Below are 48,713 nucleotides of genomic sequence, written 5' to 3'. Positions count from 1 at the left end.
CGCCGACCATGCCCGAGAACTCGCTGGCGAACACCATCAGCTTTTTCGGCACGCAGCCCCGGATCACGCAGGTCCCGCCATAGCGATCCTCTTCCGCCAACGCCACCTTGGCCCCGTTCTCACCCGCCGCCACACGTGCCGCACGGACCCCGCCCGAGCCTCCGCCGATGACGAACAGATCATAGTCAAAGCTCATGCTGGGTTCCTTTGTTCAGCGTATCGAAATTTTATGGGTATCTGGGCGCAATACGCCGCTTGCCAACCCCTTTGGACCAAAAAACCGGGTTTTGCCGATGCTTGCACCGGCATTGTCCTTAGTCCGTCAGGTCCGAAAACAGGTTCTCACCATTTTCACCCGGTTGGTCAGTTTCCACCGTGCCATCGTTCAGGTCGCGCAGTTCCACCCGCCCGTCGCCATGGCCGATGACGACCTTGTCGCAGATGTCGATGAACAAACCGTTCTCGACCACGCCGGGAATCTGATTGAGAACCAGCGCCAGTTGCCGGGCGTTGCCGATGCGTTTCAGGTGCAGATCAAGGATATGATTGCTTTCATCGGTGACACGCGGCACTTCGCCGTTCATCCGCAAGGTGACCGAGGTGCCCAGCACGTCCAGCGTATCCAGCGCCTCTTCGATCAGGGTGCGGGTGGTTTGCCAGCCAAACGGGATCACCTCGACCGGCAGCGGGAAGGCACCCAGGGTTTCGACCTCTTTGCCAGCATCGGCGATCACGATCATCTGGTCGCTGGCCGTCGCCACGATCTTTTCCTGCAACAGGGCCGCGCCGCCACCCTTGATCAGGTTGAATTCACCATCAAACTCATCCGCACCGTCAATGGTCAGGTCCAGCCAGCCCGCCTGATCCAGCGAGACGACCTCAATCCCCACCTCACGCGCCAGCTGCGCCGTCGCGGTCGAGGTTGGAACACCTTTGATCCGCAACCCGTCATCGCGGACCCGTTCCCCCAGACGGCGCACCATCCATGCGGCGGTCGAGCCGGTGCCCAACCCAACACGCATCCCGTCCTGCACAAATTCAGCCGCGCGACGGGCGGCAACGTATTTGGCGGTTTCGATGGGTGACATTTCTTCGGTCACGGCGGCCTCCCCCTCAAATTCTTGAGGGGGTTATACGGAATGCCCCGATGAACTGCGAGGGGCAAATCGCCCCGTCTCTTGGTTAAAGCGCTGAAAACATGTCGCTGAAATGCGCGTTTCCGATTGGAAACGTCGCAATCAAGGCTTCGTTCACCCCCTTGGCCCCTTACATAGAGGCCATGGATTCGCCGTACCGCCTGCATTACGCCCCCGACAACGCCTCGCTGGTGATCCGGCTGGCGCTGGAAGAGATGGGCTTGCCTTTTGAAACCGTTCTGGTGGACCGCCGCCGGAACGAACAAAGTGGTGTGGCCTATCGGACGCTGAACCCGAACGGGCTGATCCCGGTGCTGGAAACGCCACAGGGCCCGATATTCGAGACCGCCGCCATCCTGCTATGGCTGGCCGATCGGCATGGGCAACTGGCGCCCGCTGCCGACAGCCCCGAGCGGGCGGCGTTCCTGAAATGGCTGTTCTTTGCCTCGAACACGTTGCACGCCGATCTGCGGCTGCTGTTCTACCCCGAGAAATACATCGACGCCGCGCAGGCCGAGACCTTGCGGGCCGGTATCCGACCCCGGCTGCGCCACCATCTGCAATTGCTGGAGACGGAGGCGAAGAATGCACCTGAATGGCTGTCGCCCGATCAGCCCTCGGTCCTGACCTGGTATCTGGCCTGCATGATGCGCTGGATGGCGGTCTATCCACAGCAATCCGATCGCAGTTGGTTCCAACTGGCTGACACGCCCCATCTGCAAGACATCCTGATGCGGCTGGAATCCCGCTCGGCCACACGCGCCGCCGCCCTCGCCGAAGGTCTGGGGGCCACGCCGTTCACATCCCCTTCTCCCGCCAACCCTCCAGAAGGCTCAGCTATCTGACATGTTCCTCTCTGTCTTCGATATGTTCAAAGTGGGCATCGGCCCGTCCTCGTCACATACCATGGGGCCGATGGTCGCCGCCGCACGGTTTCTGGACCTGATGCGCGCCTCGCCCTTCGAATTCGCGGGGTTGCGCGGGTCGCTGCATGGCTCGCTGGCCTTCACCGGCGTCGGCCACGCCACCGACCGGGCCACCATCCTGGGGCTGGCCGGATTCGTGCCCGACACCTATGACAATGAAAAGGCCGAGGCCGCGCTGGCCGCGATTGCCGAGACCCATACCGTCACGCCCGAGGGTCTGCCCACGTTGCAATTCGACCCCAAGGCCGACCTGATCTTTGACTTTGACAACAACCTGCCCGGCCATGCCAACGGGATGATCCTGATGGCCACCGACGCGCAGGGCGATGTGATCCTGCGACAGGTCTATTACTCGATCGGCGGCGGCTTCGTCCTGACCGAAGAGGAACTGGCCGAGGGCAAAGCCACGGACGAAGGCGCGCCGGTGCCCTTCCCCTTCAAATCCGCCGCCGAGATGCTGGAGATGGCCAAAGCCAGCGGCAAATCCATCGCCGCCATGAAGCGCGACAATGAAATCTCGCGCGGTTGTGCCGACAGTTTCGCCAAGGGCTCGGCCCGGCTGTGGCAGGTGATGAACGACTGTATCGAACGCGGCCTGTCCACTGACGGCATCCTGCCCGGCGGCCTGAGCGTGCGCCGCCGCGCCAAGGGCATCCATGATGCGCTGATCGCCGAGCGCGGCATGAACCTGAACGCGCCGCATACGATCAACGACTGGATGAGCGTCTATGCCATGGCGGTAAACGAAGAAAACGCCGCCGGAGGGCAGGTTGTCACCGCCCCCACCAACGGCGCGGCAGGCGTGCTGCCTGCAGTGCTGCGCTATTACCTCGACCACGTGCCCGGCGCGTCTGAGAGCCATGTCGAGGATTTCCTGCTGACCGCCGCCGCCATCGGCGGGCTGGTCAAGTTCAACGCCTCGATCTCGGGCGCCGAGGCGGGCTGTCAGGCCGAGGTCGGCAGTGCGGCGGCCATGGCCGCAGCGGGCCTTTGCGCGGTGATGGGCGGCACGCCGGAACAGGTGGAAAACGCAGCGGAGATTGCGCTGGAACACCATCTGGGCATGACCTGCGACCCGGTAGCCGGGCTGGTGCAGGTGCCCTGCATCGAACGCAACGGGCTGGGCGCGATCAAGGCGGTCTCGGCGGCCTCGCTGGCCTTGCGCGGCGACGGGCAGCATTTCGTGCCGCTGGATGCGGTGATCGAAACCATGCGCCAGACCGGGCATGATATGCACGAGAAATACAAGGAAACCTCGCTGGGCGGATTGGCGGTAAACGTGCCCAACTGCTGACCCCGGCGGGCGACAGAAAGGAAGGTGGCGGATGAAAGGTCGTTGTTTCTGCGGTGCGGTCGGGTTCGAGGTCGATCCCCCGGTCCTGTCCTGCGTCACCTGCCATTGCGAAAGTTGCCGACGGCAATGTTCCGCCCCGATGGTGGCCTATTTCGGCATACGCGACGGGAAATGGCGCTGGACGGGGGACGAGCCGCGCATATTCAACTCCTCCCCCGGGGTCGAGCGCAGTTTCTGCCCCACCTGCGGCACGCCGATGTCCTTCCGCTCGACCGCGATGTCGGATGTGATGCACCTGTATGTGGCCGCGCTGGAGGACCCCGAGGCGTTGCAGCCCACATTGCATGTGGCATATGAGGAAAAGCTGAGCTGGCTGAAACTGGACGATGGCCTGCCCTGCTGCATCGGGCCGGATTATACAAAGTACCAACCTTTGCCCGACGCCTGACCGGACGGTCCCTTTCCACCGCTGCCACAACAGTCTAGCGTCGCGCGCATGACACAGGACCGACCCGTTCTTGGCATCCTTCTGATGCTTGGCTTTTGCATCCTCGCCCCGCTGGGCGATGCGATGGCAAAACTGCTGGGTGAGACCCTGCCGCTGGGCGTTCTGGTAACAGTCCGATTCGCGGTGCAGAGCGTCATCCTGATCCCGCTGATTGCCCTGACCGGCCGCGCCTGGCGGATGCAGGGGCGCGTGCTGCGACTGACCGTGGCGCGCACGGGGCTGCATATCGTCGGCATCACCGCGATGTTCAGCGCGCTGCAATACCTGCCGTTGGCCGATGCGGTGGCGATTGCCTTCGTGATGCCCTTCATCATGCTGCTGCTGGGCAAATACGTGCTGGGTGAACAGGTCGGCCCGCGTCGCGTGATCGCCTGCATCGTGGGCTTCACCGGAACGCTGCTGGTGATCCAGCCCAGCTTTGCACAGGTCGGCCTGCCCGCCCTGCTGCCCCTGATCGTGGCCGTGGTCTTTGCCCTGTTCATGCTGGTCACCCGCCAGATTGCCAAGGAAACCGACCCGGTTGGTCTGCAAGCCGTCTCTGGCGTGATGGCAACCGCGTTTTTGCTGCCCCTGCTGATCTTTGGATCACAGACCGGGGTTACGGAACTGGCGCTTGTTATTCCTCCGGCAGAGGGTCTGTGGCTGCTGCTGGGCATCGGCATTCTGGGCACCGTGGCGCATCTGCTGATGACCTGGTCGCTGCGCTATGCGCCCTCGGCCACGCTGGCACCGATGCAATATCTGGAAATCCCCGTGGCCACGCTGATCGGCTGGCTGATCTTCCGCGATCTGCCCAATGGCATTGCCGCGCTGGGGATCGTCATCACCATGGCCGCCGGTCTCTATGTCATTCTGCACGAGCGGGCCAACGCCCGGTCCGGCCCGACAGAAACGCCCGTATGACCGGATCAAGTGCTGCGCGCGGGGCCATGACCAGCAGACCCGGCCCATCCACCTGCAATTCAACCTCTGACACCGCACGGTTCGATGTCCCGACCCGCCCGTCCGGGGCCAGTTCCAACCCGTCGATGGGCCATTCCAGGCCCTTGCTGCGCCCGGTCACGGGGCTGAGCGGAAACAATGACACGGTCTGTCCCGCCTCGACCGAAAAGGCGATCTGCGGCGGGGCGTGAAAGATCACCTCATGCGCGCCCAGCAGCACGCAGGGCCGATCCTGCAAACGGACCAAGGCGTTGAGCACCGCCAGTTGATGATCCAGCCGCGCCCCCAGAAACCCGACCCCGATGACCAGCGGCGCCGCGATATGGCGCAGGGCCTTGTCGAAATCGGTACTGTCCTGTTCGCGAACCGGAAACAACCGTTCAGCCGGAATGCGCGCGCGATATCCCGGTGCAAGCGAGTCGAAATCGCCGATCACCGCCTCGGGCATATGCCCCGAATCGATCAGCGCCGCCGCACCGCCATCCGCGGCCACAACGCGATTCACACGGCGCAGCACCAGATTCGTGTCCTCATCCCCGATATAACCACCGCCAAACAGCGCGATTGGCTCCTCAGCCTCTACAATCGGCCCTTTTTTCATAAGATTGACCATTTTTCCCGGTTTTGGACATATTGAGACCACAAAATGATAGACTCATGGACACAGTTGCGAGTCGATGCCGAGTGACAAGTTCGGTTTTCGGCCTGGTAGTTTGTAAAGGACGTGCGTCTGATGGTACAGAACAACAAGGTATTGACCGTTTCCTACGGGACCTTTTCCTGCACTTTGGAAGGCTTTGACGATTCATTCGAAACGATGAAAGCCATTGCCGAATATTTCCGTGATCTGGCGGCAGATGATCGGTATTTCGGCTCTGAACCGCCGCAGCCGGATGCTGAAATGCTGACCCGCATCGCCCAGCGCGATATCGCACGCAAGGTCGAAGCCAGCCAGAGCGACAGCGGCCTGCTGCTGCGCGCCACGGATGACGCACCTTCGGTCGCCGCAGCCCCTGTGGCCAGCGCCCCCGTACAAACACCGCCCCCTGCCCCCGCAGCACAACCCGCGCCGGTTCAGACCCCGGCCCCGGAAGGCGCTGCCGACAGTATCGCGGCCAAGCTGCAACGCATCCGCGCCGTCGTGTCCCATTCCAACGAAAGCGGCACCCAATATGGCGAGGATGTGGATACCGGTTACATCGAACCGGCCAAAGCCCCGGTTGACGCCATCTCAGCCGCCTTCGCCGCCGGTGCGCTAAGCCCCGAAGACCTGAGCGAGGAAGAACCGCAGGCCGAGCCGGTTGCCCCCCCTCAGGCCGAAGCCCCCGAACCGGAAGCGGTCCACGAAGAGGTCACCGCCTTTGAGCCCGAGATCGAGGCCGAGCCTGCCCATATCGAACCGGTCGAACTGGACGAGGATGCGGTGACCATCGAGTCCGCCTTTGAACAGGACGCCGATACGCTGGACGAAATCCTGGCCCTGACCGGGGATCACGCGATCGCACCGGAAGAGTCGCAGGACGATCAGCCCGAGATCACCTCGGACGATGTTCTGTTCACCGACGAGGAAGAGGTCGGGTCCGATGTTGATGACATTCTGAACCTTCTCGACGAAGACGATGAGGCTCCGACTGAAACGCCTTTCGAAGAGCCCGCGCAAAACGTGCTGAGCGCCGAGGACGAGGCCGATCTTCTGGAAGAAATCTCTCTGGTCGAGGCTGAACTGACCAGCCGCACGGAAAGTGCAGAGCCGGACGATAGTGATCTGGATCAGGACGTCTCGCGCCTGATGGACGAGGCTGACGCCCATATGGACGACCCCGAGGCCAGCGATCAGCGCGAAACCTATTCGCATCTGCGCACCGCCGTGGCCGCCGCCGAGGCGGAAAAGGCAGCCCATGCGGATGGCCCTGCAGAGGATGCCGAATATCGCGGCGATCTGGCCTCGGTCGTCAGCCCCCGCCGACCCGAGGTCAACGTCACCTCGATGCGCCCCCGCGCCGACACGGCAGCCCCGCTGAAACTGGTGGCCGAACAACGCATCGACACCGACGAGACGGAAACCGGCCCAGTCACACCCCGCCGCATCCAGTCCGATCAGGACACTGCTCCAGAGGAAAGCGGCTTTGCCAACTTTGCGCAGGAACAGGGCGCGCAATCGCTGTCTGACCTGCTGGAGGCCGCAGCCTCCTACCTGTCCTTCATCGAAGGCCAGGAACAATTCTCGCGCCCGCAGTTGATGAACAAGGTGCGCTCCCTGAAACAGGATGAGTTCAACCGCGAAGAAAGCCTGCGCTCCTTCGGTCAGTTGCTGCGTGACGGCAAGATCGAAAAGGCTGGTGGCGGTCGTTTCATCGCCTCAACCCAAATCGGCTTTCGCCCCGACGACAAGCGCGCAGCGGGCTGACACCTTAGGCATGACCTCTCCACGAGCCCGGACATTTTCCGGGCTCTATTTTGTGGATCAATCGCGAAGATGGACAGCAATCTGTTGAAGCAACACAACTCCAATCAAACACGGCGACGTAGCTTGGAGGCTTTCAATGCAAACGCCAATCCAATCGCTTACCTCGCGGTTGCAGGGGGCTCTGCCCCCGCCGCCCGTTCCGGGCGACTCCCCCGGGATATTTTGAGCCAGATGAACAGGGGATCCGAGCTTCATCTGGCCAAAAATATCCCCGCCGGAGGCATCGCGCGGCACGCGCGATTCAGTTTGGGCTGAATTTCGATTTTTTGTGCCTGACCCACCTAGGTTTCGACGGGCGACATTCCCCCGGTAGTTTAAATCATGTTCGCCTCTGAGCCAGAGGTTAAGATTGATCCGGGTCCTCTTTGCCGACACCACGAAAAACGAATTTGAACGGCAGTGCCCAGAGGATGCCCAAACCCACATAGACCAGAAGTTCCAGCCAGATCGGGGGACGATCCAGCCAGTTCAACACGGTCACGACAGCAACAATGTACACGGGCAGCCCGATCAGAAGCAGCACCAGGGACCAGCGCCGCCGCTCCTTGTAGCTGAGGCCAGGTTTGTTCTGATCTGCCATCAGTCGGCAAACGGGTCGGTCACCAGAATGGTGTCTTCCCGCTCCGGGCTGGTGGACAGCAGCGCCACCGGACATTCGATCAGTTCCTCGACCCGACGCACATATTTGATGGCATTGGCAGGCAAGTCGGCCCAGCTGCGGGCGCCTTCGGTGGATTCGCTCCAACCCGGCATTTCTTCGTAAATCGGAGTGCAACGGGCCTGCTGATCGGCGGCTGTTGGCAGATAATCCAGACGCGCGCCGTCCAGATCATAGCCGACACAGATTTTCAGCGTCTCAAACCCGTCCAACACATCCAGTTTGGTCAGAGAGATACCATTGACGCCACTGGTGGCACATGTCTGGCGCACCAGACAGGCGTCGAACCAACCGCAGCGGCGTTTGCGTCCGGTTGTGGTGCCGAATTCATGCCCGCGTTCACCAAGGCGCTGGCCATCCGCATCCTCCAACTCGGTCGGGAACGGGCCCTCACCAACGCGGGTGGTATAGGCTTTGACGATACCCAGAACAAAATCGATCGAGCCCGGCCCGATGCCAACACCGGTCGCGGCCTGCCCTGCAATCACGTTGGACGAGGTCACAAAGGGATAAGTCCCAAAGTCGATATCCAGCAGCGCGCCCTGCGCACCCTCGAACAGGATACGTTTTCCAGCTTTGCGCTTTTCATTCAGCACTTTCCAGACTGGCGCGGCAAAGGGCAGAATCTCCGCCGCGATCTCTTTCAGTTGCGCAATCAGCGCGTCACGGTCAACCGGTTCTATGCCAAGACCTTTGCGCAGAGGATCATGGTGCTGCAACGCACGATCAACCCGCGCCTCCAGCGTGGCTTCATCCGCCAGATCGGCCACGCGGACCGAGCGGCGCCCGACCTTATCCTCATAGGCAGGACCGATACCCCGGCCCGTGGTTCCGATCTTAGTGCCCTTGCTGGCGACCTCTTCACGCGCGCGGTCCAGCTCTCCATGAATGGGCAGTATCAGCGGTGTGTTTTCGGCAATCATCAGTGTTTCGGGTGATATTTCAACACCTTGCGCGCGAATCGTCGCGATCTCTTTGATCAGATGCCAGGGGTCCAGAACAACGCCATTGCCGATGACACTCAGCTTGCCGCCCCGCACCACGCCCGACGGCAGCGCATGTAGTTTATAGACCTCGCCATCGATGACTAGCGTATGACCGGCGTTGTGCCCGCCTTGAAAACGTGCAATCACATCCGCCCGCTCGCTGAGCCAGTCGACGATCTTGCCTTTTCCTTCGTCACCCCACTGGGCGCCGACAACTACAACGTTGGCCATATCCGGTCCTTTTTGCGCTGAGTATTCAAACCCGGCTCATATAGCGGGGCCTGCGGGACAGGGAAACCGGTATTTCGCCGCAGTCTGGATCGCGCGTGCCGCGCGATGCCTCCGGCGGGGATATTTTTGGCCAGATGAAGCTCGGATCCCCTGTTCATCTGGCTCAAAATATCCCGGGGGAGTCGCCCGGAACGGGCGGCGGGGGCAGAGCCCCCTTACCCGTGCGCCAATTGCACCGGTTGACCATGGGGTGTCGTTAGATAGGCGTCCTCCCAAGCCTGATGCAGGGACTGCACGTCATCCGGCAGGGCCGTGCCCTGTTCCGCCAGAAGTGCCTCCAGCGTCTCCAACCAGGCGTGAAAATAGTCATCGCCGCCATCCAGATCGCGGTTCAGGCCATGGCGTTTCAGGGTGTCGGAAAACCGCGTGGCCCAGTCAGGCCAATCGAAGCGGCCAGCTTCGTTCAACGCAACGGTAACTGCAAAGACCTGCGCGTGCCAGGGTTCGGCAAAGACCGGCTCGGGCGCGGAATGTGGGGCGCAGTCGCTCATGCCGGTTCCAGATAGGATTGCCAGAGATCCAGTACGACCTCATCGTCCGGATGTTCGGGGTCGGCCCAGAGTTCAGAGGCTGGGAAAGCCACTGCGTACAGGGGCTCGGGCGCCTCGCCCAGACCATGCGCGTTCGAATCCGGCAAGACGTGGGTGCCGTGGATCAGGACGATGCGGCCTTTGGCCCCGGCGGCATAGATCGGTAGCCGGGTGTGGCCGCCATCCGCCAATCGGTTGGCCGCAGGGCGCGCGGTTCGGACCGGTTGCCCTATTTCGAATTTTATCGCGACATTCGAAGGCCGGTCGGCAGGGCCGCCTTTGGACAGGGCCGCCGCGACATTGTTGGCTTTCAATGCGTGCGCAGCCAGAGGGTGATCCGCATCATTCCCCGCGCCACGCAAGTCATCCAGCGTCAGCACGCCGTTTTCGACCAGCAGATCAGCCAGCCCGGCCAGCCATTTCTCATAGTAGGAAAACCGTGCGTAATCCTTGGGCGACAAGCGCTCGCGCGCGTGGCGGGACACGTCGATGTTCCATTGCCCCAGAAACCCCGAAGCCAGAGTGACCGCCAGTGCCCTTGCGTGCCAGTCCTCGGCAAAGATCGGATCATCCTCGGATTCGGGGTTGATCGCGCCGTCACCGAAGCGCCCGCCCATGTCATGTACGCGGGTCATGCGGGCACCTTGGGCAGGCCGGTGCCGATCATGCTGTCGCGGGTCACCAGCGCGGCCAGTTCCTCCTCGCCCAGCCCTTCCGTTCCTTCCGGACGCATGGGCAGCACGAGATAGCGGATTTCAGCCGTCGAATCCCAGACCCGGACCGAGGTTTCCTGCGGCAGGGTCACGCCGAATTCGGCCAGCACCTTGCGCGGCTCGCGCACGGCGCGGGCGCGGTAGGCGTCGGATTTGTACCAGCCGGGTGGAATGCCCAGCAAAGGCCACGGGTAGCAACTGCACAAGGTGCAGACGACCATATTGTGCTGCTCGGGCGTGTTTTCGACGACGACCATATGCTCGCCCTGTCGGCCATAATACCCAAGGTCAGCGACAACCGGCGTGGCGTTCTTCATCAGTGCCGCCTTGAAGCCCGGATCGGACCAGGCCTTGGCAACAACGCGCGCGCCGTTCTGGGGGCCGATCCTGTTTTGATAGGTGTCGATGATCTCATCCAGCGCCGCCGGGTCGATCAGCCCCTTGCGGGTCAGAATCGTCTCAAGCGCTTTGACGCGCAGCGCGGGTTCAGGCGGCAACAGGGCGTGCGGGTGGTCGTGATCGTCATGTGGCATGGCCCGCAGCCTGCGCCACCATCCGCCCACCTGTCCAGTCCCTTTGCCGTGATGAGGCACATCACAGGTGTTGATACCAACTCCTCCCTTGCCCCCGATGGCAAACTTGCATAAGTACCTCGCGATACACGCCACGCCGTACAGGAACACCATGGAAAACGTCGTTCTCATCATCCACCTTCTTTTGGCTCTGGGCCTGATTGCCGTTGTTCTGATGCAGCGGTCCGAAGGCGGTGGCCTGGGTATGGGTGGTGGCGGCGGTGGCGCCATGACCGGCCGCGCAGCAGCAACCGCGCTGGGCAAGGTCACGTGGATTCTGGCCGCGTGTTTCATCGTCACCTCGATCACGCTGACCATTCTGGCGGCGCAGAAATCCTCGGGCAGCTCGGTGATCGACCGTCTGGGCGTTCCGGCCCCGGCCTCGACCGACAGCAGCACACCAGCGCTGCCATCAGCGGATGACCTTTTGCCGCCCACACAGGGTGACAACGCACCGTTGATCCCGCAGGCCGACTGATCCACTAAACCTAGAAAGACAGAAGAGAACTGCAACAGCATCTTGCGGTTCTCTTGCGCTATGGGCGCGAATCCTTTATATGTGAAGTCCCGTGATGCAGCGGTTTTTTCGAACCGCCGGGCAGCTGATTTTGACGTCTCACGGGGGCAGCCGAACAACATGGCGCGATTTATCTTCATCACCGGTGGTGTGGTTTCATCCTTGGGCAAAGGACTGGCTTCGGCGGCGTTGGGATCGCTGTTGCAGGCCCGGGGATACTCGGTGCGTTTGCGCAAGCTGGACCCTTATCTGAACGTCGATCCCGGCACCATGTCGCCGTTTGAACATGGCGAGGTGTTCGTCACCGATGACGGCGCCGAGACCGATCTGGACCTTGGCCATTACGAACGCTTCACCGGGGTGGCGGCGCGCAAGACCGACTCGGTCAGTTCGGGGCGCATCTATTCCAACGTGCTCGAAAAAGAGCGTCGCGGCGACTACCTGGGCAAGACCATTCAGGTGATCCCGCACGTCACCAACGAGATCAAGGATTTCATCGCCATCGGCGAGGATGAGGTCGATTTCATGCTCTGCGAAATCGGCGGCACCGTCGGCGATATCGAGGGCCTGCCCTTCTTCGAGGCCATCCGCCAGTTCAGTCAGGACAAGCCGCGCGGTCAATGCCTGTTCATGCACCTGACGCTGCTGCCCTACATCAAGGCATCCGGTGAGTTGAAAACCAAGCCGACCCAGCACTCGGTGAAAGAGCTGCGCTCGATCGGTCTGGCCCCCGACATTCTGGTCTGCCGCTCCGAAGGCCCGATCCCGGCCAAGGAACGCGAGAAGCTGGCGCTGTTCTGTAACGTGCGCCCCGACAGCGTGATCGCGGCGCAGGACCTTTCGACCATCTATGATGCCCCGCTCGCCTATCACCGTGAGGGGCTGGATCAGGCGGTTCTGGATGCGTTCCAGATCAGCCCTGCCCCCAAGCCCGATCTGGCCAAATGGGAAGACGTCAGCGACCGCATTCACAATGCCGAGGGCGAGGTTAAGGTCGCCATCGTCGGCAAATACACCCAGCTGGAAGACGCCTATAAGTCGATTGCCGAGGCTCTGACCCATGGCGGCATGGCCAACCGCGTCAAGGTCAAGATCGAGTGGGTCGATGCCGAGGTGTTCGATACCGAGGACGCCGCCCCCTATCTGGAAGGCTATCACGCGATCCTCGTCCCCGGCGGGTTTGGCGAGCGCGGGACCGAGGGCAAGATCAAAGCGGCGCAATATGCGCGCGAACATAAAGTGCCCTATCTGGGTATTTGTTTGGGCATGCAGATGGCGGTGATCGAGGCCGCCCGCAACGCGGCAGGCATCACCGAGGCCGGTTCCGAGGAATTCGATCACGAGGCCGGGAAAAAGCGTTTTGAACCGGTTGTTTATCACCTCAAGGAATGGGTGCAGGGCAACCACAAGGTTGAACGCAAGGTGGGCGATGACAAGGGCGGCACCATGCGTCTGGGCGCATATAACGCTGTGCTGGCCGACGGCTCGAAAGTGGCCGAGGTTTATGGCAGCACCCAGATCGAAGAACGCCACCGTCACCGCTATGAGGTTGATATCAAGTATCGCGACAAGCTGGAGAAAGCGGGCCTGAAATTCTCGGGCATGTCGCCGGACGGGCGTTTGCCCGAAATCGTCGAATGGTCGGATCACCCGTGGTTCATCGGCGTTCAGTACCACCCGGAACTGAAATCCAAACCCTTCGACCCGCATCCGCTGTTCCGCGAATTCGTGCGCGCGGCGAAAGACACCTCGCGTCTGGTCTAAATCGCTGTAATTCACCTCAATTTGAGGGGCGTTTCGTATTTTTCTGTTCGAAACGCCCGGAAGCAGGTTTAACTGTCGGCAACACACCGACAGGAGACCGGCCATGACTGATCAGAACACCCACGCGGAAACATTTACCGCCCTGCACAAGAAGGGTGACCCGGTCATCCTGTACAATATCTGGGATGCAGGCAGCGCTGCCGCCGTGCGCGATGCTGGGGCCAAGGCGATTGCCACTGGTAGTGCTCCGGTCGCGATGGCGCAGGGGTTTGGCGACGGGCAGAACATCCCCTTCGAGATGGCGCTGGACAATGCCCGCCGCATCGTCGCGGCGGTCGATCTGCCGGTCAGCCTGGACCTTGAGGGTGCCTATGCCGAGGATGTCGCAGGCATCGCCGCCAACGTCCAGCGCGCGCTGGATACCGGCGTGATCGGTTTCAACTTCGAAGACCAGATCGTTGGAACCAAAGAGCTTTACGACACAGAAACGCAGGCCGCCCGCGTCGCGGCGGTACGCGAAGGCAGTGACGCGGCAGGGATCAACGCCTTCATCAACGCACGCACCGATATCTTCCTGAAGGCCGCGCCGGACACCCACAACGATGCGATGCTGGACGACGCCATCGCCCGCGCCAAAGCCTATGAAGAGGCAGGCGCCAGCGGGTTCTTTGCCCCCGGTCTGAAAGACGAAGCCCTGATCGCCCGCCTGTGTGAGGCCACCGATCTGCCGGTCAACATCATCGCCCTGCCCGGCACGCCGGATACGCCAACACTGGCGAAGCTCGGCGTGGCGCGCATCAGCTATGGCCCGGTACCCTATAAACAGATGTTGGCCTGGCTGCAGGACAATGCAAGCAAGGCATTGCAGGCTTAGGGGATTGCAATTTCGCGGGTTCCTCCGCACTCTGCCGATAAACCGCAGGAGGAGGACCCCGTGGCCAAAGGATATTGGGTAGCCCATGTCGATGTGGACGACATCGAGACATACAAGAACTACATCGCCGCCAATGCCGCTCCGTTCGCCGAATATGGCGCCCGGTTTCTGGTGCGCGGCGGTGACCGGACCACCGTCGAAGGTCAGGCCCGCGCCCGCACCGTGGTGATCGAGTTTCCAAGCTATGAACAAGCGTTGGCCTGTTATGAAAGCGAAGGCTATCAACAGGCCAAAGCGGTGCGCGATCCGGTTTCAACCGGGGATTTAGTGATTATTCAGGGCTATGACGGGTAGTCCCCGCTTGGCGGCCCGCAAAATACGGAATAATCTGACCTCATGTTAAAGAAGTTTTTTCAGGCGCTTCGTCCGCCTCAGCACACTGCCTTGCCCGATCCTGATGCCGAACTGGCCTTGGGGGCATTGATGGTGCGCGTGGCGCAGGCGGATCGGGACTACAAGCTGGAAGAGATCAGCCTGATCGACCGCATCCTGGCGCGGCTTTATCAGCACAACGCGATCGAGGCCGCCAAGGTCCGCGCGACCTGTGAGAAGCTGCATGCCGCAGCCCCCGAAACCGACACGTTCGGCAAGCTGATCCGCGAGACCACCGACCTGCAGGAACGGCTGGCCGCGCTAGACGCCCTGTGGGAGGTGGTTCTGGCCGATGGCGTATCCGATGAGGGTGAGATCAAGATCGTGGAAGAAGCTCGCGCAGCTATGGGGCTCAGCTATAATGACAGTCAGGCGGCGCGCGAACGGGTGCAAAGCCGCTTGGAAGCCAGCTAGGCAGCGTCTATATCTTGCCCATGTTCAAGGATTTCCTGTCCCGGCTGACCCAGCCGCAGCCCGACCCGCTTGTCGAAGATGACGCCCGCCTGGCCCTGACCGCCCTGCTGGTGCGAATCGCGCGATCCGACAACGATTATGCCGACACCGAGATGGCCCGGATCGACCGCGTCTCGGCCGAACGCTATGGCCTGTCACCGTTTGAGGCCGCCGCCCTGCGCGCCCGCGCCGAGGATCTGGAGGCCGAAGCCCCCGACACCGTCCGCTTTACCCGCGCCATCAAAGAGGCCGTCGCCTATGACGACCGTCTGGCGGTGGTGCAGGCGATGTGGTCCGTGGCGCTGGCCGATGGGCAACGCAGTGGTGAAGAGGATTCGCTGCTGCGCCTTGTCGTCAGCCTGTTGGGTGTCAGCGATGTGGATTCGGCCTTGGCACGGCAAAAGGCTGCCAAATCGTGACTGCAATGCTGGGCATGTATGACATGCCCGCCCTGCACGCCGCCAATGACGCCTTCTGGTCGCTGATTCGCAAACATCTGGGATATGGCCCCGCGCAACTGACCCGCGACGGGGATTTCTGGGACATCTGGCAGGACCCCGCGCTGATCTTTGCCCAGACCTGCGGCATGCCCTATCGCACCCGCCTGCATGGCAAGGTGCAACTGGTCGGAACCCCCGATTACGGCCTGCCGGGATGTCCTGCGGGGCACTATTGCTCGGTCTTTGTGGCGCGGCGAGACGACCCGCGCGATCTGGATCAACTGGCGCAGGGCATATTTGCCTATAATGAGGCGCTGTCGCAATCCGGTTGGGCCGCACCCATTGTGCATCTTGACGCGCTGGACCGGATGCCAAAGGCGCTGCGGGCCACTGGTGGGCACGCGCTGTCGGCACAGGCTGTTGCCGATGCGCGCGCGGATTTCGCCGCTCTGGATGCGCTGACATGGGAATTGCTGCAAACCCATACCGATCTGGGCGAGCCTCTGCGCAGCGTTGCGACCACCACCCCGACCCCGACGCTGCCTTACATCACCGCCATGGGGCAGGACGCACAAGCCATCGCCCGCGCCGTGCGTGCCGCGATTGACGAGCTGAACCCGGCCGACCGCGCCGCCCTGCATCTGCGGGGGCTGATCGACATCCCACAGGCGCAATATATGGCCGTTCCCACGCCACCTCCGCCCGAGGCCACCCTGCATATTTCCTGATCGTTTTGGCCAATACATCTGATCATTTCGAACGTTTCCCATAGGGAAACTGTCATTTGCGCATTGCATTGGCCGGTTTTTTCAGCCCTATTACCGGACCAACAATACTCTGCAAGAACACCTGGAATACCCGTGACAAACACCGCACCTGTTATCGAGATCAAGAACCTGCACAAAAGCTTCGGCCATCTTGAGGTGCTGAAAGGGGTCGACATCACCGCCCATCGCGGTGACGTGGTGTCGCTGATCGGGTCCTCCGGGTCGGGCAAATCCACCTTGCTGCGCTGCTGCAACTTGCTGGAAGACAGCCAGCAGGGCGAGATCCTGTTCAAGGGCGAACCGGTGCGCTGGAGTGGCAACCATGATGCCCGCCGCCCCGCCGACCCCAAGCAGGTGCTACGCATCCGCACCAACCTGTCGATGGTGTTCCAGCAGTTCAACCTTTGGGCCCATCTGACCATCCTGCAAAACGTGATGGAGGCCCCTGTGACCGTTCTGGGCCGCGACAAGGCCGAGGTCGAGGCAAGCGCCCGCAAATATCTGGAAAAGGTCGGCATCGGCGACAAATGCGATGTCTACCCGGCGCAGTTGTCAGGCGGCCAGCAACAGCGCGCCGCCATCGCGCGCGGCCTGTGCATGGAGCCCGAAGCGTTGCTGTTTGACGAGCCGACCTCGGCGCTGGACCCCGAACTGGAACAAGAGGTGATTAAGGTGATCAAAGATCTGGCCGCCGAAGGCCGCACCATGATCATCGTGACCCATGACATGAAAATGGCCGCCGATATCTCAAGCCACGTGGTGTTCCTGCATCAGGGCCTGATCGAGGAAGAAGGCACACCCGAAGATATTTTCACCGCCCCTGAATCCACACGGCTTCAGGGGTTTCTTTCCGCCACTCAGGCGGCATAACCAACGGACAGAACAAACAAGGGGAGCAACAATGAAAAACCTGATTCTGACCACAGCGGCACTGGCGCTGAGCGCGGGTATGGCAATGGCCGACACCGTGCGTCTGGGAACCGAAGGCGCCTATGCGCCGTGGAACTTCGTCAATGACGCGGGCGAGATTGATGGGTTCGAGCGTGAACTGGGCGATGAGCTGTGCAAACGCGCCAACCTGACCTGTGAATGGGTCAAGAATGACTGGGATTCGATCATCCCGAACCTGGTCTCGGGCAACTATGACGTCATCATGGCGGGCATGTCGATCACCGACGAGCGCGACGAGGTTATCGACTTTACCCAGAACTACACGCCGCCGGACCCGTCGGCCTATGCCGCGCTGTCGGATGATGTCGACCTCGAAGGCGGTGTGATCGTTGCCCAGACCGGCACCATTCAGGCCGCCTATATTGCCGAATCGGGCGCAACTCTGGTCGAGTTCGCCAGTTCGGAAGAAACCATCGCCGCCGTTCGCAATGGCGAAGCTGACGCGGTTCTGGCCGACAAATCCTTCCTGGCTCCGATCCTGGAAGAAGATGGCGACCTGCGCTTTATCGGCCCCAACGTACCGCTGGGCGGTGGCGTTGGCATCGGCGTCCGTGAATCCGACGGTGAGCTGAAAGAAAAGTTCAACACCGCCATTCAGTCGATGAAGGATGACGGCAGCCTGAACGCGCTGATCACCAAGTGGGAAGTGTCCTCGACCTTCTGATCCATCAAGGGGGACGCGCCTGAGATCCGGGCGCGTCTCCACCGCGCCTTTGCCATCCGAAGAGGCCCGCCATTTTCTCGTTCTGCTCTGACCCCGATACGCTGGGTACGATCCGCTGGTTTGCGTGTTACCTGACCAACGGCGTGCATTGGCTGTTTTATGCCTCGTTCCTGAAGGTGCTGTTTATCCTGGCGGTGACCGCCCCGGTTGCGCTGGGCTTTGGATTTGCCGGTGCCATGGCCGCACGGTCGCATATCCCGCCGCTCAGTTGGCTGGGCAAGGGCTATATCGCCATCGTGCGTGGCGTCCCGGACATTGCGTTTTTCATGTTCTTCGTCATCGCGCTGGATCAGGGGTTCGAATGGATACGTCACAAGGTTCTGTGCACGGATTGGGACCAACCGATCCGACAGGGCAATGATTTCATCGTCTGTCAGGCCGCCAAACTGCCTTTGAGCACATCGCCCGAATGGGTGCATGAAACCTATGGCTTTGCCTTGGCGATCATCACCTTTTCCATCGTTTTCGGCGCCTTTGCCGCCAATGTCTTGTTCGGCGGCATGCGCGCCGTGCCGCATGCGCAGCTGGAAACGGCCGCGGCCTATGGGATGAGCCGTCGCCAGACCTTCTGGCGCATCCTTGTGCCGCAAATGTGGGTCTATGCCCTGCCCGGCCTGTCGAACCTGTGGATGATCCTGATCAAGGCCACACCGCTGCTGTTTCTGCTGGGGGTCGAGGATATCGTCTACTGGGCGCGCGAACTGGGCGGCACCAAGACCTCGAAATTCACGCAATACCCGCATGGCGACTGGCGCATGTGGTATTTCCTGTTCCTGCTGATCTTCTATCTGGGCATGACCCGCATGTCCGAGATCGGGCTTGAGAAGCTGATGCGCCGCCTGTCCCACGGGCAGGCCACATCCGGCGGAGAGTTGCTGCGCAAGGAGACCACCGCATGAGCTGCCTGCAGACCATTCAGGATTACGCCCTGCGTTCCCTGGGCTTCGGCGAACGCCTGCTGCCCCGCAGCGACTTTACCTTATGCGAGCAATTCACCCTGATCGGCTCGGGCATGATCTGGAACGTCTATTTCGGCGTTCTGGCGCTGGCGACCGGGTTCCTGCTGGCCACGGCGCTGGCGGTGGGCAAGGCATCCCCCAACAAATGGCTGCGCAAACCGGCGGAATGGTTCATCTTTCTGTTCCGGGGCTCGCCGCTGTTCATCCAGTTCTTCTTTGCCTATTTCCTCTTCCTGTCGCTGAAGAAATCATACCCGATGTTCGACGCCTTCACCTCGGCCTGGTTGGGGGCGCTGATCGTGCTGTTCCTGAACACGGCCGCCTATTCCGGTGAGATCTTCTATGGCGCGCTGCGGTCTATCCCCAAAGGCGATATCGAGGCGGCGGATGCCTATGGCCTGTCCGGCTGGGCCCGGTTCCGGCGGATCGTCTGGCCGACAATGCTGCGGCTGGCCTGGCCCGCCTACACGAATGAGGCGATTTTTCTGTTCCACGCCACCACGCTGGTCTTCTTTTCGGCCTTCCCCGCGTGGCAGCAACGGGGCGATGCGCTGTATTACGCCAGCTATTTCGCCGACAAGACGTTCAACCCGTTCATCCCCTACCCGATTCTGGCCTTCTATTTCATCCTGCTGACACTTGTCGTCGTCGGGGGCTTCGGGCTGGTGAACAAGCGCCTGAACCGGCATTTGCCAGCAGAACGGAAAGCGAAAATGCGGTTCCGGGTCAATCTGGCGCGCTAACGCTTCAGGTCCAGCTGACCGGGTCCAGATGGAACAGCTTGCTTAACTGCGCATAAACCTCGGGCACCTCGTGTTTCAGGGCCCGGGGTCTTTCGAAAAAGACCTCGACCGAGACCGCAAAGAACTCCTCATGCCCGGTTGCGCCATAGGGGTCGATGACCGTGGGTTGCCCGTGTTCGACGGCGCGGACATGGGCCTCATAGGCGGTCAGAAAGGTGCGCTCCCATTCGGCAAAGCTTTGGCCTTCGCTCAGGATCGGAACGCCATTGGTGCCGCCGGACAAATCGTCGATCTGATGGGCGAATTCATGGATCACCACATTCTGCCCGTCCCGGTCATCCAGCGCGCCCTGCTGACTGTGGGCCCAGGACAGGATGACCGGCCCGCGATCCCAGCTTTCACCGGTGCGCACGATCTCTTTTTCGGTCACCACGAAACCGGAATGGCGCTGCTGTTTGGACTTGAACGCATTGGGATAGATCAGAACGGTCGTCAGGGTGTCATACCAAAGGTCGCTGTTGAGGATCAGCAGACAGGCTTGCGCGGCAATCGACAGCTCCATCTCTTCGGTGACCTCAAGCCCGTCGCATCCGTAAAAGCTGACCTGATTGAGGAACAGGTTCACCTTGCCATCCAGCTTGCCACGCAGCGCGGCGGGCAGGCGCCGGATGATGGGAACCTGCCGGTCGATGATATCGCGCTGATGCGCGGTCAGAGGGGTGGACAGCAACGCCGCCCGCGCCCGCCGTCTCGACCAATAGCGAAAGGCGAAAAAACCTGCGACCAGCAGAACAAAGGCAAGAAATGGTACCATCGGATCAGACTATACGGATCGCGCCGGGACGGACAATCACCCGTCAGGCATATACCGCCCTGCGGCCCGCTGTTTCGCATAGGATCACACAATTTGATCAAATTTGGTGACAAGCTGTCGAACCTTCTTTACATCTTGGCATCAAAACCGACGGAGCCCCCATGGACCTGAGCGCCCTGCACACCTTTCGCGTCGCCGCCTGTGATCTGAACGGCCAGATGCGCGGCAAGCGCGTGCCGCCAGATTATGCCAGCAAGCTGGACAAAGGCGCGGTGCGCCTGCCGTTCTCGGCGCTGAATGTCGATCTGTGGGGGGCCGATATCGATGGCAGCCCGCTGGTCTTTGAAAGCGGCGATGCCGACGGGGTCCTGCGCCCCACAGATCGCGGACCAGTGCCGATGCCCTGGCTGGAGACCACCACCGCACTGGTTCCGATGAGCCTTTATGACGACACTGGAACGCCCTTCTCAGGCGACCCCCGCCATGCGTTGTCGGCAGTGCTGGACCGTTATGCGCAACGCGGCTGGCAGGTGATCGCCGCAACCGAGCTGGAGTTCACGCTGCTGGACGCCTCGGGCCCGCAACCTCAGCCGCCGCTGCACCCCGCCACCGGGCGTCGCCTGCATGGCGAGGCGGTCCTGTCAGTGGCCGAGATGGATGCGTTCGATGCCTTCTTCACCGATCTCTATGACGGCTGCGCGGCAATGGGCATCCCCGCCCAGACCGCCATTTCCGAGGCCGGGATCGGCCAGTTCGAGATCAACCTGAACCACCAGAACGCCCTGCGCTGTGCCGATGATACATGGCTTTTCAAGGCGCTGACTCGGGGGCTGGCCCGCAAACACGGCTTTACCGCCACCTTCATGGCGAAACCTTATGCGCAGGATGCGGGCAACGGCATGCATGTGCATTTCTCGGTTCTGGATGCCGAGGGGCGCAATGTCTTTGACGATGGCGGGCCCGAGGGTACGGATACGCTGCGCTCTGCCGTGGCGGGGTGTCTGGCCGCGATGCCCGCCAGCTCGGTCATCTTTGCGCCGCATGGCAATTCGTATGACCGTCTGATCCCCGGCGCGCATGCGCCCACCGGGGCCAGCTGGGCCTATGAGAATCGCACGGCGGCGATCCGTATTCCCGGCGGCGCGCCCGTTGCGCGGCGGATCGAACATCGGGTGGCCGGAGGGGACATCAACCCCTATCTGATGCTGGCTGCCGTGCTGGGCGCTGCCATGATCGGGATTGAGGACGGGATGCAGCCACCCGCACCGATTACCGGCAACGCCTATGAGATCGAAGGCGTTCCGCAGCTTGCCCCCGACCTGCCCAAAGCCATCGCCGCATGGGACTCCGACCCGCTGATCGCCCGCATCTTTGCGCCTGATCTGATCCGCAATCTGGCCATGACCAAGCGGCAGGAAATCACGCGTTTCGCCGACCTGCCGCCCGAGGAACACTGGCTGAGTTACCTCGACACCGTTTGACCCCCTTGCCGGGAGTGTTTTGCGGCGCTACAGATTAATTTGATCAAATTATGGTGACCTATGAAAATCGGTATCCTTGTGACCGGCCATCCCCCGGACGCGCTGAAGGGCGAGTTCGATGAATATGACGTCATGTTCCGCGCGCTTCTGGACGGAAACGGTTTTGACTATGAAACCTTTGCCGTTGTCGACAACCAGTTCCCTGCGGACGCGGATCAGGCCGATGGCTGGATCATCACCGGATCACGCCACGGCGCGTATGAGGATCACGCGTGGATTCCCCCGCTTGAGGATCTGATCCGCGCCATCCGCGACAAGGGCGCGCCGCTGATTGGCGTGTGTTTCGGCCATCAGATCATCGCGCAGGCTCTGGGCGGCACGGTCGAAAAATTCACCGGCGGCTGGGCGGTTGGCCGTACCGATTACGACCTTGACGGTGACACGGTCACGCTGAACGCCTGGCATCAGGATCAGGTCACCCGCCTGCCCGAAGGTGCACGCGTTCTGGGCCGCAACGATTTTTGCGAAAACGCCATGGTCGCCTATGGTGACACGATCTGGACCGTGCAGGCGCACCCGGAATATGGCGATGATTTCATCACCGGCCTGATCCACACACGCGGCAAGGGCGTGGTGCCGGACGATCTGCTGCAAGACGCCCTGCGCCGCAGCAACACGCGGGATGACAGCCCCGCCATCGCGCGCCACATGGCCGCGTTCCTGAAGAAAGCGAGGGCCTGATGGCCGATTGGAAAGACAACCTGCCGCAAGCGGCAAACAGCTATATCGAAGGGCAGCGCCTGGATGAGGTCGAATGCATCATCTCTGACCTGCCCGGCATTGCGCGTGGCAAGGCCGTTCCGGCCTCGAAATTCGCGCGGCAATCCTATTTTCATCTGCCTGACAGCATCTTTTACCAGACCATCACCGGTGACTGGGGCGAGGCCGCAGGCGATGACGGGTTCATCGAAAAGGACATGATCCTGAAACCCGATTTCTCGACCGCCTCGGCCGCGCCCTGGACTGGCGACTGGACGTTGCAGGTGATCCATGATGCCTATGACCGTGACGACAACCCGATCCCGTTCAGCCCGCGCAATGTGCTGAAACGGGTGGTGCAGCTCTATCACGACAAAGGCTGGAAGCCGGTCGTTGCGCCTGAGATGGAGTTCTTTCTGGTCGCCCCAAACGTGGACCCGGCGCAGGGGATCAAGCCGATGATGGGCCGCTCGGGCCGTCCGGCGGCGGCGCGGCAGGCCTATTCGATGACGGCGGTAGACGAATTCGGCCCGGTGATCGACGACATCTATGATTTCGCCGAACATCAGGGGTTCGAGATCGACGGCATCACTCAGGAAGGCGGCGCCGGTCAGCTGGAAATCAACCTGCGTCACGGCAACCCGGTGAAGCTGGCGGACGAAGTGTTCTACTTCAAGCGCCTGATCCGCGAGGCCGCCCTGCGCCACAACTGCTTTGCCACCTTCATGGCGAAACCGATCGCGGATGAGCCGGGCTCGGCCATGCATATCCATCACTCGATCACCGACCTTGAAACCGGTCAGAACATCTTTTCCGGCCCGCAAGGGGGTGAGACGGACGCGTTCTACAACTTCATCGCCGGGTTGCAGAACCACTTGCCCGCCGGTCTGGCGGTGATGGCGCCTTATGTGAATTCCTACCGGCGCTATGTCAAAGATCACGCCGCTCCGATCAATCTGGAATGGGCGCGCGACAACCGTACCACCGGCATCCGCGTGCCCCTGTCCGGCCCCGACAGCCGCCGGGTGGAAAACCGCATCGCCGGGATGGATTGCAACCCTTACTTGGGCATCGCGGTCTCGCTGGCCTGCGGTTATCTGGGCCTGATCAATCAGGAACGCCCCCGCCGCCAGTTCTATGGCGATGCCTATGATGGCGACGGCGATATCCCGCAGGTCATGGGCGAGGCGCTGGACCTGTTCGACCAGGCCGAAGCCCTGCACGAGGTTCTGGGCCCCGATTTCGCCCGCGTCTACAGCATCGTCAAACGGGCCGAATATGAGGAGTTCCTGCAAGTGATCTCTCCGTGGGAGCGGGAGCATCTACTGCTGAACGTCTGACCATGGGCCTGAACCTGCTCTATTCCAACGACCGCAAGGCCGAATACCCGCCCAGTTGGTATGCGGCCACGGCGCAGGGGCTCGACCGGCAACCGGCGCTGGACGGCGATGCGCGCGCTGACGTCTGCATCGTCGGCGGCGGTTACACCGGTCTGTCCGCCGCGCTGCATCTGGCTGAGGCCGGGTTCGATGTGGTGCTGCTTGAGGCGCATCGCGTGGGCTTTGGCGCCTCGGGCCGCAATGGTGGCCAATTGGGCAGCGCCCAGCGCATGGATCAAGAGGATCTGGAGCGGCTGGTGGGCGAGGACGATGCCGCCAAGCTGTGGCATCTGGCCCAGGATGCGAAGGATCTGGTCAAATCGCTGATCGCGAAACATCAGATTGATTGCGACCTGAAACCGGGCATTGCCGGATTGGGGTTCAGCGCCTCGGAACGTCGCGAGCTACATGAACACGCCGCGCATCTGTCGGATCGCTATGGCTATGACCAGATGGACTTGCTGGACGCCGACGCCGGGCGCGCCCTCTGCCCCTCACCCGCCTATCAGGGCGGTTATCTGGATATGGGCGCTGCGCATCTGCATCCGTTGAACTACGCGCTGGGTCTGGCCCGCGCTGCGATCAAGGCCGGAGTACGGGTGCATGAAGGTACCGAGGTTCTGGGGATCGAGGAAGGCCCTCGCGTGACCGTGCGAACGGCCAAGGGTCAGGTCTCTGCCGGTCATGTCATTCTTGCCTGCAACGGCTATCTGGGTGCGCTGAACCGTCAGGTGGCCGCGCGGGTGATGCCGATCAACAATTTCATCGCCGCAACCGAACCGCTGGGCGAAGATGCCCGGCAGGTTCTGACCCGCGACGTGGCGGTGGCGGATACGAAATTTGTGGTGAATTACTTCCGCCTCAGCGCCGATAACCGGCTGCTATTTGGCGGCGGCGAAAGCTATGGCTATCGCTTCCCGTCAGACATTGCAGCCACAGTGCGCAAGCCAATGACCGAGATCTTCCCGCATCTGCGCGATATCCGCATCGATTATGCCTGGGGCGGTACGCTGGCCATCACCATGCGGCGCATGCCTTATCTGGCACGGATTGCGCCCAATATCCTGTCCGCCTCGGGCTATTCCGGCCACGGTGTCGGCACCGCCACTCATGCGGGTCAATTGATGGCGCTGGCTCTGCAGGGACAGGCCGAAGGGTTCGACACCCTCTCACGCGTGCCCGCCCTGCCCTTCCCCGGCGGCCCCGCCCTGCGCAGCCCGTTGCTGGCGCTGGCGATGACCTGGTACGCGCTGCGGGACCGGCTGGGCGTCTAACCCTGCAATTGTATCACTTTGGTGAAATTCCGCCGAAGGGCGGATTAGGGTCTTGCACGCCAAAATCCTTACTTTATGTTTCCGAATACTGGAATTCGGGAAAACCAAATATGACTCTGCCACCTAACGTTCATGCCGCCGAACCCATCCCCACAGCCGCAAAAGATGCTATCGAGGCCCTGATGCAATCAGGCGACCTGTTCCGCTATACCGCGCCGCAGGACGCGCCGGTGGCGCTGCTTGAGGCGGAATTTGCCGAACTGCTGGGCGCGAAATACGCGCTGGCGGTGTCATCATGCTCAGCCGCGCTGTTCCTGTCGCTCAAAGCGTTGGGGCTGCCGCGCGATGCGCGGGTGCTGATCCCGGGCTTTACCTTTGCCGCCGTGCCATCCTCGGTCGTGCATGCGGATTGCGTGCCGGTCCTGTGCGAGGTCGGTGACAATTACCGCATTGATATCGCCGATTTCACCGCCCGGCTGGACGATGTGCAAGCGGTGATCATCAGCCATATGCGCGGCCATACCTCGGACATGGATGCGATCATGGCCCTGTGCGAGGCGCGCAATATCCCGGTGATCGAGGATGCCGCCCATTCGCTGGGCACCACCTGGCATGGGCGCAATATCGGCACCATCGGCAAGGTGGGCTGTTTCTCGTTCCAATCCTACAAGATGATCAATGCGGGCGAAGGCGGCATTCTGATCACCGATGACGCCGATCTGGTCGCCCGCGCCGCCATCATGTCCGGTGCCTATGAACATAACTGGAAGAAGCACAAAGGCCCGAACGGCGCACCAGAGCCTGAGCTGGAGGCCGCCTTTGAACTCTGGCAGAACAGGCTGCCGCTCTACAATCTGCGCATGAGCAACCTCAGCGCCGCCGTGATCCGCCCGCAACTGCCCGAACTGGCGCGCCGGGTGCGTGACGGGCTGGACAATCACGACTACGTCGCGGGGCGCCTGAACAGCTCTCCCTGTTTTGATGTGCCTGCACCGCTGATGCCAGAGCGCCGCGCCCCGGATTCGATCCAGTTCAATCTGGTCGGCATGGATGAGGTGGAAACCCGCGCCTTTGTCGCCGCCGCCGAGGAACGCGGCGTGAAAGTTCAGGTCTTCGGGCTGAGCGCCGACAACGCGCGTGCCTATTGGAACTGGCAATTCCTGCCGGAACAGGTCGAACTGCCCCAGACCCGCGCGATGCTGATGAAGGCCTGCGATGTCCGCCTGCCTGTGCGCCTGACCCGGGCCGAGTTGGACGTGATCGCCGATATCCTGCTGGCCTCGGTCGGGGATGTGACCGGGCCGATGCCGGTTTACGGCACCTGATCCAGCAGATCGACAGACAGAAACAGCGCGTCGATCCCCTGCGGGGTCGGCGCGATACGCGACAGGATAGCGGCGACAGCCAGACCTGTTTCGGTTTCAACCAGCAGCGGCGCGCCTGAATCCCCCATCATCACCGGACAGATCGCCTGCATCAGCGACGGCCCCAGAGGGCGCGGGTCGCAACTGCCCGTTCGGCTGAGGACATGAGGGCGCAAACCGGGGTATCCGGCGACAAACCCTGCGCGCTGGCTTGGCGCAAGGGGCAGATACCCCAATGCATCGCCCAGTGGCTCTGACAGTTCCAGCACCGCCCAATCCAACGCCGCGCGATTGTCGAACGCGCCATCCAGCCCCTGCTCCGGCGCCAGCGCGTAGTCTTTTGCCACGGCAACAGCGACCGCCTCACCGCGCTGATATCCGGCGGCGAACCGAATGCTGGCGGCGGGAATCCAGCGTTTGCGAGAGGCGTTGTAAAGACAATGCGCGGCGGTCAGGACATGCCGGTCCGAGATCAGCACGCCGGTACAATGAGATCGCTGGCGGATGCTGGCAAAGTTGACCCGTCCAATGGCGCGCCATGGCGCTTGCGTTGCGTCCAGAATGTCGCGCGCGCGGATATCGTCGCAGCCTGCACCAGCGTCCTGGCCCAGGGTGCAGACCGGCTCCCACACGTCGGAAAACTGCCCTTGTGCGTGGGCCATGCCGGACCAAAGCAGCGCGGCCAGCAGGGCCAGAACACGCATGAGGCTTAGCTGAGCTTGGACAGTTTCTGCTGCAAATCCGCCAACTGTTTCTTGATATCGGCCAGATCTTCCTTGGGCTTCTCGGTTTCCTCGCCCTCGGCCTCCGGGGCCGACCAGTTGCCGGACAGACCGCCAGTCATCGCCTTCAGGAACGCCTGTTGCTGCGCCTGCAACGCATCGAATCCCGGCATCTGCGACATCGGGTTCATCGCGTTCATGTTTTCCATCATCTTGGTCTGGTTTTCCCGCAGCATCTCGAACGAGCTTTGCAGGAATTGCGGCATCATGCCCCCGCCCGGCACCATATAGCTGCGCACCAGATCGTTCAGCACATTGACCGGCAGCACGTTTTCGCCACGGCTTTCATGTTCGGCAATGATTTGCAGCAGATATTGGCGGGTCAGGTCGTCGCCGGTCTTCAGGTCGATGATCTGAACCTCTCGCCCGTCACGGATGAACCCCGCTATATCTTCGAGCGTCACGTAATCGCTGGTCTCGGTGTTATACAGCCGACGGCTGGCATAGCGCTTGATCAGCAGCGGTTTTTCTTGTTCAGACACCTGTTGCCCTCCCCAAGGATGATGCGTTGCAGCGCAGATTATGCGAGCGCAGAACAAAAAGAAAGGGCAGGTCACAGGACCTGCCCACAGCGAGTGCACCAAATGGGAGGGTTGGGTACGTCTCGCGGTCTTGGCTTACTTGGCAGCCGATGCTTTCTTGGCAGCAGCGGTCACCTCGTTGGTGGCTTTTTTGACAGCGGCGGTTGCGTCTTCTGCAACGTCCTTGCCGGCAGCCATCAGCAGTTCGACGGTTTCGGTCTGAACTTTTTTGGCGATCTCAGCGAAAGCAGCCATGTTTTCTGCAGCAACTTCGGCCGACGCGCTTGCGAAATCGGTTGCGGCTTTGGCGTAATCGGCAGGCTCTGCCTTGGCTTTCGACATCTCGGTCAGCTTGGCCAGGGTTTCCTTGGTCCATTTGTTCGAGATTTCAGCCGATTTCTCAGCCGCGTCCAGCGCAACGCCCGACAGCTTTTCGTTCAGCGAAGCGGTCGATTTGAATGCGTCTTCCAGGGCGCTTGTGTCAACCGGGAATGCGCCCATCATGTCCTTCAGGGTCGCGGTAAAGTCTTGGGTCTTTGCCATTGTCCTAATCCTTTTAGCCTGTCCGGGCCCACCCCGGGTTTCATCAGCTTGAGGGCAATATGATTTCTGCATTGCAGCATTTCAAGTTTTTTCTTGCTGCAATGCAGAAAAAATCTGGTTTCAAAATGAAATCAGCGGTTTGCCTTGACCTGAACATAGGTCCCCGGGGCCGGACACAGGCGCGGATGATCCGAATCACCGGTGTCGCGCGCAGGCACTTGCTTGCCGGAGCGTTTCTTCAGCCACGCCTCCCACATCGGCCACCAGGACCCTTCGTGGAAATCGGCCTGCTTCAGCCAGGTATCGGCATCAGCCTTCAGATCGGGATTGGTGTAATGACCGTATTTCTTCTTGCTGGGCGGATTGACGATGCCCGCGATATGACCGGATTCCGAGACTACAAAACTCTTGGACCGCGACCCCATCTGCTGCACCCCGTGATAGCAATATTTCCACGCGGCGATATGGTCGGTTTCGCAGGTGATCGCCATCAGGGGCACATCCACATCCTTGATGTGCAGCTTGTGGCCCATCAGGTCGAACCCGTCCTTGACGAAATCGTTGCTTTGGCACAGCCCGCGCAGATATTGCATCGCCATACGGCCCGGCAGGTTGGCCCCGTCGCCGTTCCAATACAGCAGATCGAAGGCAGGCGGCGTCTCACCCATCATGTAGCTTTTGATCGCGGGGGTGTAGATCAGGTCCTTTGAGCGCAGAAACGACATGGTGCGCCCGATGATCCACGCCTTGAGGATACCATCGCGGTTGACCTGTTCCTCGATCCCGTCGACGAAATCGTTCTGCAGGAAGGGCGTGAACTCTCCTTGTTCACCGAAATCCGTAAGCGTGGTGAAGAAGGTGGCCGATTTGACCGACTTGTCGCCGCGCTGTTTCAGCAGCGACAGGGTCAGGCTCAGCGTCGTGCCCGCGATGCAATACCCCACCGCGTTGACCTGCTTGACCTTGCAGATGCTCTTGACCTCTTCGATGGCGGTCAGGAACCCGTCCTGAATGTAATCCTCCATCCCGATATCGGCATGAGAGCTGTCGGCATTGATCCAACTGACGACAAACAGGGTATAGCCCTGCTCGGTCACCCATTTGATCAGGCTGTTCTGGGCTTTCAGATCGAGGATGTAGAACTTGTTGATCCAGGGCGGGAACAGCACGATCGGTGTTTCATGCACCGTCTCGGTCGCGGGCTTGTACTGGATCAGCTCCATCATCCGGTTGCGATAGACAACATCGCCCGGGGTCGTGGCGATATTGCCGCCGACCTCGAACGCGCTTTCGTCGGCCAGTTTCACCACCAGTTCGCCATCATTGGCTTCCAGATCCGAGACCAGGTTCTCCAACCCCTTGATCAGCGACTGCCCTTCCGTCTCGACCGCCTTTTCCAGCGCGTCGGGGTTGGTGGCCAGAAAGTTGGTGGGCGCCATCATGTCGATGATCTGTTGCGAGAAATAGGTCAGGCGCTGTTTGTCCTTCGCCTCCAGATCCTCGACCGAGGCGACGGCCTGCCGGATCGCCTGCGCGTTGGTCTGATATTGCTGGCGGACAAAGCGGAAATAGGGGTTCGTCTCCCACATCGGGTTGGAAAACCGCCGGTCGGGTTTGGCGCCATCCGTCTCCTCAACCTGCCCCGAGGTCATGGCGCGCTGCGCCTCGGCAAAGTTGAGGACCGATTTGCTCCAGTATTCCACCTGCTGTTCCATCAGCTTGGCGGGATTCTGCCATGCCTCGGCCCAATAGGCCGTTGCTGCTCTTGCATAAAGCTCTTGATTCGGACCGTCCAACGCGGGGGTGTGTGGCGTTTTTCCGGCCATCACCTCGACCAGACGCTTGGACAGTTCTTCGACCTTTTCCATATTTTCTTTAAGGCGTTCAATATGTTCTTCGGTCACTTCCGGCGTCTGACCGTCGCTAGTTGTCATTTTAACAATTCCCCCCTAACCTCGCTGCTATGCAGAATAACGTCGTGGGTGCTGGGGGGCAAAGCGACGAATGGTCCGAACTTTCAGGCTGACACGCGGGAGGCCCCATTTCATGCGCTACATGATGACCTACGACCTTATGGAAACCATGCGCAACACCAACCAATGGCTTGGTGCGACGGCCAGCGCGATGGCCTCTTACCCGCAGTTTTCGATGATGCCCAACCCCGCCTTCAACTGGATGGCGGCGTGGGGCGAAGTGACCGAGCGCACGTTTCAGCGCATGATCGTCAAGCCCGATTGGGGCATCCGCACCTTTACCTGCGAAGACGGCAAGGATCATCTGGTCGACATCACCACCGTTCTGGAACACCCCTTCGGCGACCTGATCCATTTCCGCGTCAACGGGCGCGAAGAACAGCCGCGCAAGGTGCTGCTGGTAGCGCCGATGTCGGGCCATTACGCGACCCTGCTGCGTTCGACCGTCAAAAGCCTGCTGGTCAATTGCGAAGTTTACGTCACCGATTGGCATAATGCGCGCGATATCCCCGTGTCCGAAGGCAAGTTCGATGTCGAGGATTATACACTCTATCTTGTCGATTTCATGAAAGAACTTGGCCCCGACACCCATGTGATCGCCATTTGTCAGCCCGCACCGCTGACGCTGGCCGCCACCGCCTATCTGGCCGAGGTCGAGCCCAAGGCGCAGCCCAGCACCCTGACCCTGATCGGCGGCCCCGTCGACCCCGACGCCACCCCGACCGAGGTCACCGATTTCGGCCGCCGCGTCACCATGGGCCAGTTGGAAGAGACGATGATCCAGCGCGTCGGCTTCAAATACAAGGGCGTCGGCCGCATGGTCTATCCTGGCCTGCTGCAACTGGCCTCGTTCATGTCGATGAACGCAGAACGCCACAGCAAGGCGTTTACGGATCAGATTCACCGGGTGATGCGGGATGAGGCCTCGGACCACGACGCCCATAACCGGTTCTACGACGAATACCTCGCCGTGATGGACATGACGGCCGAGTTCTATCTGTCCACTGTCGAACGCGTGTTCAAAAACCGCGAGATTGCGCGCAACGAATTTGTCGTGGCCGGGCATAAGGTGGATATCGGCAAGATCACCAATGTGGCGGTGAAATCGGTCGAAGGCGCGAATGACGACATCTCGGCCCCCGGTCAGTGCATCGCGGCGCTGGATCTGTGCACCGGCCTGCCCGACAGCAAGAAGGCCAGCCATGTGGAACCCGGCGCGGGCCATTACGGCATCTTTGCCGGGCGCAGCTGGCGCGACAACATCCGCCCGCTTGTCATTGATTTCATGAATGAAAACAGCCGCAAACCCCAACGCAAGGCGGCCAACAAGAACAAAGTGGCCTGACCGGCATGAGCAGGAAGCGGGCACAGGAGATCCCCTTTTCCTGCACCTGCGGCAGCCTGCAAGGCCACATCACCAAGCGCGGGATGTCCTCGGGCACGCATGTCGTGTGTTTCTGCCGTGATTGCCGCGCCGCGCAGCTGTATTTCGGTCAACCCGACCCCGCCCCCGGCCCGGTCGAAATTCTGCATATGACGCCCGAGGATATCGTCATCGATCAAGGCGCCGAGCATCTGGCCGCCATGCGCCTCAGCCCGCGCGGCATGCTGCGCTGGTATGCCGATTGCTGCAATGCGCCATTGGTGACAACCCCGGCCTCGCCCAAGCTGCCGTTTGGCGGCTTCATCGTCAAACGGCTGGCGGACCCTGCCCCTCTGGGCCCGGTCACCACCCGCGGCTTTGTGCCCACGCCCGGAGGCAAGCAAAAGCATCAGAAACTGCGATATGCGGTGATCGGCCTGCTGAAACGCATCGTGGCTTCACGCCTGTCAGGCCGCTGGAAAACATCCATATTCTTTGACGCTGAAACCGGCCAACCGACCGTAACACCCACGGTCCTCAGCAAGTCCGAACGCGCCGCGCTGTATCCCTAAAGCCAACTCAGCCGGGCACGGCCCAGCGAGGTGTTGTGTTCGACACACCAGATATAGACCTCGTTGAACTCGGTCACGTTCAGTTTGGGCCCAACCGGATAGACCTGCGGACCTTCAAACGCGGCTAGTTCGCCAATGATCCCGTCGCGCCGAAACCCATCCTGCCCAAAGGCCACCCACGGATCGGGCGAGCCTTCATGCGCGAAGTCATCCTCCAGAAAGACCGCCCAACGCTCCCCATCCTGATAGAGCGCCACCCCGCCCGAGGTGCTGCCCGTCGTGAACTGCCCCTGCGCGCGCCGTAGCCCGGCAGGCGCAGTCGCCGCCAAAACGCTGTGCGGGATCATCACTGCGCACACCCCGGCCAGAACTGAACGTCGTTTCATCTGGCAACTCCTTCCATCAAAATGGCCGGTTAGTCGAAAACCGGGCGCGGCGGAATGCCAGCCGCCAATCCCTCACGGATATCTGATCGCGCGAAAACCCGGAAAATCCGCATATCTCGCCTGCCGTTCGGACAGGTTTTCTTCGGGCTCGGCCCCGGGGCGTAGTAGGCAGCCACGCGGCGCGATATAGCTGTCGATCCGCCGCAGCGGTTTGGGCCGCCAGACCAGATTGAAGGCGCAGAGCTTGGGGAAAAACCAGATCTCGGAATAGTCCAGATGATCATGCATCCACCACGCCAGATCGCGCCAATCACGCCCCTCGGCGTACCGATCCGCAAACCAAGGGATCACGACCGAGGCCCCGGCAATCCGTTCGTCCCCGATTCCGCGATCCCAGATATGGCACTCCAGCGGATGATCATTGCGGGCACAGTTCAGCTTGTTCTCATTCCCGAACCGGTTCAACGAAGGCGAGCGATAGCCCGACCGCACTGCCACCCGTCCAAAGGTCTCCTCCAACGGGTCCAGCAGGGTTTCACAAAACGCCCGCCCTGTCTCGATCGCCAGATCGGGATTGTCCGGGATATTCTGACGCGCGTGGAAATTGCCGATCTCGGAATAGAGAAAATCACGCATGTAGAAATGCCGCGACAGGCGCACCCGGCCCAACGTCTCAAGGCTCCACATACTGCCTGGTTTGCGCATCCCTCAATACCCGTTCCAGCGGAACGCCCCATCTTCGCGGAGATTCGAGAACGGATTGAACGCCACCTCCCAGATCGTGCCGTCGGGCGCGCGGAAATAGCCGTGATGCCCGCCCCAAAACACGTCCGAGGCCGGCTTCAACACCTCCGCCCCCGCATCACGAGCCTTGTTCAAAACGTCCGCCACCTCTTCCTTGGTGCGGCAATTGTGGCTGAGTGTCATTGCACCGCGGCCCAACGTGCTGACATCAACGCCGATCTCATCAGCCAGCGCGGCAAGAGGATAAAGGCCCAGCGTCTGACCGATCAGATCAAAGGCAATGACCCCGTCCGGGCTGTCAGCACGTCGCCAGCCCAGCGCTTCATAGAAACTTGCCGCTGCCTCGGGATCGTCCACACCAACAGTGATCAGGCTGGCACGTTGTTCCATCACTCAATCCCCTGCTCTTTCAGCCACGCCAGAACCCCGGCCACGGTCGCATCGGTCTGTCCCGGCGACATCAACCGCCCCGCAACAACATGCGATGAGGGATCGTCCCCCGGCCCCATGGTCACCAGATTGACCGTGGCAGGCCCGCCCCAATCTGCGGCCACAATATGGGTCCGATCCGGACGCACCACCTGATCGTCGTCCGAGAACCAGAACAGCGCCGGTACACGCGCGCCTGAAAAATCAAGCGCATAGACCGTGTCAACCAACACCGACATCGGCACTACGGCCTCCCACGGATACACCGTCGTCCAATATGTGTTCTTCTCGGGATCGGGGCTGGACACATCACGCTCGGCCCCCATCACCAGCGGCAACCAGTCCCGTGCCCAGGGCAGAGACGGCACCCACGCCGCCGCTGTGTTGACCCCGAAATTTGGCGACACAAAGATCATCGCGGCCACATCCGCACTCAGGTCCAGGTCCAGCGCCGCCGCCGCAGACAAGGTTCCGCCGGTCGAGGTCGATATCACGATCACCCGATCCCCGACAGCACGCGCGGCGGCCAGGCCTTCGGCCATATCCTGCATCCAACCGGTCGCGGTCGCCTGCCCCATGGCCGCGCCATCGCGCCCGTGCCCCTGCAGGCGGGTATAGACCAGATTTGCCCCCAACGCCTCGGCGATCAGATCGGGCACCGGGCGAATTTCCTCGGAAGAGGCAGAGAACCCGTGGACGTACAGCACCGAATAAGGCGTACGCTGTTCCTCGAACCCATCCCGCCAGACCACCCGCTTTTCAACGCCGGGCACAATGTCGTCAAAAGCAGCTTCAGTGCTTTCAAAATAAACCTGCACCCCTTCGCCAAACTTGCGCGGATCGAAACGCGGGTTCAGATCCACCTGCTCGCGCGGCCCGAACCAGTAAACCAGCGCCCCAATCGCGACGAGACCCAGCAGAACCCGGCCCAAAACCCATCCGAAACGCCGCATCAGCCCTGTCCCATAACGTCCAGAACCGCCTGTTCAATCATCCCCAGACACGGCCCGTCCGAGAAACGATGATCGGCATCCTTGACCAGCAACAGACGCATATCGGGGCCCGAGGCATGTTCCAGCAACCGCACCGCGGTCTCAACGCTCACCGCCGTATCTGCCGTGCCCTGCAGGAACCGCACCGGAAAAGGCAAATCCAACGGCACACGCAGCACCAGACGCTGTCGCCCATCTTCGATCATCCGCTTGGTGATGACATAAGGCTCCATGTAATCCGAAGGCAGCTCCACATGCCCCACGCCCTCCAACGCAGCCTTCTGTTCCTCACTGAATGAGGCCCAATACCCGTCCTCGGTAAAATCCGGGGCCGCGGCAATCGTGACCATACCGGCAATCCGCCCCGGCATCTCCCGCGCCAGTAACAGCGACTGCCATCCACCCATGGACGAGCCCACAACGATCAACGGCCCCTCGGTCAACGCGGACACAGCTGCCAAAGTATCCTCGTGCCAATCCCCGATGCAGCCATCGGTAAAGGCCCCTGAACTCTCACCATGGCCCGAGTAGTCGAACCGCAAAAACCCCTGCCTGCGCGCCTGCGCCCAGGCTTCCAGATGCACCGCCTTGGTGCCCTCCATATCCGACTTGAGCCCGCCCAGAAACACAATCGTCGGTCCCGCACCGTCGCTTTTGTGATATGCCAACCGCCGCCTCTGCGCCGTCTCCAAAAAATCCGTTGCTGCCATAAAATCCTCACTTCTTTTTCAGCATCATGCACGCCCCGCCCCCAAGTGCAATTCCCGGATTCCCCCTTCATCTGGCCAAAAATATCCCGGGGAGCGCGAGGGGCTGGCCCCTCGCTCCGCCCCTTGACACACGCGCGCACGCCTGCCACATGAGCCGAACACATATAACCCGCAACCGGGCGTTCAGTGGGCGCCAAACCGACGAGGAGAGCCGATATGGCCCTGGATTCTCAATCCGTCTCTCTTACCTTCCCCGATGGCAATGCACGATCCTATGACGCAGGCGTCACGCCCGCGCAGGTCGCTGCCGACATCTCAACCTCGCTGGCGAAAAAGGCCATCTCGGCCACGGTGAACGGCCAGCATTGGGACCTGCAATGGCCCATCGAATCCGACGCACAAATCGCCATCCATACGATGAAGGACGAGGTTCAGGCCAACGAACTGATCCGCCACGATCTGGCGCATATCATGGCGCGCGCGGTGCAGGAAATCTGGCCCGACACCAAGGTCACCATCGGCCCCGTCATCGAAAACGGCTGGTATTACGACTTTGACCGGGCTGAACCGTTCACGCCCGAAGACCTCGGCCAGATCGAGAAAAAGATGAAGGAAATCATCAATAAACGCGATGCGGTCACCACCGAGGTCTGGGACCGCCAGCGCGCGATCGATTTCTACACCGAAAATAACGAGCCCTATAAGGTCGAACTGATCGACGCCATCCCCGGGGATGAGTCCCTGCGCATGTATTGGCATGGCGACTGGCAGGACCTGTGCCGAGGACCCCATCTGCAGCATACCGGTCAGGTTCCGGGCGATGCGTTCAAACTGATGTCCATCGCCGGTGCCTATTGGCGCGGCGACAGTTCCCGCCAGATGCTGCAACGCATCTATGGCGTGGCCTTCACCGGCAAGGAAAAGCTGAAAGCCCACCTGCATATGCTGGAAGAGGCCGCCAAACGCGACCACCGCAAGCTGGGCCGCGAAATGGACCTGTTCCACATGCAGGAAGAGGCCCCGGGGCAGGTTTTCTGGCATCCGAACGGCTGGACCGTGTACACCACGCTGCAGGATTACATGCGCCGCAAACAGCGCGTGGGCGGTTACCGCGAGATCAACACCCCTCAGGTCGTTGACCGTAAGCTCTGGGAGGCCTCGGGACATTGGGAGAAGTACCAGCACCACATGTTCCTGGTCGAGGTCGACGAAAGCCGCGATGGTGAAAACGACGACGCGAGCTCGAAAAACAGGGACCAGACACGGATCAACGCCCTCAAGCCAATGAATTGCCCCTGCCATGTGCAGGTCTTCAATCAAGGGCTCAAGAGCTATCGTGATCTGCCGCTGCGGCTGGCCGAGTTTGGGTCGTGCTCACGCTTCGAACCTTCGGGCGCGTTGCATGGCATCATGCGTGTGCGCGGGTTCACCCAAGACGACGCCCATATCTTCTGTACCGAAGATCAGATTCAGGAAGAATGCGCGCGTTTCATCGACTTTCTCGCCGATGTCTATCGCGAACTGGGCTTTGAAGATTTCGAAATCCGCTTTGCCACACGCCCGGAAAAACGCGTGGGCACGGACGAAAGCTGGGATTACGTCGAAGGCGCGCTGGAAAACGCAATCAAGGCCGTTGGGCGCGACTATACGTTAGAGCCGGGCGACGGTGCGTTTTACGGCCCCAAACTGGATTTCTACCTGACCGACGCGATTGGGCGGGTCTGGCAATGCGGTACCTTCCAGGTCGACCCCAACCTGCCGGAACGGTTGGGCGCCAGCTATGTTGCGGCCGATGGCGACAAACATCGCCCTTATATGCTGCACCGGGCCTGCCTGGGCTCGTTCGAGCGTTTCATCGGTATTCTGATCGAAAACTGGGAAGGCAAGCTGCCCTTCTGGCTGGCCCCGCGTCAGGTCGTTGTCGCCTCGATCACCTCGGAGGCAGATGACTACGTGATGGAAGTGGTTGAAACCCTCAAAGCCGCAGGTGTTCGGGCCGAGGCGGATATCCGCAACGAGAAAATCAACTACAAGGTCCGCGAACATTCGCTGGGCAAAGTGCCGGTCATTTTGGCCGTCGGTCACCGCGAAGTGGAAGAGCGGACCGTCAGCGTTCGCCGCCTTGGCGAAAAACAGACGCAGGTTCAATCGCTTGAGGCTGTAACAAATGAGCTGTCCAAGGCCGCGACCCCGCCGGACCTGCTGTAACAATCGGCGTCAATTCGCCTCGAATCCGGCCCCAAATGCGGGGCCGGATTGAAACATTTCCAATTTTCCGCTTCAAAAACAGTTTGTTAATGCGCAAGATGGCATGACTACCCCTGACGCGCTCGTGAGACACGGGCTCGTGAATTCAACTCTGGCCCCGAAGCCACTACCTTTGTCATTGTCACAAGCAGACATACCCAGTCATCAAGAGGATTACCGAGATGTCGAACACCGCAAAATCACTGGTCATCGCAACCGCAGTTGCCGCCGCCGTATCGGGCGCAGCCACCACCGCGTCGGCCCAAGCCAAAGAAAAGTGCTACGGCGTTTCGCTGGCCGGTCAGAATGACTGCGCCGCAGGCCCCGGCACCACCTGCGCGGGCACCTCGACCGTCGATTATCAGGGCAACGCATGGACGCTGGTCGATGCCGGCACCTGCGCCGATATCGAACTGCCGGCACAGGCAGATGGCACACCGCGCCAGGGCTCGCTGGAAGAGCAAGACCGCGACCTGCCGGCATAAGGCCACATAACCGAAGACGTTTGGGGGCGGGCACTATCGCCCGCCCTTTTCATCGTGATCAGGGAACGCGCTGATGTTGGATGATGCATTAAGGTCAAACCGCCTGCCCGCCGCGCCGGGTGTCGGATATAAACCGCAGCATTTTTCACAGATTCTCGAACACGCAAAACCGGTGGCGTGGCTGGAAATTCACGCCGAGAATTACATGGGCGACGGTGGTCGCCCGCTGGCGCAGCTGCGCCATTTGTCCGAACAGTTTCCCATCTCGGTCCACGGCGTTGGCCTGTCCATCGGCGGCGAAACCCCGCTGGATACCGATCATCTGGCCCGACTGAAACATCTGGTCGGCTGGCTGAACCCGGCCAGTTTTTCCGAACATCTGGCCTGGTCGACCCATGACAGCCATTTCCTGAACGACCTGCTGCCCCTGCCCTATACCGACGCCACGCTGACCCGCGTCTGCGATCATATCGATCAGGTGCAAGAGGTGGTCGGGCGCCAAATGCTGCTGGAAAACCCCTCCAGCTATCTGGCCTTTGAGGAAAGCACCTGGTCCGAGCCCGATTTCCTGAGCGAGATTGCCCGGCGCACCGGCTGCGGGCTGCTGCTGGATGTGAACAACGTCTTTGTCTCGGCCACCAATCTGGATTTCTCGCCGCAAGGTTATATCGACGCCTATCCGCTGGAACAGGTGGGTGAGATTCACCTCGGCGGCCATGACGAAGACGAAGACGACCACGGCCGCCCCCTGCTGATCGACAGCCATGGGCGCGAGGTGGTCGATCCGGTCTGGGCCCTGCTGGACTACGTTCTGGAACAGTCCGGCCCCAAACCGCTGCTGGTCGAATGGGACACCGATGTGCCCGACTGGCCGGTGCTACGGGCCGAGGCTGAACGGGCGCAGACCGCATTGGACCGGGTCCCCGCATGAGCGTGTCGCAAACCAGTTTCCACTCGGCCCTGCTGGATGCCAGCCGCCCTGTGCCAGACGGTTTGCAGGATGCCAATGCCGCCCCCGCCGGGCGTCGGTTCAGCGTTTACCGCAACAACGTGGCCGTCTCGTTGACCGAGGCGATGCATCAGGCCTTCCCGGTGATCACCAAACTGCTGGGGCCACAGAATATGGACGGTCTGGCGGGCATCTTCCTGCGCCAGCACCCGCCCTCGTCCCCGTTGATGATGTTCTACGGCGAAGACTTCCCCGGTTTTCTGGCCGGGATGGAGCAGCTTTCGCATCTGGGCTATCTGGCAGATATCGCCCGGCTGGAACTGGCGCTGCGCCGCGCCTATCACGCCGCCGATGGCCACCCAATCGAACCCGACGCGCTGGCCATTGCGCCCGAAGATCTGATGGCCGCGAAACTGACCCTGGCCCCGGCGGTGCAGGTGCTGCGGTCCGACTGGCCGATCTTTGCGATCTGGCAGTACAATTCGCAAGCCGATGCGCCCAAACCGCAGGCAGGTGCGCAGGATGTCCTGATCACCCGCCCGGAATACGACCCCGCCCCGCATCTGCTGCCCGCAGGCGGTGCCGACTGGATCGCCCGGATTCAGGACGGGCAAACCATTGGCGCAGCATTCGAGGCGACCGCCGCCGAGACCCCCGAATTTGACCTGGGAACCACCCTCGCACTGCTGTTACAGGGCGGTGCGATTACTTCCGTGACTATCGAAAGGCTGGACACATGACTGCCCTGATCTCAACTTACAACGCTTCCATGGAAAAGGTGGATCACGCCTCGGGCTGGTTGACGCCCACATTGGCCCGCTTGGTCTTTATCGCTGTCCTGCTGGTCTACTACTGGAACTCGGCCATGCTGAAGATCGACGGATCGATCTTCTCACCCTCAAGCGGGGCATTCGGCCAGATCTTCCCCAAAGCCGCCGAGGCCGTGCTGTGGGACGTCACCCAGATGACCTTTTTCCAGCGCATCGTCATCTTCTTTGGCACCGTAGCCGAGTTTGTACTGCCCGCCCTGCTGCTGGTCGGCTTGCTGACCCGGTTGGCCGCTGTCGCCATGATCGGCTTTGTCTGGGTTCAAACACTGGTTGACGTCGCCGGTCATGGGGTGAAACTGGGCAGCCTGTTTGACGCCGCCCCATCCCTGATGGACCAGCGCGTGATGTGGACCTTCCTGTTTCTGGTGATGGTGATCAACGGCGCGGGCCCGCTCTCGCTCGACCGGTTGCTGCGCCTTAAGTAACTTGATCCAGCGCCGTTACAGGCAAAGCGCTTTAGAAATGCGCCTTGGGCTCGTCCGGTTTTCCCGCGGCCAGCCCAAGGACCCCCGCCACCCCGGCAAAAGCAATCGGGAACATGGTGAAGACGCCAAAGCCAAAGGCGAAATACATCCCCGCCGCTGACAGCAGCAGCATGATGCCCCCGATCAAAGCCCGCGCATGGGCCATCGCGCCACCGGCAATCGCCAGCAACGGCGCCAGGATCGAGGCCGACTGCACCAGTTCCGGGTTGTCCACCTGTTCGGCAATCCCGTCGATTTCGCCAAACTGGTCGATCAGTTCCACAAAGCCATAGCCGACAAAACCGACCATCATGCCGATCATCCCGGCGATGACGCCCAATATCATTGCAGCGTTTCGCATTCATTCGTCTCCGCAGTTGCAGATGTCACATATGTGCTGGCTCAGGCGACACCAAGACCCTGACGGGTTTCCTCGGTCCAGCCCAGAAACAGGGTGCCGTCATCTTCGATCAGCGGGCGTTTCATCAGGGTCGGATGGTCCGCCAACAGCTCTAGCGCGGGGCGCGTGCGCTGATTTTCGTCCAGTTCACGCCAAGTTGTGGAGCGGGTATTGAGCAAGGCTTTGCCGAATTTCTCATACGCCGCCGACATCAACGGGCCGGGCACACCTTGGGCGCGAACATCAACCAGTTCGGCATTTGGAAGGGATTTCAATGCCTTGCGGCAGGTGTCGCAGTTTTTCAAACCAAAAAGGCGCATGGTCGGGCTGATCCTGTGTCTGATGTAATATCGGGCAAATTGAAAAGCTTACCCCGGTTATTCTTGATTTTTTACTTCACCGTGCAATGTTGAAAAAGGCGAAACACGCAATTCGGGCCGTCTCGTTTGGGCGAACAGTGATGCGTTGCGGTTGCGCCAGCCACTGTCCCCGGCAATTTCGGGGGATGACGTGTAAGTAGGAAGGAGACACGGGAAATGCCAACCGGCACCGTGAAATGGTTTAATACAACCAAAGGCTATGGGTTTATCGCACCCGACGAAGGCGGCAAGGACGTGTTTGTTCATATCTCAGCCGTGGAACGATCCGGTCTGACCGGGCTCGCTGATAATCAGAAAGTCTCGTACGAGCTGCAGGACGGGCGTGACGGTCGCCAAATGGCAGCTGATTTGAAGCCATTGTAAAACTGATCTCGCCAAAGGTGGGACAAGTCCAAGAAGGTTAACGGCCAATTATCGGCCGTTGACCGCTTTACCCCCGTCAGGGTTTTCCTGAACGCAGGGCCTGTTTCGGCGCGAGGCTCGCTGGCGCCGGGTGTATCTTCTGTTGGACACTCATCCGTCCTTGATCACATCCTGAAATTCGCGCCATTCGCGCGCGGTCAAGCCCGAGTTTTCCTGCGTCACCGCCTCGCCCGCCAGCATCCGGCGCAAGCAGGTCACCATCTGCGCCGACAGGTTCACCGCACCCAGACGGTAATCTTCGAACGCGCGATAGGCGAAGGGCACCCAGTCGGCCACGATCTTGCACATGGTTTCGGCGTAGACGCGGATTTCGTATTGCGCATGCGGATCGGCGCGCAGACGCAGGAAGTGGAACAGGTTGTGCAGGTCCACCTTCCAATACCATTGCGTGTAGATATTGGCGGGCAGGTTCATCCGCGCCAGTTCACGCGCCAAACCCTGCTGGCCGTCCTGACCAATCATCGCCTCGTAATTGTCATAGCACCGGGCGCTGTCGGCCTTGAGGATCTCCAGCACGCGCGCGGCCTCTTCCCCCTGCAGCGCGTCGCCTCGGCCCTGATTGTTGATCTCGGACTGGGCGGCCACATGTTCTGGCGCGGGGATGTAGAATTCGCGGTCCAGAATCGAATAGCGGGCCGAGTATTCGTTCACATTCGCGGTCCGGTGGCGAATCCACTGGCGGGCCACAAAGACCGGCAGTTTGACATGCAGCTTGATCTCGCACATCTCGAACGGGGTGGAATGCCAGTGGCGCATCAGATAACGGATCAGGCCCTCGTCATTCTGCACCGATTTGGTGCCCTTGCCATAGGACACCCGCGCCGCCTGACAGATCGCGGCATCGTCGCCCATATAGTCGATCACCCGGACAAAGCCGTGATCCAGCACCTGATGCGCGGTGTACAGATGATCTTCCATACCTTCGGCAACAACGCGGCGGGTCGGGTGAGACTGGGCACGTTGCGCGTCGATCTCGGCCAGTTGGTCGGCGGATAGCGGCATGAAATGATCCTTTCCTGCACTGAGTCGCGTCCCACTATATATCGGGGACGGCGACACCGGAACCGCCACATGTGCGGCTTTTGGCGCGAATCCGGAATTGTGTCCCTGTGGCCCCTCGACTTGGGGAACCGGCGCGCTAATCTGCAGACCATCACAACCAATGCAGGGGAAGCCGCGATGGCGCTGACATATCTTCACACCATGGTCCGCGTGAAGGATCTGGAGAAATCCATGGCGTTCTATGAACTTCTGGGCCTGAAGGAAACCCGCCGGTACGAGAATGAATCCGCCCGGTTCACGCTGATTTTCCTGGCCCCTCCGGGACAAGAGGACGCACCGATCGAGCTGACCTATAACTGGGATGGCGATAACGGGCTGCCTGATGACAGCCGCCATTTCGGGCATCTCGCGTATGGCGTCGACAATATTTACGAGGTCTGTCAGCACCTTCAGGACAATGGCGTGGTGATCAACCGCCCGCCGCGCGACGGGCGCATGGCCTTTGTGCGCTCACCCGACAATATCTCGGTCGAGCTGTTGCAGAACGGTCAGGCGCTGGAACCGGCCGAACCCTGGGCCAGCATGGAAAGCACTGGGCACTGGTGATCTGCCGGGCCCTTGCCTTGGGGCTGGCCGTTCTGGCCGGCCCCGCCGCAGCCGAGCAGTGCCGTCTGGCGCTGGCTCTGGCGCTGGATATTTCGGTGTCGGTCGATGAGGCAGAGGACATCCTGCAGCGGCAGGGGCTGGCCGCGGCCCTGATCGCGCCCGAGGTTCAGGAGGCGTTCTTTTCCTCTCCGCTGCCTGTTGCCCTGGCTGTATATGAATGGAGCGGCCGGACCGCGCAGCACCTCATCCTGGACTGGACGATGATCGAGACCGAGGCCGACCTGTTGCTGGCGGCCACCACCGTTCAGCAATCCATCCGGTCCGACAGCGGGTCAGCAACGGCCATGGGTCATGCGCTGGCATTTGGTGCCTCGTTGATGCAGCAGGCCCCGCGCTGCCTGTTTCAGACCATCGATCTGTCGGGGGATGGGACAAACAATGACGGCTATGGCCCGGATTTAGCCTACAAGCATTTTCCCTTTGAAAACACGGTGGTCAACGGGCTGGTCATCAACGCCGCCGATTTCGAAGGAGAGCTGTTCCTGATCCCCTTCTTCGAAAACAACGTCCTGCACGGCCCCGGCGCGTTTCTGGAAATCGCGCAAGGATTCGAAGATTTCGAACGCGCCATGCGCCGCAAACTGGAACGCGAGTTGAAAGGGGTGGAACTGAGCACCGCCGCGCCGGGAACCTCGGAATGATTCGCCTGCTGGGCCTGCTGTTTGCGCTGTTGGCCAGCCCGGTCGGGGCGAATTGTCGGCAGGCACTTGCGCTGGGGCTGGATGTGTCCGGCTCGGTCGATCATCGCGAATACCGGCTGCAACTGGATGGGCTGGCGCGTGCGCTCTTGCGCCCCACCGTGCAGCAACTGATCCTGTCGAACCCGGACGCCCCGATCCGTCTTGCGGTCTATGAATGGAGTGAAACCGACCATCAGCGCCTGCTTCTGGATTGGATCGAAATCCTCTCGGCAGCTGACCTGCAAGGGATTGCGCAGCGATTGAGCGCGGTGAACCGGTCACCCGCCCCACAAGGCACTGCGGTCGGTTCGGCCATGCGGTTCGGCGCAGACCTGCTGGCCCGTCAACCCGAATGCTGGAAGCGCACGCTGGACCTGTCCGGTGATGGCAAGCACAATCTGGGCCCACACCCGCGCGACGTCAAACACGACCTCATCCGTTCGGGCATCACCATCAACGGGCTGGTGATCGGTGCCGACGACCCTTCGGCAGACGATGAACGCCAAGTTCAGATCGGAGAGCTGTCCGCCTATTACAACGCCTGGGTCATCCGGGGCCCCGGCGCCTTTGTCGAAGTCGCGCTGGGGTTTGATGCCTATGAGGACGCCATGACCCGCAAGCTGATCAAGGAACTGGAGGGGTTGATCCTGTCCGAACTGTCCCCGCAAACGCGGTGAAAATCAGTAGATATATCGGATCTGATCGGTCCAATACCGTTCCACCCGGCGCAATGATCCGGTGATATCCTCGATCCCGTCCAGACCCAGCACGCCCCGGCCCTGCAACCCCTCGGCATGGCGGGCGAACAGGTCCGAGACGATATCCCGTATCTCGCGCCCGCGCGGCGTCAACCGAACCCGGACTGAGCGGCGGTCGATCTCACACCTCTGATGGTGCATATAGCCCATCTCAACCAGTTTCTTGAGGTTGTAACTGACATTGCTGCCCTGATAGTAGCCACGGCTTTTCAACTCACCCGCTGTCACTTCGTGATCGCCGATATTGAACAGCAGCAGCGCCTGAACGGCGTTGATCTCCAGCACGCCGACCCGTTCAAATTCGTCCTTGATGACATCCAGCAGCAGCCGGTGCAGACGCTCGACCAGCGCCAGCGCCTCAAGATAGCTGGACATGAACCCCTTGGTCCCCTGGGCGGAGGCCTGCATTTCCATACTCATACGATCCTCCGATTCACTCGCGTCGTTCTGGGCACGATGACGCGAAATCCCGAAAAATCGGTTAAGCCGGATTTTAAGCTATTTTTGAAAGGTTTGCGCGATATCCGCGATCAACGCCGCAAACGGATCAGGCGCGGGCACCTGACCGGTGACCCATTGATACAGGTCCTGATCGTTTTCATGCAGCAACGCGTCATAGGTATCCAACTCGACCGGTTCCATACGATCGAGATTGCGATCCGCATAGGACGACAGGATCAGGTCCATTTCCTTGATCCCGCGCCGCATCGACCGCATCTTCATACGCCTGATCCGCACTTCGCGCGGTTCGGTCATTCCGGTTGCTCCAGCTTCTGACGCAGCACTTTTTCCACCCGCGCCAGCCGTTCCGCGCTGGATCGCATCTCGCCCCGGATCGAGCGGATTTCGGCGACCAGCGACACCAGTTCGCTGTCCATCTCACCCGGGGCGGTGGGGGCATCCATGCCTTCGCCCTCGCCCGTGATCAGCCACATGATCGAGACGTTGAGCATCCCGGCCATCATCGACAAACGGTTTGCGCGCGGCTCGGACAGGTCGTCTTCCCATGCGACGATGGTGGCTTTCTTGACCCCCAGCCGCCGGGCCAGTTGCGACTGGGTCATCCCGGCCGCCTCGCGCGCGCCCGCGACGCGATCTCCGAATGTCGCGGCCTCGGGTCCGAACCAGTCCGTTTCGTCGTTCATCGGGGTCTCCTGCGCCTGCATATGCGTATCACTTGATCCGCGTTCGGGCGCACCCTATGACAGTCGGGACCAACATACAAACCGAGGCAGCCATGACCTTCCTGTCTGCGACATTGTCGCGCGTCAAACCTTCCCCCACCATAGCCATGACCGCGAAAGCCGCCGAGATGAAGGCCGCCGGGCGCGACGTCATCGGGCTGAGCGCGGGTGAGCCCGATTTCGACACGCCGCAGAACATCAAGGACGCCGCTGTCGCCGCCATCGCGGCGGGTAAGACGAAATACACCGCCCCCGATGGTATCCCCGAGCTGAAACAGGCCGCCTGCGCCAAGATGAAGCGCGATCACGGGCTGGATTATACGCCTGCCCAGATCTCGGTCGGTACGGGGGGCAAGCAGACGCTGTATAATGCGCTGATGGCGACTTTGAACGAAGGAGATGAGGTGATCATCCCTGCGCCCTATTGGGTCAGCTATCCCGACATGGTGCTGCTGGCGGGCGGCACGCCGGTTGTGGTGGAAACCACGCTGGACAACAGCTTCAAACTGACCGCCGACCAGCTTGAGGCCGCGATCACGCCCAAGACCAAGTGGTTCATCTTCAATTCGCCCTCGAACCCGACCGGCGCGGGCTATAGCCGGGCCGAGTTGAAGGCGCTGACCGATGTGCTGATGCGTCACCCCCATGTCTGGATCATGTCCGACGACATGTATGAACATCTGGCCTATGACGGGTTCGAATTCTGCACCCCGGCCGAGGTCGAGCCCGGGCTTTATGACCGCACGCTGACCTGCAATGGCGTGTCGAAAGCCTATGCCATGACCGGCTGGCGCATCGGTTACGCGGCCGGCCCGGTCGAGATCATTGCGGCCATGCGCAAAGTGCAGTCGCAATCAACCTCGAACCCCTGCACGGTCAGTCAGTGGGCCGCGGTCGAGGCGCTGAACGGAACACAGGATTTCCTGGCCCCCAATGCCGAACTCTTCAAGCGTCGCCGCGATCTGGTGGTTGGGATGCTGAACGAAATCGACGGCATCTCGTGCCCAACGCCCGAAGGCGCGTTTTATGTCTATCCTTCAATCGCGGGGCTGATCGGCAAAACGACACCCTCTGGGACGGTCATCGCCTCGGACGAAGCCTTCGCCAATGCCCTGCTGGAAGAGGCCGACGTGGCCATCGTCTTCGGCGCGGCCTTTGGCCTATCGCCGAACTTCCGGGTCAGCTATGCGACCTCGGACGAGGCGTTGAAAGAAGCCTGCACCCGCATCCAGAACTTCTGCGCTGCCCTGACCTGAACCCGGAGGACACCATGACCACAGCCCTGCCCGAATACTATTTTCGTATACGCGAGAACGGGGCTGTTGTGTTCAGGATCGACACGGAAAACCGCCACCAGCGCATCGAGATGGAACAGATCGCCGTCATCAACATCCGCAATGGCGAGGTCAAACCGCAGGGGCAGCGCGCGCTGTCCGATGGTGACACGGCCGAAATCCAGCGCTGGATGGAGGCACGGCAGGCGCTGCTGGCGCAACGGGATATCGACGATATCCACCGCGCGGTGGATCATCTGAACCTGACCACGCAATGGGCGCAGTCCAAGGCCAGTGACGCACAGCTGGACGATGTAACCGACCGGCTGTTGATGGCGATGCACGATCTGCGCTCGGTCCTGGTGCGCAAAAAGGCGGATCGGCTGAGCAAAAACTAGGCGTTTACTCTGCCGGAACCCCGACTTTGCGCACTGACCGCAGCCAGAACCGCGCCAACAGCAGAACCCCGGCACAGGCCAGACCCAGCACCAGACCCAGCCAGACGCCAATCCCCTCCATCCCCTGTACAAAACCGAAGAAATACGAGGCCGGCACGCCAACAACCCAATAGCTGAGCGCGGCGATCATCATCGGAACCTTTGCGTCCTGCAACCCGCGCAACAGCCCCAGCGCGATGACCTGAGCGCCATCGACCAGTTGGAACAGCGCCGCCACGGCCAGCAGACCCGTGCCAATCGCCAGAATCTGCCCGCGCTGCGGGTCGTCGGGCTCCATGAACAGGGAAATCAGCGGCTCGGCGCAGGTCAGGAACAGGATGATGGTCAGCACCGATGTCACCAAAGACATCACCGTCACCGCAATCGCCCCTTTTTCAAGATGCGCCCGATCCCTCCGGCCCAACGCATTGCCTGCCCGGATCGTCGCCACATTGGACAGACCGATATGTACCATGAATGTTGCTGACGTCAGGTTCATGGCAATCCCGTGGGCCGCCAGCGGCACCTGTCCCAGCCAACCCATCAAGACGGTCGACGCGGCAAACAAGGTGACCTCGGCCAAGGTGGTCAGCCCGATCGGCACGCCCAGACGCAGGACGCGCAAAAGCATCTCCCAATCCGGGCGCCAGAAGCGCTGGAACAGCCTGTGTTCGGGTTCTGCCCGCACGGCGTAAATCACCACCGCCACCAGCGACACAAGCTGGGTGACGACAGAGGCAATCGCGGCACCGGTCACACCCAGTTCGGGTGCGCCCCAATTGCCGAAAATCAGCGCATAGT

Annotated in this window: 59 protein-coding genes; 34 read left to right on the top strand and 25 right to left on the bottom strand. The window is 61.1% G+C overall.

Annotated elements, in window-relative coordinates; translation table 11 throughout:
* On the bottom strand, positions 1–196 hold a 196-nt coding region (locus tag MPJ51_RS06455), incomplete at its 3' end, for an FAD-dependent oxidoreductase (RefSeq protein ID WP_298383464.1).
* Between the two features lie 118 nt (positions 197–314).
* Positions 315–1,100, bottom strand: a complete 786-nt coding sequence (gene rpiA / locus MPJ51_RS06450; RefSeq protein WP_298383462.1) for a ribose-5-phosphate isomerase RpiA — start codon at positions 1,098–1,100, stop codon at positions 315–317.
* Positions 1,101–1,279: 179 nt separating this feature from the next.
* On the opposite strand from rpiA, the gene MPJ51_RS06445 reads away from it, so the two are divergent.
* Genes MPJ51_RS06445 through MPJ51_RS06430 form a run of 4 tightly spaced genes read left to right on the top strand, consistent with a single transcriptional unit; the run spans position 1,280 to position 4,767 of the window.
* On the top strand, positions 1,280–1,981 hold the full coding sequence (locus MPJ51_RS06445; protein WP_298383459.1) for a glutathione S-transferase family protein: 702 nt from the start codon (positions 1,280–1,282) through the stop codon (positions 1,979–1,981).
* A 1-nt stretch (position 1,982) separates the two neighbouring features.
* Positions 1,983–3,356 (top strand): L-serine ammonia-lyase, encoded by a 1,374-nt coding sequence (locus MPJ51_RS06440; RefSeq protein ID WP_298383456.1) that lies wholly within the window; start codon positions 1,983–1,985, stop codon positions 3,354–3,356.
* 31 nt (positions 3,357–3,387) lie between these two features.
* A complete protein-coding gene (locus MPJ51_RS06435; RefSeq protein WP_298383452.1) occupies positions 3,388–3,804 on the top strand; it encodes a GFA family protein in 417 nt (138 codons plus the stop codon).
* A 48-nt stretch (positions 3,805–3,852) separates the two neighbouring features.
* On the top strand, positions 3,853–4,767 hold the full coding sequence (locus tag MPJ51_RS06430; protein ID WP_298383449.1) for a DMT family transporter: 915 nt from the start codon (positions 3,853–3,855) through the stop codon (positions 4,765–4,767).
* On the opposite strand, the gene MPJ51_RS06425 is transcribed toward MPJ51_RS06430, so the two are convergent.
* Entirely contained in the window at positions 4,712–5,407 is a 696-nt protein-coding gene (locus tag MPJ51_RS06425; protein ID WP_298383446.1) for a thiamine diphosphokinase, read from the bottom strand. The two genes, MPJ51_RS06430 and MPJ51_RS06425, sit on opposite strands and share 56 nt — an antisense overlap.
* Before the next feature lie 132 nt (positions 5,408–5,539).
* On the opposite strand from MPJ51_RS06425, the gene MPJ51_RS06420 reads away from it, so the two are divergent.
* Positions 5,540–7,213, top strand: a complete 1,674-nt coding sequence (locus MPJ51_RS06420) for a hypothetical protein (RefSeq protein ID WP_298383443.1) — start codon at positions 5,540–5,542, stop codon at positions 7,211–7,213.
* Between the two features lie 403 nt (positions 7,214–7,616).
* On the opposite strand, the gene MPJ51_RS06415 is transcribed toward MPJ51_RS06420, so the two are convergent.
* The 5 genes from MPJ51_RS06415 to nthA all read right to left on the bottom strand — a co-directional run bounded on the left by MPJ51_RS06415 (position 7,617) and on the right by nthA (position 10,984).
* The gene (locus tag MPJ51_RS06415; protein WP_298383438.1) at positions 7,617–7,853 is read right to left on the bottom strand and encodes a DUF2842 domain-containing protein; all 237 of its coding nucleotides are present in this window, start codon (positions 7,851–7,853) and stop codon (positions 7,617–7,619) included.
* Positions 7,853–9,148, bottom strand: coding sequence for an adenylosuccinate synthase (locus MPJ51_RS06410; protein ID WP_298383435.1), 1,296 nt, complete (start codon positions 9,146–9,148; stop codon positions 7,853–7,855). The genes MPJ51_RS06415 and MPJ51_RS06410 overlap by 1 nt, the downstream gene beginning before the upstream one ends.
* A gap of 215 nt (positions 9,149–9,363) precedes the next feature.
* Complete coding sequence (locus MPJ51_RS06405) at positions 9,364–9,699, bottom strand: nitrile hydratase accessory protein (protein WP_298383432.1); 336 nt, start codon at positions 9,697–9,699, stop codon at positions 9,364–9,366.
* The gene (nthB, locus tag MPJ51_RS06400) at positions 9,696–10,373 is read right to left on the bottom strand and encodes a nitrile hydratase subunit beta (RefSeq protein WP_298383430.1); all 678 of its coding nucleotides are present in this window, start codon (positions 10,371–10,373) and stop codon (positions 9,696–9,698) included. The genes MPJ51_RS06405 and nthB overlap by 4 nt, the downstream gene beginning before the upstream one ends.
* Positions 10,370–10,984, bottom strand: coding sequence for a nitrile hydratase subunit alpha (gene nthA / locus MPJ51_RS06395; RefSeq protein WP_298383428.1), 615 nt, complete (start codon positions 10,982–10,984; stop codon positions 10,370–10,372). The genes nthB and nthA overlap by 4 nt, the downstream gene beginning before the upstream one ends.
* 151 nt (positions 10,985–11,135) lie before the next feature.
* Between nthA and secG the strand changes: the two genes are divergently transcribed.
* The 11 genes from secG (at position 11,136) to MPJ51_RS06340 (ending at position 19,647) form a co-directional block, all read left to right on the top strand.
* On the top strand, positions 11,136–11,501 hold the full coding sequence (secG, locus tag MPJ51_RS06390) for a preprotein translocase subunit SecG (protein ID WP_298383426.1): 366 nt from the start codon (positions 11,136–11,138) through the stop codon (positions 11,499–11,501).
* Positions 11,502–11,660: 159 nt separating this feature from the next.
* A complete protein-coding gene (locus MPJ51_RS06385) occupies positions 11,661–13,304 on the top strand; it encodes a CTP synthase (protein WP_298383424.1) in 1,644 nt (547 codons plus the stop codon).
* Positions 13,305–13,407: 103 nt separating this feature from the next.
* Entirely contained in the window at positions 13,408–14,178 is a 771-nt protein-coding gene (locus MPJ51_RS06380; protein ID WP_298383420.1) for an isocitrate lyase/phosphoenolpyruvate mutase family protein, read from the top strand.
* Between the two features lie 60 nt (positions 14,179–14,238).
* Positions 14,239–14,532 carry a DUF1330 domain-containing protein gene (locus MPJ51_RS06375; protein WP_298383418.1) on the top strand — a complete coding sequence of 98 codons (294 nt, stop codon included), beginning with the start codon at positions 14,239–14,241 and terminating at the stop codon, positions 14,530–14,532.
* Positions 14,533–14,574: 42 nt separating this feature from the next.
* Complete coding sequence (locus tag MPJ51_RS06370) at positions 14,575–15,024, top strand: TerB family tellurite resistance protein (protein WP_298383415.1); 450 nt, start codon at positions 14,575–14,577, stop codon at positions 15,022–15,024.
* 20 nt (positions 15,025–15,044) lie between these two features.
* Complete coding sequence (locus tag MPJ51_RS06365) at positions 15,045–15,482, top strand: TerB family tellurite resistance protein (RefSeq protein WP_298383519.1); 438 nt, start codon at positions 15,045–15,047, stop codon at positions 15,480–15,482.
* On the top strand, positions 15,479–16,231 hold the full coding sequence (locus MPJ51_RS06360; protein ID WP_298383412.1) for a PhnD/SsuA/transferrin family substrate-binding protein: 753 nt from the start codon (positions 15,479–15,481) through the stop codon (positions 16,229–16,231). Before MPJ51_RS06365 ends, MPJ51_RS06360 begins: the two co-directional genes overlap by 4 nt.
* A 132-nt stretch (positions 16,232–16,363) precedes the next feature.
* Complete coding sequence (locus MPJ51_RS06355; protein ID WP_298383409.1) at positions 16,364–17,140, top strand: amino acid ABC transporter ATP-binding protein; 777 nt, start codon at positions 16,364–16,366, stop codon at positions 17,138–17,140.
* A 31-nt stretch (positions 17,141–17,171) separates the two neighbouring features.
* Positions 17,172–17,885: a transporter substrate-binding domain-containing protein gene (locus MPJ51_RS06350; RefSeq protein WP_298383406.1), complete on the top strand. Its 714-nt coding sequence runs from the start codon at positions 17,172–17,174 to the stop codon at positions 17,883–17,885.
* A gap of 71 nt (positions 17,886–17,956) precedes the next feature.
* Positions 17,957–18,844, top strand: coding sequence for an ABC transporter permease subunit (locus tag MPJ51_RS06345; protein ID WP_298383516.1), 888 nt, complete (start codon positions 17,957–17,959; stop codon positions 18,842–18,844).
* Entirely contained in the window at positions 18,841–19,647 is an 807-nt protein-coding gene (locus tag MPJ51_RS06340; protein ID WP_298383403.1) for an ABC transporter permease subunit, read from the top strand. Before MPJ51_RS06345 ends, MPJ51_RS06340 begins: the two co-directional genes overlap by 4 nt.
* A 4-nt stretch (positions 19,648–19,651) precedes the next feature.
* Here the strand turns inward: MPJ51_RS06340 and MPJ51_RS06335 are convergent, their stop codons facing one another.
* Positions 19,652–20,461: a M90 family metallopeptidase gene (locus MPJ51_RS06335; protein ID WP_298383400.1), complete on the bottom strand. Its 810-nt coding sequence runs from the start codon at positions 20,459–20,461 to the stop codon at positions 19,652–19,654.
* Between the two features lie 161 nt (positions 20,462–20,622).
* On the opposite strand from MPJ51_RS06335, the gene MPJ51_RS06330 reads away from it, so the two are divergent.
* From MPJ51_RS06330 to MPJ51_RS06310, 5 genes are all read left to right on the top strand, one after another.
* Positions 20,623–21,942, top strand: coding sequence for a glutamine synthetase family protein (locus MPJ51_RS06330; protein WP_298383397.1), 1,320 nt, complete (start codon positions 20,623–20,625; stop codon positions 21,940–21,942).
* Positions 21,943–22,002: 60 nt separating this feature from the next.
* Positions 22,003–22,683, top strand: a complete 681-nt coding sequence (locus tag MPJ51_RS06325; RefSeq protein ID WP_298383394.1) for a type 1 glutamine amidotransferase — start codon at positions 22,003–22,005, stop codon at positions 22,681–22,683.
* Entirely contained in the window at positions 22,683–24,041 is a 1,359-nt protein-coding gene (locus tag MPJ51_RS06320) for a glutamine synthetase family protein (RefSeq protein ID WP_298383390.1), read from the top strand. Before MPJ51_RS06325 ends, MPJ51_RS06320 begins: the two co-directional genes overlap by 1 nt.
* A 2-nt stretch (positions 24,042–24,043) precedes the next feature.
* Entirely contained in the window at positions 24,044–25,354 is a 1,311-nt protein-coding gene (locus tag MPJ51_RS06315; protein WP_298383514.1) for an FAD-binding oxidoreductase, read from the top strand.
* Between the two features lie 110 nt (positions 25,355–25,464).
* Positions 25,465–26,679, top strand: coding sequence for an aminotransferase class I/II-fold pyridoxal phosphate-dependent enzyme (locus tag MPJ51_RS06310; protein ID WP_298383387.1), 1,215 nt, complete (start codon positions 25,465–25,467; stop codon positions 26,677–26,679).
* Here MPJ51_RS06310 and MPJ51_RS06305 read toward each other — a convergent pair.
* The 4 genes from MPJ51_RS06305 to phaC form a co-directional block, all read right to left on the bottom strand.
* Entirely contained in the window at positions 26,667–27,422 is a 756-nt protein-coding gene (locus MPJ51_RS06305) for a trypsin-like serine protease (protein WP_298383384.1), read from the bottom strand. The two genes, MPJ51_RS06310 and MPJ51_RS06305, sit on opposite strands and share 13 nt — an antisense overlap.
* Before the next feature lie 5 nt (positions 27,423–27,427).
* Positions 27,428–27,982 carry a polyhydroxyalkanoate synthesis repressor PhaR gene (gene phaR, locus MPJ51_RS06300; RefSeq protein ID WP_298383382.1) on the bottom strand — a complete coding sequence of 185 codons (555 nt, stop codon included), beginning with the start codon at positions 27,980–27,982 and terminating at the stop codon, positions 27,428–27,430.
* A gap of 135 nt (positions 27,983–28,117) precedes the next feature.
* Positions 28,118–28,564 (bottom strand): phasin family protein, encoded by a 447-nt coding sequence (locus tag MPJ51_RS06295; RefSeq protein WP_298383379.1) that lies wholly within the window; start codon positions 28,562–28,564, stop codon positions 28,118–28,120.
* A gap of 131 nt (positions 28,565–28,695) precedes the next feature.
* The gene (phaC, locus tag MPJ51_RS06290) at positions 28,696–30,498 is read right to left on the bottom strand and encodes a class I poly(R)-hydroxyalkanoic acid synthase (RefSeq protein ID WP_298383376.1); all 1,803 of its coding nucleotides are present in this window, start codon (positions 30,496–30,498) and stop codon (positions 28,696–28,698) included.
* 112 nt (positions 30,499–30,610) lie between these two features.
* Here phaC and phaZ point away from each other — a divergent pair, with 112 nt between their 5' ends.
* Positions 30,611–31,882: a polyhydroxyalkanoate depolymerase gene (phaZ, locus tag MPJ51_RS06285; RefSeq protein ID WP_298383374.1), complete on the top strand. Its 1,272-nt coding sequence runs from the start codon at positions 30,611–30,613 to the stop codon at positions 31,880–31,882.
* A 5-nt stretch (positions 31,883–31,887) separates the two neighbouring features.
* A complete protein-coding gene (locus MPJ51_RS06280) occupies positions 31,888–32,472 on the top strand; it encodes a DUF6151 family protein (RefSeq protein ID WP_298383372.1) in 585 nt (194 codons plus the stop codon).
* Here MPJ51_RS06280 and MPJ51_RS06275 read toward each other — a convergent pair.
* From MPJ51_RS06275 to MPJ51_RS06255, 5 genes are all read right to left on the bottom strand, one after another.
* Entirely contained in the window at positions 32,469–32,858 is a 390-nt protein-coding gene (locus tag MPJ51_RS06275; protein WP_298383370.1) for a twin-arginine translocation pathway signal protein, read from the bottom strand. The genes MPJ51_RS06280 and MPJ51_RS06275 overlap by 4 nt on opposite strands.
* Positions 32,859–32,930: 72 nt before the next feature.
* Entirely contained in the window at positions 32,931–33,545 is a 615-nt protein-coding gene (locus MPJ51_RS06270) for a hypothetical protein (protein WP_298383511.1), read from the bottom strand.
* A gap of 21 nt (positions 33,546–33,566) precedes the next feature.
* The gene (locus MPJ51_RS06265) at positions 33,567–33,992 is read right to left on the bottom strand and encodes a VOC family protein (protein WP_298383367.1); all 426 of its coding nucleotides are present in this window, start codon (positions 33,990–33,992) and stop codon (positions 33,567–33,569) included.
* The gene (locus tag MPJ51_RS06260) at positions 33,992–34,984 is read right to left on the bottom strand and encodes an alpha/beta hydrolase (RefSeq protein ID WP_298383365.1); all 993 of its coding nucleotides are present in this window, start codon (positions 34,982–34,984) and stop codon (positions 33,992–33,994) included. Before MPJ51_RS06260 ends, MPJ51_RS06265 begins: the two co-directional genes overlap by 1 nt.
* Positions 34,984–35,733, bottom strand: a complete 750-nt coding sequence (locus MPJ51_RS06255) for an alpha/beta hydrolase (protein ID WP_298383362.1) — start codon at positions 35,731–35,733, stop codon at positions 34,984–34,986. Before MPJ51_RS06255 ends, MPJ51_RS06260 begins: the two co-directional genes overlap by 1 nt.
* A 216-nt stretch (positions 35,734–35,949) precedes the next feature.
* Here MPJ51_RS06255 and thrS point away from each other — a divergent pair, with 216 nt between their 5' ends.
* The 5 genes from thrS (at position 35,950) to MPJ51_RS06230 (ending at position 40,669) form a co-directional block, all read left to right on the top strand.
* A complete protein-coding gene (thrS, locus tag MPJ51_RS06250) occupies positions 35,950–37,941 on the top strand; it encodes a threonine--tRNA ligase (protein ID WP_298383360.1) in 1,992 nt (663 codons plus the stop codon).
* A gap of 221 nt (positions 37,942–38,162) precedes the next feature.
* Positions 38,163–38,465: a DUF2282 domain-containing protein gene (locus MPJ51_RS06245; protein WP_298383358.1), complete on the top strand. Its 303-nt coding sequence runs from the start codon at positions 38,163–38,165 to the stop codon at positions 38,463–38,465.
* A 73-nt stretch (positions 38,466–38,538) separates the two neighbouring features.
* Positions 38,539–39,396: a DUF692 domain-containing protein gene (locus MPJ51_RS06240; RefSeq protein WP_298383355.1), complete on the top strand. Its 858-nt coding sequence runs from the start codon at positions 38,539–38,541 to the stop codon at positions 39,394–39,396.
* Positions 39,393–40,154, top strand: a complete 762-nt coding sequence (locus tag MPJ51_RS06235; protein ID WP_298383353.1) for a DNA-binding domain-containing protein — start codon at positions 39,393–39,395, stop codon at positions 40,152–40,154. The genes MPJ51_RS06240 and MPJ51_RS06235 overlap by 4 nt, the downstream gene beginning before the upstream one ends.
* Positions 40,151–40,669, top strand: a complete 519-nt coding sequence (locus tag MPJ51_RS06230) for a DoxX family membrane protein (RefSeq protein ID WP_298383349.1) — start codon at positions 40,151–40,153, stop codon at positions 40,667–40,669. Before MPJ51_RS06235 ends, MPJ51_RS06230 begins: the two co-directional genes overlap by 4 nt.
* A gap of 31 nt (positions 40,670–40,700) precedes the next feature.
* Here the strand turns inward: MPJ51_RS06230 and MPJ51_RS06225 are convergent, their stop codons facing one another.
* On the bottom strand, positions 40,701–41,069 hold the full coding sequence (locus MPJ51_RS06225) for a hypothetical protein (protein WP_298383346.1): 369 nt from the start codon (positions 41,067–41,069) through the stop codon (positions 40,701–40,703).
* Positions 41,070–41,110: 41 nt separating this feature from the next.
* Positions 41,111–41,428 (bottom strand): ArsC/Spx/MgsR family protein, encoded by a 318-nt coding sequence (locus MPJ51_RS06220; protein WP_298383343.1) that lies wholly within the window; start codon positions 41,426–41,428, stop codon positions 41,111–41,113.
* Between the two features lie 216 nt (positions 41,429–41,644).
* Between MPJ51_RS06220 and MPJ51_RS06215 the strand changes: the two genes are divergently transcribed.
* On the top strand, positions 41,645–41,851 hold the full coding sequence (locus tag MPJ51_RS06215) for a cold-shock protein (RefSeq protein ID WP_008758035.1): 207 nt from the start codon (positions 41,645–41,647) through the stop codon (positions 41,849–41,851).
* A gap of 150 nt (positions 41,852–42,001) precedes the next feature.
* Here MPJ51_RS06215 and thyX read toward each other — a convergent pair whose 3' ends face one another.
* Positions 42,002–42,913, bottom strand: a complete 912-nt coding sequence (gene thyX, locus MPJ51_RS06210) for an FAD-dependent thymidylate synthase (RefSeq protein ID WP_298383330.1) — start codon at positions 42,911–42,913, stop codon at positions 42,002–42,004.
* 177 nt (positions 42,914–43,090) lie between these two features.
* Here thyX and MPJ51_RS06205 point away from each other — a divergent pair, with 177 nt between their 5' ends.
* The 3 genes from MPJ51_RS06205 to MPJ51_RS06195 are packed head-to-tail and all read left to right on the top strand — an operon-like array spanning position 43,091 to position 44,936.
* Positions 43,091–43,519, top strand: a complete 429-nt coding sequence (locus MPJ51_RS06205; protein WP_298383327.1) for a VOC family protein — start codon at positions 43,091–43,093, stop codon at positions 43,517–43,519.
* Positions 43,519–44,220, top strand: coding sequence for a DUF1194 domain-containing protein (locus tag MPJ51_RS06200; RefSeq protein WP_298383509.1), 702 nt, complete (start codon positions 43,519–43,521; stop codon positions 44,218–44,220). The genes MPJ51_RS06205 and MPJ51_RS06200 overlap by 1 nt, the downstream gene beginning before the upstream one ends.
* Positions 44,217–44,936 (top strand): DUF1194 domain-containing protein, encoded by a 720-nt coding sequence (locus MPJ51_RS06195; protein WP_298383323.1) that lies wholly within the window; start codon positions 44,217–44,219, stop codon positions 44,934–44,936. Before MPJ51_RS06200 ends, MPJ51_RS06195 begins: the two co-directional genes overlap by 4 nt.
* A 3-nt stretch (positions 44,937–44,939) precedes the next feature.
* On the opposite strand, the gene MPJ51_RS06190 is transcribed toward MPJ51_RS06195, so the two are convergent.
* The 3 genes from MPJ51_RS06190 to MPJ51_RS06180 form a co-directional block, all read right to left on the bottom strand.
* Positions 44,940–45,437, bottom strand: coding sequence for a winged helix DNA-binding protein (locus tag MPJ51_RS06190; protein ID WP_298383320.1), 498 nt, complete (start codon positions 45,435–45,437; stop codon positions 44,940–44,942).
* 78 nt (positions 45,438–45,515) lie between these two features.
* On the bottom strand, positions 45,516–45,773 hold the full coding sequence (locus MPJ51_RS06185) for a succinate dehydrogenase assembly factor 2 (RefSeq protein WP_298383318.1): 258 nt from the start codon (positions 45,771–45,773) through the stop codon (positions 45,516–45,518).
* Entirely contained in the window at positions 45,770–46,162 is a 393-nt protein-coding gene (locus MPJ51_RS06180; protein WP_298383315.1) for a helix-turn-helix transcriptional regulator, read from the bottom strand. The genes MPJ51_RS06185 and MPJ51_RS06180 overlap by 4 nt, the downstream gene beginning before the upstream one ends.
* Before the next feature lie 92 nt (positions 46,163–46,254).
* Between MPJ51_RS06180 and MPJ51_RS06175 the strand changes: the two genes are divergently transcribed.
* Positions 46,255–47,457 (top strand): pyridoxal phosphate-dependent aminotransferase, encoded by a 1,203-nt coding sequence (locus MPJ51_RS06175; RefSeq protein WP_298383506.1) that lies wholly within the window; start codon positions 46,255–46,257, stop codon positions 47,455–47,457.
* A gap of 14 nt (positions 47,458–47,471) precedes the next feature.
* Positions 47,472–47,873: a hypothetical protein gene (locus tag MPJ51_RS06170; RefSeq protein ID WP_298383312.1), complete on the top strand. Its 402-nt coding sequence runs from the start codon at positions 47,472–47,474 to the stop codon at positions 47,871–47,873.
* 4 nt (positions 47,874–47,877) lie between these two features.
* Here the strand turns inward: MPJ51_RS06170 and MPJ51_RS06165 are convergent.
* A partial coding sequence (locus MPJ51_RS06165; protein WP_298383309.1) for an MATE family efflux transporter occupies positions 47,878–48,713 on the bottom strand: 836 nt, incomplete at its 5' end.

Source organism: Ruegeria sp. (assembly GCF_028066395.1).
GTDB lineage: Bacteria > Pseudomonadota > Alphaproteobacteria > Rhodobacterales > Rhodobacteraceae > Ruegeria.
This window is presented reverse-complemented; position numbering and strand designations above follow the sequence as displayed.

What these genes read in the sequence shown, in the direction of transcription:
- MPJ51_RS06170 (WP_298383312.1), top strand. Translation starts at nt 47,472, where the DNA reads ATGACCACAGCCCTGCCCGAATACTATTTTCGTATACGCGAGAACGGG.
- MPJ51_RS06220 (WP_298383343.1), bottom strand. Translation starts at nt 41,428, where the DNA reads ATGCGCCTTTTTGGTTTGAAAAACTGCGACACCTGCCGCAAGGCATTG.
- MPJ51_RS06325 (WP_298383394.1), top strand. Translation starts at nt 22,003, where the DNA reads ATGAAAATCGGTATCCTTGTGACCGGCCATCCCCCGGACGCGCTGAAG.
- MPJ51_RS06280 (WP_298383372.1), top strand. Translation starts at nt 31,888, where the DNA reads ATGAGCAGGAAGCGGGCACAGGAGATCCCCTTTTCCTGCACCTGCGGC.
- MPJ51_RS06195 (WP_298383323.1), top strand. Translation starts at nt 44,217, where the DNA reads ATGATTCGCCTGCTGGGCCTGCTGTTTGCGCTGTTGGCCAGCCCGGTC.
- MPJ51_RS06295 (WP_298383379.1), bottom strand. Translation starts at nt 28,564, where the DNA reads ATGGCAAAGACCCAAGACTTTACCGCGACCCTGAAGGACATGATGGGC.
- MPJ51_RS06380 (WP_298383420.1), top strand. Translation starts at nt 13,408, where the DNA reads ATGACTGATCAGAACACCCACGCGGAAACATTTACCGCCCTGCACAAG.
- MPJ51_RS06445 (WP_298383459.1), top strand. Translation starts at nt 1,280, where the DNA reads ATGGATTCGCCGTACCGCCTGCATTACGCCCCCGACAACGCCTCGCTG.
- MPJ51_RS06415 (WP_298383438.1), bottom strand. Translation starts at nt 7,853, where the DNA reads ATGGCAGATCAGAACAAACCTGGCCTCAGCTACAAGGAGCGGCGGCGC.
- MPJ51_RS06340 (WP_298383403.1), top strand. Translation starts at nt 18,841, where the DNA reads ATGAGCTGCCTGCAGACCATTCAGGATTACGCCCTGCGTTCCCTGGGC.
- secG (WP_298383426.1), top strand. Translation starts at nt 11,136, where the DNA reads ATGGAAAACGTCGTTCTCATCATCCACCTTCTTTTGGCTCTGGGCCTG.
- MPJ51_RS06260 (WP_298383365.1), bottom strand. Translation starts at nt 34,984, where the DNA reads ATGCGGCGTTTCGGATGGGTTTTGGGCCGGGTTCTGCTGGGTCTCGTC.
- MPJ51_RS06385 (WP_298383424.1), top strand. Translation starts at nt 11,661, where the DNA reads ATGGCGCGATTTATCTTCATCACCGGTGGTGTGGTTTCATCCTTGGGC.
- MPJ51_RS06190 (WP_298383320.1), bottom strand. Translation starts at nt 45,437, where the DNA reads ATGAGTATGGAAATGCAGGCCTCCGCCCAGGGGACCAAGGGGTTCATG.
- phaC (WP_298383376.1), bottom strand. Translation starts at nt 30,498, where the DNA reads ATGACAACTAGCGACGGTCAGACGCCGGAAGTGACCGAAGAACATATT.
- MPJ51_RS06270 (WP_298383511.1), bottom strand. Translation starts at nt 33,545, where the DNA reads ATGTGGAGCCTTGAGACGTTGGGCCGGGTGCGCCTGTCGCGGCATTTC.
- MPJ51_RS06330 (WP_298383397.1), top strand. Translation starts at nt 20,623, where the DNA reads ATGGACCTGAGCGCCCTGCACACCTTTCGCGTCGCCGCCTGTGATCTG.
- MPJ51_RS06225 (WP_298383346.1), bottom strand. Translation starts at nt 41,069, where the DNA reads ATGCGAAACGCTGCAATGATATTGGGCGTCATCGCCGGGATGATCGGC.
- MPJ51_RS06420 (WP_298383443.1), top strand. Translation starts at nt 5,540, where the DNA reads ATGGTACAGAACAACAAGGTATTGACCGTTTCCTACGGGACCTTTTCC.
- MPJ51_RS06240 (WP_298383355.1), top strand. Translation starts at nt 38,539, where the DNA reads ATGTTGGATGATGCATTAAGGTCAAACCGCCTGCCCGCCGCGCCGGGT.
- MPJ51_RS06205 (WP_298383327.1), top strand. Translation starts at nt 43,091, where the DNA reads ATGGCGCTGACATATCTTCACACCATGGTCCGCGTGAAGGATCTGGAG.
- nthA (WP_298383428.1), bottom strand. Translation starts at nt 10,984, where the DNA reads ATGCCACATGACGATCACGACCACCCGCACGCCCTGTTGCCGCCTGAA.
- phaZ (WP_298383374.1), top strand. Translation starts at nt 30,611, where the DNA reads ATGCGCTACATGATGACCTACGACCTTATGGAAACCATGCGCAACACC.
- MPJ51_RS06275 (WP_298383370.1), bottom strand. Translation starts at nt 32,858, where the DNA reads ATGAAACGACGTTCAGTTCTGGCCGGGGTGTGCGCAGTGATGATCCCG.
- MPJ51_RS06435 (WP_298383452.1), top strand. Translation starts at nt 3,388, where the DNA reads ATGAAAGGTCGTTGTTTCTGCGGTGCGGTCGGGTTCGAGGTCGATCCC.
- MPJ51_RS06425 (WP_298383446.1), bottom strand. Translation starts at nt 5,407, where the DNA reads ATGAAAAAAGGGCCGATTGTAGAGGCTGAGGAGCCAATCGCGCTGTTT.
- MPJ51_RS06440 (WP_298383456.1), top strand. Translation starts at nt 1,983, where the DNA reads ATGTTCCTCTCTGTCTTCGATATGTTCAAAGTGGGCATCGGCCCGTCC.
- MPJ51_RS06265 (WP_298383367.1), bottom strand. Translation starts at nt 33,992, where the DNA reads ATGGAACAACGTGCCAGCCTGATCACTGTTGGTGTGGACGATCCCGAG.
- MPJ51_RS06305 (WP_298383384.1), bottom strand. Translation starts at nt 27,422, where the DNA reads ATGCGTGTTCTGGCCCTGCTGGCCGCGCTGCTTTGGTCCGGCATGGCC.
- MPJ51_RS06235 (WP_298383353.1), top strand. Translation starts at nt 39,393, where the DNA reads ATGAGCGTGTCGCAAACCAGTTTCCACTCGGCCCTGCTGGATGCCAGC.
- MPJ51_RS06175 (WP_298383506.1), top strand. Translation starts at nt 46,255, where the DNA reads ATGACCTTCCTGTCTGCGACATTGTCGCGCGTCAAACCTTCCCCCACC.
- MPJ51_RS06320 (WP_298383390.1), top strand. Translation starts at nt 22,683, where the DNA reads ATGGCCGATTGGAAAGACAACCTGCCGCAAGCGGCAAACAGCTATATC.
- MPJ51_RS06180 (WP_298383315.1), bottom strand. Translation starts at nt 46,162, where the DNA reads ATGAACGACGAAACGGACTGGTTCGGACCCGAGGCCGCGACATTCGGA.
- nthB (WP_298383430.1), bottom strand. Translation starts at nt 10,373, where the DNA reads ATGACCCGCGTACATGACATGGGCGGGCGCTTCGGTGACGGCGCGATC.
- MPJ51_RS06185 (WP_298383318.1), bottom strand. Translation starts at nt 45,773, where the DNA reads ATGACCGAACCGCGCGAAGTGCGGATCAGGCGTATGAAGATGCGGTCG.
- MPJ51_RS06310 (WP_298383387.1), top strand. Translation starts at nt 25,465, where the DNA reads ATGACTCTGCCACCTAACGTTCATGCCGCCGAACCCATCCCCACAGCC.
- MPJ51_RS06230 (WP_298383349.1), top strand. Translation starts at nt 40,151, where the DNA reads ATGACTGCCCTGATCTCAACTTACAACGCTTCCATGGAAAAGGTGGAT.
- MPJ51_RS06430 (WP_298383449.1), top strand. Translation starts at nt 3,853, where the DNA reads ATGACACAGGACCGACCCGTTCTTGGCATCCTTCTGATGCTTGGCTTT.
- MPJ51_RS06410 (WP_298383435.1), bottom strand. Translation starts at nt 9,148, where the DNA reads ATGGCCAACGTTGTAGTTGTCGGCGCCCAGTGGGGTGACGAAGGAAAA.
- MPJ51_RS06215 (WP_008758035.1), top strand. Translation starts at nt 41,645, where the DNA reads ATGCCAACCGGCACCGTGAAATGGTTTAATACAACCAAAGGCTATGGG.
- MPJ51_RS06405 (WP_298383432.1), bottom strand. Translation starts at nt 9,699, where the DNA reads ATGAGCGACTGCGCCCCACATTCCGCGCCCGAGCCGGTCTTTGCCGAA.
- MPJ51_RS06350 (WP_298383406.1), top strand. Translation starts at nt 17,172, where the DNA reads ATGAAAAACCTGATTCTGACCACAGCGGCACTGGCGCTGAGCGCGGGT.
- thyX (WP_298383330.1), bottom strand. Translation starts at nt 42,913, where the DNA reads ATGCCGCTATCCGCCGACCAACTGGCCGAGATCGACGCGCAACGTGCC.
- MPJ51_RS06335 (WP_298383400.1), bottom strand. Translation starts at nt 20,461, where the DNA reads ATGGTACCATTTCTTGCCTTTGTTCTGCTGGTCGCAGGTTTTTTCGCC.
- thrS (WP_298383360.1), top strand. Translation starts at nt 35,950, where the DNA reads ATGGCCCTGGATTCTCAATCCGTCTCTCTTACCTTCCCCGATGGCAAT.
- MPJ51_RS06315 (WP_298383514.1), top strand. Translation starts at nt 24,044, where the DNA reads ATGGGCCTGAACCTGCTCTATTCCAACGACCGCAAGGCCGAATACCCG.
- MPJ51_RS06255 (WP_298383362.1), bottom strand. Translation starts at nt 35,733, where the DNA reads ATGGCAGCAACGGATTTTTTGGAGACGGCGCAGAGGCGGCGGTTGGCA.
- MPJ51_RS06365 (WP_298383519.1), top strand. Translation starts at nt 15,045, where the DNA reads ATGTTCAAGGATTTCCTGTCCCGGCTGACCCAGCCGCAGCCCGACCCG.
- MPJ51_RS06370 (WP_298383415.1), top strand. Translation starts at nt 14,575, where the DNA reads ATGTTAAAGAAGTTTTTTCAGGCGCTTCGTCCGCCTCAGCACACTGCC.
- MPJ51_RS06245 (WP_298383358.1), top strand. Translation starts at nt 38,163, where the DNA reads ATGTCGAACACCGCAAAATCACTGGTCATCGCAACCGCAGTTGCCGCC.